Below are 49,675 nucleotides of genomic sequence, written 5' to 3' on the forward strand. Positions count from 1 at the left end.
AGTCCTGATACAGCTCGCGTGTCGGATCGTACGACACGTTCAGGAAGGTCGTATCGGCCTGGGCGTGTGTCGCGACGCCCAGCGCCGCCGCCGCGCCCAGCGCGAGTGTTGCGATCAGGCGGCCCACTCCGCCCGCCAGCCCCGTATTGCGCTTCGCCATCCTTGGTTCTCCAGTGTTGTCGGTATTGCGATGTCGGGCCAGTCTAGCGAACGGCTTACATGATTAAAAATAATCGTTCCTCATTTTTTAATACTCAAAAGTGCTAACGCATACGGGATGGACGGTTGCGGCAGATGAACCGGCGTCCGGACGTCGCGAAATCGCGCCGGAACCGGCGCGATCGCGTCGAACCTCAAGTAACGCTTGAAATTCCCGAAGTACTGTATAAAAATACAGCTCACTGTCTATCCATACAGTTGATCCATGACCAAACTCACCGCCCGTCAGCAGCAAGTGTTCGACTTGATCCGTCGCGCGATCGAGCGCTCCGGATTCCCGCCCACCCGTGCCGAGATCGCGGCCGAACTGGGCTTCAGCTCGCCGAATGCAGCCGAGGAGCACCTGCGCGCATTGGCGCGCAAGGGCGTGATCGAGCTGGCCGCCGGCGCATCGCGCGGCATCCGCCTGCTCGGCATCGACGACGCCCCGCACCAGTTCACGCTGCCGCACGCCGGCCTGATGCAACTGTCGCTGCCGCTCGTCGGCCGCGTCGCGGCCGGTAGCCCGATCCTCGCGCAGGAGCACATCTCACAGCATTACGCGTGCGATCCCGCACTGTTCTCCAGCAAGCCCGACTACCTGCTGAAGGTACGCGGCCTGTCGATGCGCGACGCCGGCATTCTCGACGGCGACCTCCTCGCCGTGCAGAAGCGCACTGAAGCGAAGGACGGCCAGATCATCGTCGCGCGTCTCGGCGACGACGTCACGGTCAAGCGCCTGATGCGCCGGCCGGGCGGTCTCGAGCTGATCGCGGAGAACCCGGATTACGAAAACATCTTCGTCAAGGCCGGCAGCGCGGAATTCGCGCTGGAAGGCATCGCCGTCGGGCTGATCCGATCAGGCGAACTCTGACATTCCGTCTCGCTGAGGAGAACATCATGGAACGCCTTGCCCGTCTGCTGCCTTTCCGTCAATTCGGTCGCCTGCGTCATCTGCGCGGCCGCACGCCTTGCGCACCGCTGTCCGCGGCAGCGCCTGTGAAAGAAGAAGTCGCAGTCGAACGGCAGGCGTCCCTGCTGCCGTCGGCGCTCCCCGCTTTCGCGCGGGTATCGCTGAATGCCGGCCTGAATCATGCGGAACCCGCGCGCCGCGCGCCGGTTCGCGTCTATCACGGCCGGTCGCGCCTGATCATGGTCGGCACGATCGATGCCGTGTGCCGGATGATCGATCGCTGCATCGCGGAGGAACGATCGGCCGCGCAAGGCGGTCTCTGATTGCGGAACATTCCCGCACCGGAGGCAACGTGACTGGATCTTCGGGCCGCACATGGCGGCTCAAGCCCCTGCTGATCGTCGTACTGGCCGTCGCCGTCATTGCAGCGATCGGTTATGCATACGCATCGCCATACGTCGCGCTCGGTCGCCTGAAATCGGCGATCGATTCGCGCGATGCTCAGGCCATCAGTGAATATGTCGATTTTCCGTCGCTGCGCATCAGCCTGAAGCAGCAGGTCACGGAAGAGTTGATGCGCCGGATCGACGCGGTGAAGAAGGAGAATCCGTTCGCGGTGATCGGTGCGCTGATCGGGTCCGCACTGATCGGCCCGCTGGTCGATGCGTACGCGACCCCGGAGGGCGTGGCCGCGCTGATGAGCGGATTGCCGCCGCGCGGCAATCCGGGCGAGCGTCCGCCCGAATGGTCGAATCTGCCGCAAGGCAATGCACCGGGCAGCGCACCGGCCGCACCGCCAGCCAATCCGGCTCCGGCGAGCGCAGCCGTTCCGGTCAGCAACGCAGCCGCGGCAGCATCATCGCCGGCACCGGCATCTGCCGCACCGGCCAACGCGAACGATGCAACGCACACGCCGCATCAGCAGCAAACCAGTGCCGGCTACCGGAATGTCGATGAATTCGTCGTGACCTACCAGCGCAGCGCCGATGGCACGCGCTATGCGGCAGTATTCCACCGCTTCGGGCTGTTTTCGTGGAAGTTGTCCGCGATCGACCTGCATGCGTAGCCGGTCGCGCGCGACGCCCGCGCCGCGGATGCAGTGCGGCGCCTGACCGGTGCGAATCGCCGGTCAGGCAATCATTGCGTCATTGGATCATTTGCCGCTCGCCGTGGCCGCTTCACGCTCGCGCGCGATTTCGGCCTTCTGCTCCTCCGCCGACGAACACGCAACCAGAATGCTGCAGTTCACGCGATCGAGCAGTTGCGTATTGCCCGACCCCATCCACCATCTCGATAGCCCGCTGCGGCACCGGTGGCCGACGACGACGAGGTCTACCTTCAGCTCCGACGCGAGATTCGCGATTTCGTCGATCGGATAGCCGAACGCGAAATGGCCTTCGGCCTGCACGCCGCGCTCGCGCAGCCAGTTCACGCCTTCCTGCAGGATTTCGCGCGCGGTTTCCTCGAAGCGGCCGCACGCGACGTCGGTCAGCAAACCCGCGCTTTGTGCAATGCTCGAACGCATGTCGACGACCGACAGCAAGTGCGTTTCGGCCTTCAGGTCCATTGCGAGATTGGCGCCGCAACGCAGTGCCTTGCGCCCTTCGAGCGAGCCGTCGTAACACAGCAAAATCTTGTTGTAGCTAGCCATGAAACCTCCCTATCGCGACAACGAGCCTACGCACTCATCATGGTGCGCCGCAATTCAGGACGCAAGGGATGGAAAACGCTGATTCGCCCCGCTCGGCGCGTGCGCGATGATGCGGTGCACGCCTGCATCGCACCGTGCAGGCCTGCCCTGAAGAGACGCAGCCGATGCACTAGAATGGCTCGTTCGTATTCCAGCAGGCCATAACGTGCCGGCGTCGCGCGCTTCGGTCATGCCCCTGTGACCCGCATTCGTCCGATCCGTTCGCCAACCGGCCACGCATCGGGCGGCGGAACCACCCGCTTACAACGACAACATGCCCATGTCCGTCGCACCGATCGATCTCCGCAACGTCGAAAAGCGCTATGGCGACAAACTCGTCGTCAACGGCCTGTCCTTCAACGTACAGGCCGGCGAATGCTACGGCCTGCTCGGGCCGAACGGCGCCGGCAAGACCACTACGCTGAAGATGTTGCTCGGCCTCGCGTATCCCGATGCGGGCACCATTTCGCTGTGCGGCGAACCTGTTCCATCGCGAGCGCGGCATGCGCGCCAGCGTGTCGGCGTCGTCCCGCAGTTCGACAATCTCGACCCCGACTTCACCGTGCGCGAAAACCTGCTCGTGTTCAGCCGCTATTTCGGGATGTCGGCTCACGCTGCGCGCGCGCTCGTGCAGCCGCTGCTCGAATTCGCGAAGCTCGAGAACAAGGCCGACGCGAAGGTCGGCGAGCTGTCGGGCGGCATGAAGCGCCGCCTCACGCTCGCCCGCGCGCTCGTCAACGATCCCGACGTGCTGGTGCTCGACGAGCCGACGACGGGCCTCGATCCGCAGGCGCGGCACCTGATGTGGGAGCGGCTGCGCTCGCTGCTCGCGCGCGGCAAGACGATCCTGATCACCACGCATTTCATGGAAGAAGCCGAACGCCTGTGCGACCGCCTGTGCGTGATCGAGGAAGGCCGCAAGATTGCCGAAGGTGCGCCGCATGCGCTGATCGAATCGGAAATCGGCTGCGACGTGATCGAAATCTACGGGCCCGACCCGGCCGCGCTGCGCGACGAGTTGTCGGCGTTCGCGAAGCGCACCGAGATCAGCGGCGAAACGCTGTTCTGCTACGTGAACGACCCGGAGCCGCTCAGCGCGCGACTCAAGGGTCGCTCTGGGTTGCGCTATCTGCATCGCCCGGCCAATCTGGAGGATGTATTCCTGCGGCTCACGGGCCGCGAAATGCAGGACTGATCGACCATGGACGTCCGCAACTATTCCGCCACCGCACCTTCGGCACCGCCGCGCGAATCACGCTTCGCGATCGCGATGCCGGCGAACGCAACCAACTGGGTCGCCGTATGGCGGCGCAACTATCTCGTCTGGCGCAAGCTCGCGCTCGCGTCGATGTTCGGCAATCTTGCCGATCCCATGATCTATCTGTTCGGGCTCGGTTTCGGGCTCGGCCTGATGCTCGGCCATGTCGACGGTGTGTCGTATATCGCGTTCCTCGCAGCCGGCACGGCCGGATCGAGCGTGATGATGTCCGCGAGCTTCGAATCGATGTATTCGGGCTTCTCGCGGATGCACGTGCAGCGCACCTGGGAAGCGATCATGCATACGCCGCTCGCGCTCGGCGACATCGTGCTCGGCGAGATCGTCTGGGGAGCCAGCAAGGCCATGCTGTCGGGGGCCGCGATCATGCTCGTCGCGGGTGCGCTCGGCTATGCGCAGTTTCCGTCGATGCTCGCGGCGCTGCCCGTGATCGCGCTCGCGGGCCTCGCGTTTGCCAGCGTCGCGATGATCGTCACGGCGCTCGCGCCGTCCTACGATTTCTTCATGTTCTATCAGACGCTCGTGCTGACGCCGATGCTGCTGCTGTCGGGCGTGTTTTTCCCGATCACGCAGTTGCCGTCGGTCGCGCAGCACGCCGCGCATGCGCTGCCGCTCGCGAACGCGGTCGAGCTGATCCGGCCCGCGATGCTTGGCCGGCCCGCGACGGACGTCGCGTTGCATGTTGCGGTGCTCGCCGGCTATGCGGTCGGCGGATTCCTGCTGTCCGCGTGGCTGTTCCGGCGGCGGATGATGCGCTGACGGCCGGCGCGCGCAGCGCCGGCTTCATGCGACGACGTTACTCGTCGTCGTCGCTCCACGGAATCTCGACGTCGGTCAGGAACGCGACGGTCGCGAGCGGGCCGCCTTCCTGGCGGCCGAGCTTGCCGTCCGCGCGATGCCATTCGACGCGGAACTGCGTGCCCGGATCGTCGGCGACCAGGTAGACCGAGCGCAGTTCTTCCTTGTCGGCTTCGTCCACCGGGCCGTCGAACGACACCAGCATCTTCTGCGGCCACACCCCGTTGACGGGATCGTAAATGCGGTCGCCCTGCGGAATGTCGATGCTGGCGTCGACGCCGATCGTTGCGGAGGCCTCGATGATCATCGTGCCGAGTGCGTTCAGCACGGCAGTTGCCCGCGCGGAATTGGCCTGGCGGATCGCGAGATCGCCGCGCGTCAGCGCCTTTTCGAGTCGAGGATGAATCTTCGGTTGGGTCATGCGTTTTCCTGTTTGCTTCTTGTAAAGGGCGCCGCACGCGTGAAGCCGCGGCGCCGGATGAATACGACGATCGCGCCCGCCCGGCGCGCCGCTCGCGCGCGTCAGAACCCGAACGCGACCGCGAGCAGGCCGCTCACGATCCCGAACACGACGACGAGGGTCGCGACGATCGCCAGCATGTAGGGCTTGAACGAACGCGCGAGCATTGCGAGCGACGGCACGCTGATCGGCGGCAGCGTCAGCAGCAGCGCGGCGGCCGGGCCAACGCCCATGCCGAGCGACAGCATCGCCTGGATGATCGGCACCTCGCCCGCCGTCGGGATCACGAACAGCATGCCCGCGACCGCGAACGCGACGATCCAGCCGAGATGATTGCCGATGTCCGGGCCGATGTGCGGGAACAGCCATGCGCGCGCGGCGCCGAGCAGCAGCACGAGCACGATGTATTCGGGCACGAGTCGCACGGCCATGCGGGCAAGCAGCTTCACCCAGCGGACGAACGGATTGCCGGCCGCGGCCTGTTCGGCCGCCAGCGCGGCGAGCTGCGCATCGTCGATGCTGCGGTCTTCAGGGCGAGCAATGCGGTTCAGCAGATAACCGATCCCGAACACCATTGCAATGCCGAGCACGAGGCGCAACGCGCTCCAGTGCCAGCCGAGCACGAAGCCCATGAAGACCAGCGCCGCCGGATTCAGCACCGTGTTGCCGAGCCAGAACGCGACCGCGCCGCCCGGCGACGCATGGCGCGCACGCAGCCCCGCGACGACCGGCGCCGCGCAGCACGTGCACATCATCCCGGGCAGCGACAGCAGGCCGCCCGCGGCGACGCTGCCGAAGCCCGTGCGGCCGAGCACGCGCGCGACCCAGTGTGCGGGCAGCAGCGCCTGCACGGCCGAACCGAGCAGCAGGCCCAGTACCATCGCCTGCCAGATCGCCTTGCCGTACGCCCACGCGTAATCGAGCGCAGCCTTCAGCGACGGCTCGGGTGCGGCCGCCGACGTGCCCATCAGGATCGACTGGCCGATCGAATGGTGTTCGGCGGCAACGAACGCCTTGTTGTAGTACGGGAACCATTTCACATAGAACAGTCCCGCGACCGCGATCAGCAGGAAGGTCATCCAGCCGAGGGCCGGATTGGGTTGGGTGCGTGTGGTCGTCATCGTGTAGTCGTCGATTGGTCTTTATCGGTTTAGGATTTCGCGCCTGCCGCAAGCGCGGCCGACGCAGGCAGCCCGGCCTGCGCGAGTTGGGCCAGCAGCGCGCTGGCCTGATCGCGCACGTCGGCCGCGTTGGGCCGGAAAACGAACGTCAGCGCCCGGTTCGGCTTGCCGTACGTCGCGCGGTAGGTGCGCGCATAAGCGGGATCGTAATGCGTGTCGATCAGCAAGGTGAACAGTTCGGCCCGCGCGTTTGCATCGATCAGCGCGTTCCAGTGCGCGACCTCTTCGCGGCTGTGCAGGCCGATCAGCCGATGGAGCTGCGCCTTGAACGCGGCCGGTTCGTCGAACAGGTGGCCGTAATCGTCGAGCAAGAACGCGATGCGCTCGTCGTGCGCCGCTTCGACCTGCACCCACGGCCCCGCGTGAAACGCGTCGATCAGCGCGATCGGCAACTGCACGAGCCCGATCTTGCGGCTTTCCGATTCGACGAACACCGGCCATTCGGGGTCGAAACGTCCGAGCGTTTCGACGAGCCCCGAATCGAACCCCTTCTGCGCCGGCTGAGGCGTGCCCGGCAGTGCACCGAGCAGCGAACCGCGATGGCACGCGAGCGCCTCGAGATCGAGCGTCTGCGCGCCCGCATCGCGCAGCGCGTTCAACAGGCGCGTCTTGCCGCAGCCGGTGTGGCCGACGAGCGCGATATAACGAAAGCGCGTCGGCAGCGTGTCGAGCGTCGCGCATACCGAGCGGCGGTACGCCTTGTACCCGCCGTCGAGCTGGCGCGCCTGCCAGCCGATCAGGTTGAACCAGGCCGTCATCGAGCCGGAGCGCTTGCCGCCGCGCCAGCAATAGATCAGCGGCCGCCAGTTGCGCGGACGGTCGGCGAACGTCGTGTCGAGATGGCGCGCAATGTTGCGCGCGACCATCGCCGCGCCGACGCGGGTCGCCTCGTACGGCGACACCTGGCGGTACATCGTGCCGACGAGCACGCGCTCTTCGTTGCTGAGCACGGGCGCGTTCAGCGCGCCGGGAATGTGGTCCTCGGCGAACTCGAGCGGCGTGCGCACGTCGATGATCTCGTCGAACTCGCCGGCGCGATCGAGGGTGACAATCAGGTTCTTCAATTTGGCGTCGAACAGGGGCGATGCGGCTCGATGAGCCGCATGGGCGCGGAAGGCGGATTGGCGATTATCTCACGGGCCGGCGTCTCGGGCCGCGCGCGGCGGCCGGCGGCGACGATGCGACCTGCATCGCGTCGATCAGATGGTCGCGGAACGCCCGTACCGACGCGGGCAGATCGCGCCCCGCCATCGTCTGCACCTGAATGCTGCGCTCGCGAAGCTGCGGGTTCGTCACGGGCACGACGACGAAGCCGTCCGCATCGAAGCGGTCGCGCACCGACAGCAGCCCCGTGAACATCACCGCGCCCGTGCGCCGTGCATAGCCGTACATCGCCGCGGTGTTGTTGCTCGTCAGTTCGGGCTCGAGCAGCAGCCCGTCGAGCGCGCACGCGATGTCGATCAACTGGCGCACCGTCGTGCCCGCCTCGGGCAGTACGTGCGGATGCCGCGCGACATCGGCGAGCGACACCGCGGCGCGCGCCGCGAGCGGATGGTCGCGCCGCACCAGCGCGAAGATCGGTGCTCGCTCGGTGTGCTCGACACGCACGCCTTTCTCCGGTGCGAGGCTGAAGGTCAGCGCGACGTCCACGTCGCCGTCGCGCACACGCCGCGTCGCGTCCGCCGGCGACACGACCCACACGGAGAAATCGACGCCCGGGTGGCGCGCCTTGAAGCTCGCGAGCGCGCCAGGCAGGAAATCGATCGCGAACCCCTCCGAGCACGCGATCTTCAGCAGGCTGCCGTGCAGCGCGTCGAGCCCGCCGATGTCCTTCATCACATGCTCGGCCTCCAGCAGGCTGCGCTGCGCGAAGGCCAGCAGCCGCTCGCCGGCCTCCGACAACGCCATCCCGCGCGGCCGGCGCTCGAACAGCGGCGCGCCGAGCTCGCTTTCGAGCTTCGCGATCTGGCGGCTGATCGCCGATACGGCCACGTGCAGCCGCGCGGACGCGTCGCTGATCGAGCCGGTGCGCGCCACCTCGACGAAATACCGCAGCGCCAGGCCATGCAGGAAAGCCGCCACCGTTCTGTCTCCGCGCCGTTCCCGGCCGCGCTGCTTTGCCTTTTCGGCAAAGGAAGGTTCGAAATTCGATCATTGTGACAAAAAAAACGGCTTTCTAGAATCGATCGCACTTCACGCTGCACGCGCGATCCGCGCACGCCGCCAGCCCGACCGAGGAGACCCGACTTGAGCCGTACCGCCGCCATCCAGCACGCGCTGAACCAGTTCGAATCCGGTGCGTTCTTCGCGACCCTGAGCCGCCGCGTCGGCCTGCGCACCGAAAGCCAGGAAAGCGGCACCGAAGCCGCGCTGCGCGCCTACCTCACCGACGAGATCGCGCCGGAAGCCGCCCGCCTCGGCTTCACGTCGCGGATCGTCGACAATCCCGTCGACGGCGGCGGCCCGTTCCTGCTCGCATCGCGCCATGAGGACGACGCGCTGCCGACCGTGCTGATCTACGGTCACGGCGACGTCGTACGCGGCTACGACGCGCAGTGGCGCGCGCCGCTGTCGCCGTGGACGCTGACGGCCGACGGCGACCGCTGGTACGGCCGCGGCAGCGCCGACAACAAGGGCCAGCACACGATCAACCTGGCCGCGCTGGCGAGCGTGCTCGACGCGCGCGGCGGCCGGCTCGGTTTCAATGCGAAGCTGCTGATCGAGATGGGCGAGGAAACGGGTTCGCCGGGCCTCGACGCGCTGTGCCGCCAGGAGCGCGACGCGCTCGCGGCCGACGTGCTGATCGCGTCCGACGGCCCGCGTATCGCCGCCGCGCGCCCGACCGTGTTCCTCGGCTCGCGCGGCTCGGTCAACTTCAGGCTGAGCCTGCGCGCTCGCGACGGCGCGCACCACTCCGGCAACTGGGGCGGGCTGCTGCGCAATCCGGCGATCGTGCTCGCGCATGCGCTCGCGAGCCTCGTCGACGCGCGCGGCGCGATTCGCGTCGCGGGGCTGCGCCCGCCGCCGATCCCGGCCGCCGTGCGCGACGCGCTCGCCGATCTTTCCGTCGGCGGCGGCCCCGGCGATCCGACGCTCGACGCCGACTGGGGCGAGCCCGGCCTGTCCGCGGCCGAGCGAGTGTTCGGCTGGAACACGTTCGAGATCCTCGCGTTCAAGGCCGGCAACCCCGAGCACCCCGTCAATGCGATCCCGCCCGCCGCGTATGCGCACTGCCAGTTGCGCTTCGTCGTCGGCACCGACTGGCAAGCGCTGCATGCGCACCTGCGCGCGCACCTCGATGCGCACGGTTTCGGCGACATCGAGATCGACGTCGAACGCGGCGCACCGGCGACGCGCGTGCCGCCGGACGATCCGTGGGTCCGCTGGGCCGTCGCATCGCTGGCGCGGACCACCGGCAAGAAACCCGCGATCCTGCCGAATCTCGGCGGCACGCTGCCGAACGAAGTGTTCGCCGACACGCTCGGGCTGCCGACGCTGTGGGTGCCGCACTCGTACCCGGCGTGCTCGCAGCATGCGCCAGACGAGCACCTGCTCGCGAGCGTCGTCAGCGAGGGGCTGCAGATGATGGCCGGCCTCTTCTGGGATCTCGGCGACGACGCGCCGCCCGTTCGCCGCGCGGCTCCCGCCGCGGCCGGCGCCACCCTGTAACGCGCTTCGCCCCTTTCTCGGGACCTGCACACACGATGAATACGACCACCCTGACCTCGCAGGAAGCCACCCGCCCCAGCGCCGCGAAGATCCGGCGCATCATCTTCGCGGCGTCGATCGGCAACGCGCTCGAATGGTTCGACCTGATCGTCTACGGCTTCTTCGCGGTGACGATCGCCAAGCTGTTCTTCCCCGCGACGAGCGAAGCGACCTCGCTGATGCTGACGCTCGGCACGTTCGGGCTGTCCTACCTGATCCGGCCGATCGGCGGCTTCGTGCTCGGCGCGTACGCGGACCGTGCGGGCCGCAAGGCGTCGCTGCTGCTGTCGATCGCGATGATGATGGCCGGCACGCTGCTGATCGCGCTGATGCCGACCTACGCATCGATCGGCATTCTCGCGCCGCTCGGGATCATGCTGTCGCGGCTGATGCAGGGCTTTTCCGCGGGCGGCGAATTCGCAAGTTCGACCGCATTCCTCGTCGAACATGCGCCGCAGCGGCGCGGTTTCATGTCGAGCTGGCAATTCGCGAGCCAGGGCCTCGCGACGCTGCTCGCATCGGGCTTCGGCGCGCTGCTGACGTCCACGCTGACAACCGCGCAACTCGAAAGCTGGGGCTGGCGCGTGCCGTTCCTGTTCGGTCTCGCGATCGGACCGGTCGGGCTGTACATCCGCCGCTACGTCGACGAAGGCGTCGAGTTCAAGACGCAGGCACGCTCCGAAGCGCCGGTGCGCGAACTGTTCGCAGACCAGAAGCTGCGGCTGCTGTTGTCGATCGGCGCGCTGGTGATCTCGACCGCAATCAATTACATGGTGCTGTACATGCCGACCTACGCGATCAAGCAGCTCGGGCTGCCTGCGTCGACGGGCTTCGCGGCGACGCTCGCGACCGGCTTCGTGCTGACGCTCGTCACGCCGGTCGTCGGCCATCTGTCCGATCGCACCGGGCGGATCCGCATGATGGCGGTCGCGGCCGTCCTGATGCTCGTCACCGTGTGGCCGACGTTCGCGTGGCTCACGCGCCACGCGTCGTTCGCGACGATGCTCGCCGCACTGGTCTGGATCGGTGCGATGAAAGCGATGTACTGCGGCGCGCTGCCGGCACTGATGGCCGAGCTGTTTCCGTCGCAGACGCGCGCGACGGGCCTCGCGGTCAGCTACAACACGGGCGTCACGCTGTTCGGCGGCTTCGCGCCGTTCGTCATCACCTGGCTGATCAGCACGACCGGCAACCGGCTGTCGCCGGCGTTCTACCTGATGGGCTGCGCACTGCTGAGCCTTGCCGCGCTGTTCGTCGCGCGCACGCGGCTCAAGATGCGGTAACGCAACCGGCGACGGCGCGCCGCTGCGGCCCCGTCGCGGCATCGCTGCCGCGCGGGCCGCACGCCGTTTACGGCGCCGGGTTCGGCTGCAGTTCGTGCAGCGCGTCGATCTCGGCGAGGATCTCGTCGGACAGCTTCACCGCGATGCTGCCGATGTTCTCCTTCAACTGCTCGAGCGACGTCGCGCCGACCAGGTTGCTGCGCACGAATGGCCGGCTGTTGACGAACGCGAGCGCAAACTGCGCGGGCGACAGCCCGTGGCGCTTCGCGAGCGCGACGTAGCGCGACGTCGCCTCGACGGCCTGCGGCTTGCTGTAGCGCTGGAAGCGCTCGAACAGCGTGATGCGCGCGCCGGCCGGGCGCGCGCCGTTCTCATACTTGCCGGACAGCCAGCCGAATGCGAGCGGCGAATACGCGAGCAGGCCGACGCCATCGCGATGCGTGAATTCCGACAGCCCGTTCTCGAACGTGCGGTTCAGCAGGCTGTACGGATTCTGGATGCTCGCGATGCGCGGCAGCCCGAGCTTCTCGGCCGCGCGCAGGAACTGCGCGACGCCCCACGGCGTTTCGTTCGACACGCCGATCGCGCGCACCTTGCCGGCTTTCACGAATTCCGCGAGTACGCCGAGGGTTTCCTCGATCGGCACCGTGTACGCGTCGTCGACCCACGGATACGCGGGACGGCCGAACGTCGTCGTGCTGCGATCGGGCCAGTGCAGCTGGTAGAGATCGACATAGTCGGTCTGCAGCCGCTTGAGGCTGCCGTCGAGCGCCTCGGTCAGGTTCTTGCGGTCGAACTGGTTGCCTTCGCCACGAATATGGCGCGGGTTGTGCGGCTGCCGGGCCGGGCCCGCGATCTTCGTCGCAAGCACGATCCGGTCGCGCTGCGCGCGATGCTGCGCGAGCCAGGTGCCGATGTACTGCTCGGTGCGCCCTTGCGTGTCGGGCTTCGGCGGCACCGGATACATCTCCGCGGCATCGATCAGCGTCACGCCCTGCCCGATCGCGTAGTCGATCTGCTCGTGCGCGTCGCGCTCCGAATTCTGTTCGCCCCACGTCATCGTGCCGAGACCGACCAGGCTGACCTCGATGCCCGAATCGCCGAGTGTGCGGTATTCCATGCTGTTCCTGTCGCGTCGGTGGAAAGCAGAAACGCTATCACATTGAAGCGATCGCTTCAGACGTGCGCCGTGTGCGCTTACAGGCGGCCTTCGGCTCTGCCATGAATGCGCGGGCAACGGCCTTGCAACCTGCGTCGCACGTCCGCGGCATCCTCCCGCAGCCGGCTCCGCCTGCCGCCATTCGTTACTGAGGCCGCTGAATGAAGCAGGTCGCCGACGCATGCGCGACGATCTTGTCGTCCGGCGTCTTCAGCGTGCCCTCCGCGACGCCCAGCGAACGCGACAGGTGAATCACGCGCCCTTCCGCGATCAGGTCGACGTCGCGCGGCACGGGCCGCAGCATCTTCACATGCAGATCGACCGTGCCGTAGCCGATACCCGCGTCGAGCATCGAATGCACCGCGCAACCCGTGACCGAATCGAGCACCGTCGCGGCGAACCCGCCATGCACGCCGCCCAGCGGATTCAGGTGCCGACCATCCGCCCGCGCCGAAAATTTCACATAGCCGAGTTCGACGTCCAGCGGACGCATCGGGATCGTCTCCGAGATCGACGCGAGCGGCACATCGCCCACCACTGCGGCGCGCAGCAGATCGAGACCAGACAGGGAAAGCGGATTCATCGGGTTGTCTCCGGGTTGAAAGCGCGTCGCCGCGCGAGTAAGTTCTAAATAGGAACTCATTATTGTCAACGATGCCGGCCGTTGTCAACGCAGCCGCGCCCGTTGCAACCGAAGGCGGGTTCTATAATCGAACCCGCTATTTCGCTGAACCGCCGCAAGACGCAAGAGACTCGACGATGAAATGGGATGACATCGGCACGCTGAACTGCTCGGTCGCGCGCACGCTCGCCGTACTCGGCGACCGCTGGACCATGCTGATCCTTCGCAACGCGTTCCTCGGCTGCCGCCGTTTCGACGCGTTCCAGGCACAGCTTGGCCTCACGCGCCATGTACTGGCCGAACGCCTCGCACGGCTCGTCGACGAAGGTGTGCTGGTCAAGCGCGCGTATCAGGAGCGCCCGCCGCGCTTCGAATACCGGCTGACGGAAAAAGGCCTCGACCTGTACCCGGCCCTGCTCGCGCTGATGGCGTGGGGCGACCGCTGGAAGGACGATGGCCAGGGGCCGCCGGTGCAGTTGCGTCACCGTACCTGCGGCCAGTTGATGCATGCGGTTACCGTGTGCTCGGCCTGCGGCGAACCGCTCGACGCACGCGACGTGCATCCGGAGCCCGGGCCCGGATGGATCGCGCCCGACGAAGCCGGGGCGCCGGCAGTCGAGGAATGACGCGCGGCATGCGCATGCCTGCCTGATGCACACGAGCCGCGTTTTACACGCGTGCTTCCGTCACGGGCCGCACCGAGTCCGCTCGCCTGCACGCGTGCCTTGCCTGCACGCCGATGTCCCGCAACGGCACGCGCAATCGCACGCCGTCGTCAGCGACATCCATCGATCGACCTGATCGCGCGCGCAGATGCCACGCAACGCAACTTTGCGTCATCGCCTCCGCCGCCAGCGATCACCGCGCGGGCAATCCATTCGCATCCGCGCGTGACCGCGCCGCCGCGTCTGCGTTACACTCACGGCCCGCTGTCTCGAAATTGTTCGCTGTCCAAGATGTTGTCGCGCAATCGCCTCGCCGCTGCCTGCCTCGCCGCTTCCCTGCTCGCCACACCGTTCGCCGCCTTCGGCAGGACGCAAAGTGAATCGCTGCTTCAGCAGGCGATCGACCTTGTGTCGCGATGGCTGCCGGCGCCTACCCACGAAGCACCCGCGACACAGGTTGTCGAATCGGCGTTCTCGCCCGACGGCGGCGCCGAGGCACTCGTGCTGAAAGCGATCGGCGCCGCGCGCAGCTCGATTCGCGTCGCCGCGTATTCGTTCACGTCGCCGCCCGTCACGCGCGCGCTGCTCGCTGCAAAGCGACGCGGCGTCAATGTCGCCGTGGTCGTCGACGACAAGGGCAATCGCGCGAAGAGCAGCAAGCAGGCACTGAACCTGCTCGTCAACGCAGGCATCCCGACGCGCACGATCGACGCCTATGCGATCCATCACGACAAGTACCTCGTGATCGACGCCGAGCACGTCGAGACCGGTTCGTTCAACTACAGTGCGTCGGCGTCCAGCCGCAATTCCGAGAACGTCGTCGTGGTGTGGAACAATCCGCAACTCGCGTCACGCTACCTCACGCACTGGCAAAGCCGCTTCGACCAGGGCACGCCGTACCGCTCCAGCTACTGACCACGCCGCGCTTTCGCACGGCCCTCGACACGTCGCATTCGATCCGCCGTGTTACCGATGATCGTCGAGCGCGGCGCGGGTATCAATTCGGCCGAATGGCCAGCACGCCGCATCGCGCATCGAACGATACGCGCGACGGTCCGCCGCGCTCAATGGATTTCAGGCAACCGCGCGGTCGCGGCACCAACCTGCGTGGTCGGCACACAGCGGTTCGCGTGCCCGTCCACGCCGCTTGCCGCCGACGTCGACAAACCGTGGGCGCCGCCGGGCAGCGCGTTGCGCACGCAATCCGTGCTGAATGTCAGCGTGTTCTGAACCATCGGGTAAAGGAGATACAGCGCAAACGCGAGATACCCCGCGTACAGGATTCGAACCATGGTGCGATGAGATGCGATGAACGATTGGACTCGTCCTGTTTACGGCACCGCGACGAGCACCTTGAGGCATCGCGCAGCCGATTCCGCATCGGGACACAACGCTGGCCCATGCCGCCCGCTTCTCGCCGCATCTTCATCGATCCGTGCTGAGCCGAAAACGCCCGTCGCGGGACCTGCGGCTTGGCGACGCGCCGAATCATGCGCATACGATCCGATGACCGACGGGGCAAAGGACAAGCCCACGCAAATCACACCGAAACCGGCCGACGTCGCCGAGCCGGTCGAACGCGTGGCGGAAGCGCTTGCGTTGCGCAACATGGCCGACGCGCGCGGCTACGCGATCCGGCTCAGCGTCGGCCACACCGCCTGCGATTCCGCGCGCCATCGCGCGGTGGCCGACCTGCTCGCGTCGGCCGACCACGGGATGTACGAGCACAAGCAGCGCGGCACGACGGCCGGCGCCTGACCGCGGGCGAACCGGACAGGCGCATGCCGCCGCCCCGCCGTTCAACCGAGGTTATTTGGCCGCGTCAGCTTCCGCACGGCGGTGCGCTGGCCATCGCCTCCGCGATCTGCTCGGGCGTCAGGTCGCGCTGATGCGTCGCGAGCGACCAGCGATGCCCGAACGGATCCTCGACCTGTCCATAGCGATCGCCCCAGAACATGTCCGCGGCCGGAATCGTCACCGTCGCGCCGGCCGCGACAGCCTTCGCGATCGCCGCATCGGTATCCGGCACGTACAGATGCAGGCAGACGGCAGTGCCTTTCAGCGCCTTCGGCCCGAACGCGCCGTGCTCGGGCATTTCATCCACCAGCATCAGTGTCGAATCGCCAATCGCGAGGCACGCGTGCGCGAGCCTGCCGTCAGGCATCGGCAGGCGAAACTGCTCGCTCGCATCGAATGCGCGCTTGTAGAAGTCGATGGCTGCGGCTGCGCCGGCGCAGATCAGGTGCGGCGTCAGCGTGCGCATCCCTTCCGGGATCGGTTTGACGGACGTGGACATGGGTGTCGCTCCTTCAGTCGGTTGTCGTATCGGGAAACGGGACGGACGCGCAATGCGCACGCCTCCGATACCACGACGGACGAACCCGACGGAAATCGACACGGCGCCCGACATTTTTTTGTTTTCTTGAGTGCCGGGTCGTTCAGGTCACGCGCATCGGGCGCAATCAGCCCGCTCGGTCGGCCCGGTCGTCCTGCCCGCCAAACTGCCGGCGACACGCTTCCAGCAACCCGGCCACCGCGTCGAGCGGAAAATCGGCAAACCGGGCGATCGGCAGCATCACGCCGCCCGGCACCTTGGTGCGCGACGAATGCGCCGAGAACTGGTAGCCGATGTAACGATTTCCGGCGACGCGGATGATCCGGAACTCGGTGACGTCGCGCCATTGCGTGACGGGTTTTTCGCGTGCGGAGCCGATCAGCCTGAAACCCGTTTCGTCGACATGCAGCGCCATCTTGCGTCGCGACGAGACGAAGAAGGCGACACCCGCCAGCGCCAGCAGCACGGCCAGCGCCGCGACCGGCCAGAGCGTCGGGGCGGCCGCATAGCCGCATAGGCTCGCCGCGGCCAGCACCGCGCACGCGATTGCCCTTCTTTTCAGGCTCCGGCCGTCGACCGCCAGCGTTACCGGCAACTGGCCGATGACCGTTCCCGCGACGGGATCGGCGTGCAGGTCGGAATCGTTCGTTTCGCGTTCATCGTTCATCGTTCAATTACTCGCATCGACGGCAATCGGCACATCGAGATCGGGCGCCATATCAAGGCTCTGCGAACGAACCGGAAAACAGGGATTGGCGATGGGAAATCGTTGCAGTCGAGAACGTCGTGCGTTTCCGCGCACCAACAATCTTTCGTTCGCAGGGAACGGGCACCGTTCAGTCGGCACCGGTCAATTGCACACCTTGACGGTGCCGTTGGTCGTGCATTGACCGACAGCCCAGTGACTTTGCCCTGCCAACTGAGGCGCCTGGCCGATGCCGCGAATCGGCGCTCCCGGCGACGCCGCCGGAACGGCTGCGGTCTCGGGCGACGGCTGCACAGGCGTCGGCCTGGACGCGGTCTGGCAGGCAGCGAGCGCCAGACAAAGCGCGGATGCCAACGGGGCGATGACAGGTCTGGACATGGTTTCGTGCGCGTTTGCGCTATTCGCTTTGGTGCCGGCCCGCCGCACATCGCACGGCCCGTCAAACCGTTCGGCACGATCGGCAATGCAGTACGACGGTTGTTCGATACTACTCCTCGCGTTCGACGTTGTGTGGGCGGCCTTTCGGCCGGGTGCCGCAACCAATGCGGCGGCGCCCGCTACCGCCGGCACGCGTCGTTCCGGTCAGATCTGAGGAAGATCCCGCAACGTGCGCGACTCGCTCGTCGCATCGATGTCGAGTTCGATGCCTTCAGACGCATCGCGATACAGCACGCGTTTTAGCCTGGGCCCGATCGCGGTGGCATCCGATGCCGAGAAGATCGCGCGGACATCGTTGCCGGACGCGAGTGCGCGCGCCACTTCCGCCACCGGCGCCTCGCTCGGCGTCGCCGCCCACGACCGGTCGGCCGGATTCACGGCCGCCCAGCGCACGTGCGTCACGCGCGCGCTGAGCGGATCGATTCGGACACCATTCACCGCAAACATCGACATCGGAATCTCCTTCGAATTTTTTTGCGGTCCGCTTTTGCGGCCCGTCACGCAAATGCGCAGGATCACGGGCAGCCCCGGATCTCGCATACGTTACCCGCGGGGCTGCCATCACGCGCACCTCTCCGGCGAACGCGATTTTCGATGATACATTGGGACGCTTTGCAACCGTCAACAGACAATCGTGTACGGGAGAAACACATGACCGACGCCTGGGGAACCTTCCCTGCCAGAATGGGCGACCATCAGGCTTTCATCAGCTTCAACCACAGCTTTGCGGAAATCGCGGAAGGCGATCCGCGCACGTCGCTGCTCAGCGTGCGCGTCCCCTTCGCGCACCCGACGCCCGAAGGCCTGCCGACCGGCGACGAGTTCGCCGACCTCACGAAGATCGAGGATCTGCTGGACGCCACGATCACCGCGAAAGGCGGCGTGCAGGTCGGCCGCGTCACCGTCGACGGTAACCGGGATTTCCTTTTCTACGTGCCGTTCGACGAAGAGGCGGCGGCGGAGCTCGTCGACTCGCTGGCCGAACAGACAACCTACGCGCTGCAGTACGCACACCAGGACGATCCGGACAAGGAAGCGTATTGGCAGACCCTTTACCCGACCGACGACGACTGGCAGATCATGCGCGACATGCGCGTGCTGGATGCGCTGCGGCAGAAAGGCGACGCCAGCGACGTGAGCCGGCGCGTGATGCACTGGGCGTACTTCCCGGACCCGAGCGACGCACACCAGTTCGCGGACTGGGCCGAAGCGAAAGGCTATCCGGTCGAATCGGTCGCGCCGACGGAAGACGGCAAGTCGGCCGTGCGGTTTTCGCACGAAGGCACGATGGCGCTTGCCGACATCACGCGCCATACGATCGCGATCAATCGCGAGGTGCGTTCGCTCGGAGGGGAATACGACGGATGGGAAACCAGCGTCGAACAGGCTGGTTGAGCGGGTCGACATACCCGCTGCGTACGACGTGACGCTACGCGTCAGGTGCAAAAAATTCCCGGCAGCGTTGCTGCGCGCTGCCGGGATCAAGGCATCGCCGGCCGAAACCGGCGATGGGCCTGAGGGTTCGCTCAGGCACGAGGAAAGCGATTCGTGCGGATCAGGCGAACGGATGTCGGGGTGCGCCTGGTTCGATTGCGCAGCCTGTCGAACGCCTGTCCGGTTCCGCCGACGCAACGCTCCGGCGTCGGGCGGGCAAAAAGCCCCCGCTCCTGCGCGAGCGAGCGAGCGGGGAAACAGTTGACCGGGCCGGGGAAGAACGGTCAACCGGCCAAATTGTGATCGCGGGCCGCCCGACGGTCTGTGCGGCAACTCACCCTTTGTCGACAAGGTGGCGGCGTCGGGCTGGTCCGCATGCCGCGTGGCGTCGCGGTCCGGGCGCAAGACCTGCGATCGGCAGCGGCAACGATCGCGCCAGCCGTCGGCAGCGTTCTTCATTTCATGTTTGGAGTTCTATTTTGTTTTAGTTCAAGCGGACGTTTTTCAGAAGCGGCCCAGTTTCCGGTAAGTCGCGGGTGATGTCAAAGCAGGATTATTCTATTTTTTTCGAGAGCCGTGATTTCGGCTTCATTTTCTCGCACAGATTTTCGTGAAACCATGTTTCACGAACGCAATAACCAGCGGCAGGAAAACCCGGTTTCGTCATTACGGCGAGTTGCTGGAAAACCAGTCGGTGACCATATCGATCCAGTCGACATCGCTGACGAATTCAATGACCGTTTCGCCGACGATTTCGGCAGTCGATGAACCTGTTGACGCCGCCCCGGCGGCAACCGCATTTGCCTTCGCAATTTCGGCCGACGCGCCGGACCTCGGGTCGGCAAGACGCTCCAGCCAGTCGACGATATTTGCACGTGCGTCCTCTTCATCGGCGAAGTCATTCCGCTCGAGAAAGCGGTCGAACACGATCCACGCGAGCGTCTTGCTTCGCGAATCGGATTCCAGTTTCCGGTCGACAACGCCCGTCCGACCGGACTCCCTGATTTCGAGCGTTGCCGTGAAACAGTAATCGAGGTATTCGATTTCAAGTTTCGACGACATGGTTTTCTCCGGTCAATCTGCCCTCTCTGTTCTCTTGATGATCCGCGACTGCCCGGCTTCGCGACGCCGTATGAAGCATGCGTGAATTACGCGCGGCGCGTCCTTTCCGCTGGAAGTATCGCGATATTCCCACGCCCTGTCGATATCGACCGCCAACGCATGACCGCATCCGCTTTGCCAATCGCGCCTTCTGCACATCCGGTTCCGCTGCGAATCGTTCCGTTTTCCTATTCCGGGTATCGACCTGCACCGCTGTCGTAATCGCGCTGCTAAACTCCGGCCACGAAGACCGCTTGCGCCACCAGAGGAAATAATGACGCTCGCCCGCGCACAACTGAATGGCGTAGATGTCTGGATTATCCAGCTTCCCGGGCACGCCCCCTATGCCTATACGCACCTCAAGCGGGTATTCCCGTCCGACGACTCGCGACATCGGGTCGTGACGATCGACCTGACGAAACTGCTGACATGCGCCGACCGCGACACCACCGACTATGTGCTGCCGTCGGTTCAGTACTGGGCTCCCGGAAAAGCCTCGGGTATTCGCGAATTCCTCGATCCGGACCAGGACAAGATTCCGGACATGCCGCTCATCACGTTTCGCGAGACAAGAACGAGAACGCTGTTCGGCATCCCCGGCTTGTCGAAAGTCGGCGTCGCGTCATTCCGCAACGGCCAGCATCGCGCACGCTATCTTGCCTTTGCCGGCGCGACGACCCTGCCCGTCGAGGTGCACGAGACGGAGGCCGATTTGCTCGTGCGATATTGCGGCGAGTAACAAACGAGCAAGTCCGGCTTTCGCCCCGGGAATGGCTGCATATCGTGCGGCCGTTCGTTCGGATCGCAGCATGCCGCTAGGCCTGTATCGCGTAGATCCGGTCGGTGACCTCCGTCTGGCCGATCCGGCTCGTTTCGATACCCGCCAATTGCCAGCCGTTGTGCTCATAGAAGCCGATCGCGCGCACGTTGCCCTCCAGCACCGACAGATGGACCTTGTCCACGCCGATCGTCCGGGCCCACGCGCGAACGGCTTCGATCATGCGTTTGCCCGTACCGCTGCCGTGATGCGAAGGATGTCTGCCGCCGCAATTTTCCACGACCCGCGGTACGGAACTGGATGGGAAGACGAACAAGCATTCCGGCGAATGCTTCTGGACAACAATCCTGAAACGACTCGGAATTCGCTATCGCAGCCCGTACAACCTGCGACATCGCTACGCGACAGCAATGCTGCTGGCCGGCATGACCCCATGCCTTTTGCGCGAAACAGCTCGGACTCGACATCGAGATGTTCCTGACGACTTACGCGAAACGGATGAATGGCGAGCAGAACGCTCTGGCGATGGCGAGACTCGAATCGATGCTGTTCCCCGATCTGTCCCGCGCAAAGCAAAACAGGCGCCGAAGCGCCTGTTTTGATCGAGAATTTTGGGGTGGCTGATGGGACTCGAACCCACGACGACAGGAATCACAATCCTTATACATTTATCATATTTTTCAATGACTTATATCGAAACATCGGAACATATTGCGTCGTTAGATCGTTGCCAGGCAAGGCATCAATCCCCCATCTTCCAAGAATTTTCAGCCCGGACGTGAGACTGTAGCGCTCTACATCTGGAGTAATATTGACCGGTCGCCATCTTGTAAGGAAAACAACGATGTCTAACATCAAGGTCGACGGCTGTCATTTCGAAAACAACGGCACCGCAATCAGCGTTTCAGATGGCGTCCAACTGGAAGTTTCAAGCACGACCTTCATCAGGAATGGGAAGGCCATCGATGTTCGCGATGCCCCTCCGCTGATTAAGCAGTTGGGTCTACCAGAAACGGTGTCACCAGACGATTTTGTCGCTGTGATGCACGCCATGCAGCAGCAACCTCAAGAAGCGCGGGAGGGTGTCCTCAAATCGTCAAAAATTTGGCCGCTCATCCAGAACTGCGCGAATGTCGCGCAGATTGTTGGTACTCTCGTGGCTCTGGTGTCGTCGTAGCGCGTGGCCATCGGCTCCGACTGACGCGTCAATCGGACGCAGACTCGGCCTCCATATCGTCCGCGGGATAGAGCCGCAGCATCGCGCGCGCGGCCTCGACGTTCGAAGTCGTCAGCCATTCCTCGTAGTCGTCGGGCCGCAGGATCACGACCGCCCGTTTCTCGTCGCCGGGTTTGTGCATCCGGGAGAAAATCGGGTGTCCCTCGCCGTTCACCGTGATCATTGACATCGTGTGATGGTCCGCGCCATCGGGGCCCTTCAGCGTCCGCCAGATGCCGGCGACACACATCGTTCGCCAGTCGGCCAGGCCGATCCGGTACCGGACGTGCTTCCCCGTCTCCCAGTTCGGCTCGTAGATCCATTTCGCCGGGATTAGGCAGCGCCGCCCGGCACGCCACGCCGGCCCGTACAGCGGCGACTTGCCAAGGTTGTCGTCGCGCACGTTCATTGTGCTGCGGATGATCGGCGGCTTGCGCCCCGCCGCCTTCGCCTTCTCGACATTGGCCTTCTGCAGCGCGCGCGGCCAGAAGCCGAAGTTGGCGATCAGCGGCTTGAATTGCCCGTCGACGTAGCCGACGATCGGAGCGTCATAGTCCTGGTAGATCTCGGGCTTCCACGGCGTCCAGCGGTACAGGTCGCGGAAATTGTCGATCTTGAGCTCGCTCAGGCCCGGATCTTCGCCCGGCGCGACGTAGTTCGTGCACATCGCCGTCCCCAATTTTCGATCTTGACGACCCCATCTTACCCCGGGATACACTGTGTTTTTATACAGTGATGGCAACGTGATCAAGCCGCAGTGGGCTTACATTTGGGAGTATGGGTTCCAAGGCGACAAGAACCGCCTGAGGACCCCGATCGAGCTCACGAAACCGGAATTTGAATTTTGGATTGATCAGGACGCACGGGCGGTGTTCCTGGGCTCGTGCACGCCGATCGAGGCCACCAGGATCGATCGCAACCGTGTGCCGCTCACAGATCCACGCTTCAAGATGAAGCCAGTGATGCCAGAGTTCGATGCTCCGACGGATGCTGAGCTTCGTGCGCTGTGGCGCGACTACACCGACCTTCAGGTCCGGTGGCTCATCCTTGAGATTCGCGCACTACGCAAATCGCTCGAACGCATCGAAGAATGGTATGAATATACCGACAAGAACGTCACCAACAAGGGCGATCTAGCCGGCGCACAGGGGCAGTTGTATCGACTCATGCACCTCTTGCGAGACGAGATGCGGCGCGCCGGGATGAAGTGACGGGCCTGTGGCATCCTGAACGCTCTGGAACAGGAGGCGACCATGTCCACGATCGATGAAGAGTTTCGCACATCAACTGATGACTGGCACGGGGTTGCATACGCTCACGAACGCGAGGCTGACGGTTCTTTCCGGGCCTACCTGCAACGAATTGCGCCGGAAATTCCGCCCCATCACGTGATCACGAATGTGCAGATCGTGCTGTGCACGACGTACGCAAAGGAAGGACGCACCCCATTTCTCAGGATCTCGCACTTCGATGCTGGGGAGACGTCTGATCCGGTCGCCGCGTTCCATGAGCGTGTCGCAACCAACACCCTCGATTCGAAATTCACTGAAGTGAAGTGCGACTTCGGCTTGTTCGAGGCATTCAGCGATTTCGAGATCAGCCTGACGGCACGTGGCTACGACATAGTGCCGATCGACGAACCCGGCGCCATCTATCGCAGCCAGGACGAAATAGACGACGGCCCCGAAAACTGAACATCGTCAGCGCGTAGATGCCGTCAGGGCGTCGTAGTCGCGCTCGCACTGCTGGCCGGCGATGCGGGCACGGTCAGCGTACTCTGCCAGTTCACCCGCGCGCTGGTCAGCGCGGCCGAGCACGTCGGCAAGCAGATCGAGGGCGTCGCCGGCTGCCGGGCTTCCGGCGGAAGTGGCGGGATGGCGGGCGGCTGCGACGAGTTGATCGACGCGCTGTTGCAGGCTGCCAGAGGCAGCGCGAGCAGCAAAAGCATCCGCGAGCGCGGCAGTGCGTTGTTGGTTCGCATCTTTTGCGATCTCCGATTGGGCCGCGGTGCGGCGTTGTTCTTCGGCGCGGGCGGCCGCGACGGCGTCGAGCTGCGCCTTCTGCGCGGCGGCAGCCGTCGTACGCACGCCATCGGCGTGCCCCTTGAAGTAACCGCCGGCCAGGCCGACGATGGCCGCCACGACGACGGCGAGCCAGACATGGGGATCGAACCAGGTCATTTCTGCTCCTTCGCATGCAGCTGCTTCAGCTCGTCCGGCGAGTAGACGAAGCCCGGCAGCAGGAACGCCTGCACGCTCCAGACAGGATCGCTTTCCTCATGCCGGCCGTGATCCTTGCCCCGGTGATGGAGCGCGCACAGCAGCAGTTGGTTGTAGGTCGAGTCAACGAACGTCTCCGGGCGCCCCGGATCGAACGCCTCCCAGTCGAAGCCCTGCGTCAGCTTGATCACGTCCCAGATCGGGTGTTGGAGTGGGATCGGCACGATGCGTCGCAGCTTGTGACTGAACATCGTGTCGCACTTGTTGATTGCGACCTCGCGGATCCACTTCCAGTCGATCGCGTGCGAGAACGCCCACTCGAAGAATCGGTGGTGCGACTCGACCGCCTGGTCGTCGCCGCAGACCGCGCACACGTAGCCGCCGACCGCCTTCATCACGCGCTTGGTCGCGCGGAACGTCGGCGACTCGGTGCGCGGCTCGTGATCGGGATAGAAGACGTCTTCGGCGAGCGTGCGCCGCGTCTCGTGGGTTTTTGTGGTCGTCATAGGCCGCGCTCGCACAGTGCACGCTCTTCCGCGCGGCGTTTCACCAGGCCGGGCAGCACCCGGCCGCCGGCCGTCACCCACTGCGGCCGGCCGTTGTCCGCTTCGTTCAGCGCACGGCACGCGCCCTTCCAGTCGCCGACGTTGAACCGCTTCGCCGTCGTGCTGCCGCAGTACGCGCCCGCGCCGACGTTGTAGGCGAAGCTCACCGCGGCCGCGAGCTGGTACGTGTGGCCTTTCAGCACCGGCGTGCACTTCAGCACCGGCTCGGCATGCTCGATGAGGCGCTGCTCGAGGCGCGCGCGGCACTCGTCGGGCGTGAAGCGCTGGCCGGCGCGCACGTCCTTCGTGTCGCCGTTGCACGCAGTGACGATCCCGATCGGGTCCGGGCGCGCAATGAGCTCGAGCCCCTCGAACTTCGGAACCATGGAAAAAAGAAGGGCTGCCGCAGCAGCCCCCACAACACCAACGAGTGTCTTCTTCGGTACGTTAGCCATCGAGCAATGCCCTCTTCCCTTTGTTTTTGACCAGGTAGTACGCCTGCAGCCCGATATACGCGATCGTCGCGACGGCTACCCACCAGTTGATGTCGTGACCGGTCAGCCACAACCAGAAATTGCTTCCCACCGCCGGCGCCGCCTTGGCTGCGCTCACCGCGAGATCGTTCTTCATCGAATCCCCGAAATGAAAAAGCCGCCCGAAGGCGGCAGTGAAATGTTCTTGACGACGTGCCCACAATGGCTGACCAGACGCATCGGGTGACACTGAACTACATGCGTTGACCTCCGAACTACCTCACCTTGGCAACCTTTCCTGATTCATCGGATCATTAGATACAATGCGCGTTTTCTCCGCGTAGATCGCACAGCCATACGAGGGATGACGGATGTCACTTTTGGATGAATGGGCAGAAATGGGCCTCCTGCTCTGCCCTGAAACTAGGAAACCTCTCACCATTTCGCCCGACGGAACCTACACGGAGGCCGACGGCCGTCGATGGTCGATCAAGAACGGGGTTCTCGACCTATACGGAAAATATTCACCTCGATTGGCGCAAACTAACTATGATCCCAAGGTGGCACGCGATGTTGCTACCTCGTTGAGCCTCCCTCACACCGAAGAGGTTCTTGCAGTTGTCGCAGATGCGATTTCGGACACCTACCTCGTATCGGGAGACAACTCGTTTTCTGCCGAGAATGCGGACCTTTCGGATCGACTTGGTATAACCGACCACCACGGAAATCATCGCCAAGAGATTTCAAGTGACGCGAACAAAATAATCCACATCGAATTCGAAAACACGTTTATTGAACCAGTAGTAAAAGCATCCAGCCTGATCAATAGAAGCGTTCGAATTCGCAATGCTGGCCCCGTCCCAATCGCGTCGACTGAATCCGTGCCGTTGGCCATGAGCTATCACTGGCTTGACGTTAATGGCGCGGTAGTTGTATGGGATGGCTTGCGCACAAACCTCCCTATCGAATTGGCTGCAGGTGAGTCTCTTACGTTAATTTGCAGGATCCAAACGCCACCTGAACCTGGCATCTATCGATTGCAGTTTCACCCGATGATCGAAGGCAAGGCCTGGCTAGACGGATCAAGACTGACCCGTACTGTTGTCGCGGCCGCCGAAGTCTCGCCAACGATCTCTATACCAAGTACTGGCGAGAAATTTAACTATGCTGATGATCACCAGATCGGAATGAGCATCGTGCGAAGTCGCGTCACACAAGCGAGAAAGAACTCACGATTGCGACTTCTGGAGATCGGATCCGGTATTCATCCCCAAGCAGCAGCCCTGATACCGGACGGTTGCGATCTCATCTCGATCGACATCAGCTCACCACAAGGACAATTGGGGCGTGCGCATTTCGACTACCTTGAGCCAGCCAAGGCTGCACATGTCGCATTCATCACTTGCGACGCTCATGCCCCGCCGTTTCCATCTGGCACTTTCGACGGGATCGTAATCTTCTCGGCGCTACATCATTTCTCTGATCCAGTGAAGCTCCTAAGGAATCTTAGGACCGTAATGAAGCCTGGCGCATTTGTCGCGATCATGTGCGAACCGTGTGCACCGAACAAGCTGACACCGCAGTATTTTCGCGATCTTGAAAAAGGAATCAATGAGCAATGCTGGGATGTTCAAGAGTACGCTGAGATTTTCATTGCATCCGGGTTTCATGTTGTAGACGGTCGCCAAGACGACGATTCGCTGAAAGTTATCCTCGAGGAATCTAGAAGTAACTAACGCCTCGATAAGGCAATCAGTCCGGCTGCGGAAGGTTCCGCTGAGCCTCCGCAGATTGAAGCTCAAAATAGGCTTTCCACCTAGGATCGCTCGCTTCCACGGAACCGAGATTAGGCCACTCGGTGGTGTTTTGCGGTGATGCGAAGTAGCCGATGACCGTTGCTTCGGTGCTATCCGAAAATTGCACGACAATCATAATTCGTATCCCGAAGTGGTAATGGAAAGAGTCATCGTGCCGCCAGCGCCGGCCGTGTACCAAACAGTCTGAGGAGATGGCATGCAGACGTTCTCGAATGTCTCAGTAAGCCCCGTATTCGGGTTCGAAGCGAGTTGATGCTGACCGACACCGTTGACAGTTTCATAGATGTTGCAGAAGAGTGAACCCGAGGTCGAACCTGCACAATTGATGACCAGAGATGTCTTCCTGGCATTCGGAGGCACGATCGCCGACAATGAAATTGAAATCGGGCTCGATGTCTGCGTCGAAATGTTCGCAATTGCTCGAACACCCGTGCGAATAGTGCGATCGAGAACGTTCAAGAGCACAAACTGACCGCCCGCCGTAGTCGGCACAACCGTCAAGAGCGCGCTGGCGGTGTATCCGGCCGGTGCGTTCACCCCACCATAGACGCTTGGTGCAACGCTCGAGGTCGCGTTCGTTGCGAGCAGCGCACTCGCACCCGTCGTCGGGTTGTAGATCGCGTACAGCGCGACGTAACCCGATGCCGGCGCTGCGCCAGTGTCCATACCGCCCGCGCCGATCTTCGTGAGGTCGATCGTCTTGCTGAACGAGCTGAGCACATACTTCTTTCCGCCGAGCGCCGTGCCAACGACGATCTCGTCCGCCGTCAGCGTCGCCGTGCTCGATGCTGCCGACACCGACATGGCCACGTTTCGCGTCTGGCCGACCACAGCCGCCGCTTGCGCTTGAATCGCGGCTTTGAGGTTCGCGAGCAGTGTCGCCGTAGTGCCGTCGTCGATCGCATCCTGCCCGGTCAGATCGACGATGAACTGCGCAAGTACGGCTGCCATGATCGAGCTCTGGCGCCAGACCTTATTGAGCTGCGCCGACTGCGCGGTACCAGATTGGAAGCCGGTCAGGCGAGCAGTAAGCGCAGCGTAGGTGGGCTGGTCGATGACGTTCGCGGACCCGCCGCCGCCGAACGCGAGAAAATCATTGGTTCCCATCAATTCTCCGAGCAATAAAAAAACCGCCCGAAGGCGGCTTGCAGAAAGGAAGGCGTTGCGCTGGTCAGAGCGTCCTGCCCCAGGCGCCAGCATCGAAGCCGGCGACAAACTGGTTGTTCATGTCGAAGCCGAACAGCGGCGCGTTGTCGACGGTCGTGACGATCGTGTAGCTGACGCGCACTCCTTCGGGCTTCAGCGGGATGTACCCGCCGGCGAGCAGCGCGAGAAATACTGCCGACGGCACCTTTCCGGAGATCCCGATCGTCATCGACATGTCCTGGTGGTCCTCGATGAGCACGTGCGTGTCCGCGCCGAAGATGCTGTTCAGGATCGCGGCACTCGATTCGAGTGTGCCGTCCCAGTGGTTCGCGCCGATCTTCGCGCGGATGACCAGCCGGTATGTGTCGTCGTCCAATACGGTCAGGCCGGTATCGGGATCGAACGGCCCCTTCCAGATACCCTGATCGAAGCCGAGCCCCGCGATGTCGAACGAGAAGTAGATCCCGGTCAGTGGCGTACGGATCTTCCGCGACACGCCGACCCAGAGGCCGACGTCGTCCAGTTGCACGCCAACCGCGTCATCCAGATCGAACTTGCCAGGCATGCCCTGCAGCACGTTCATCTGGTCGACGAGCGGCTGCACGAGCGCGCCGAGCACCGCCGCAAACCGAGGCAGGTCACGATGCTCGGAGGTGATCAGCGAGGTGTAGTCGATCAATGCGGCCATCACGTCACCACCAGAGTCACGTTCGCCGGTGTACAGGACGCGGCCTCGTTGAACAGCAGCGAGACGTCCGGCGCGCCGGCGCCGCGCGGCCCGCTCAACGTCAGACCGGACAGCTTGAACGTGACGCCGCCGCCGACGCTGTTCGCAGCAGTCAGCGCGTCACCCCACTCGACGCTGCCGGACAGGCCGCCGCCGATCTGCACGCCGTTGATGTAGTCCGACACCGCCTGCTGGATCTGCTGCCCCGCCTGGCTGGTGTAGCCAGTGAGCGCCTTCAGGGTGACCGTCGCCGTGAGCGGCGCCGCCGTCGGCCTGAAGAACCTGATTGTGATCGGCCGGCCGTAGATGTCCGTTACGACGATTGCCGTTGTGCCGTACGTTCCAGAGCCCGGCGTCTTTTTCGCGGCGATCGCGTTCGCGATTGCCGTCGCGTCGCCCCCCTCGACCACGAGCGAGATCGAATGCGATGGGATGCCGTTCGCGTCGGTCGCGCTGGTGTCGTTCTCATAGGCGACGTAGCGCGTGACGCCGGCGACATTCGCCACCGCACCGATGATGCCGTCGAGCACCGTAAGCGACGGAAGTGCGGTCGATACCGTCTGACGTTGCCGCAGCACCGCGTCTTTCTCAACCGGCGCGCCTTCGGCAGCATCGGCCGGGTTCGTCACCGACTGCCAGCCGAGCGCCGGCGTCGCGATCTGATTGATCGTGCCAGCGCGCGCGGAGACGTCGCCGATCGACGCACACGTGGCCGTGACCGTGATCGTGCCGCTCGGCGGGAGCGTCACCGTGGCCGGCAGCATCCACTGCACGCCGTTGGCATCCTTCGCCGCGCCGTTCGTAATCGTCTTACCGGCCTGCCCGACCAGCACCAGGTCGGCGCTCGAGTACGACGCGACTTTGCGCGCGATGCCGTTGATCTTGACGTTGCTCGACAGCGCGTCCTCCTGCGCAGTGGCCGGGCTGAACGACCGGTAGATCGCGATCGCAACCGAGTTCATGTCGCTGATAGCCTTCGCGAACACGCCGAGCATCTGACCGTCCTGGCTGTCGGGCTCAAGGTACGTGTCGGCGCCGTAGATCGATCGATACTTGACCTGCAGGAACGCGAACGCTTCCGCGTATGTCGGTGCCGTGATGCCGTTCGCGTCGATGGTGGGTGCGAGAGTCGTGAGAGTCACAATGTCGCCTGTACCGTAGTGGTTCCATAGATGGTCGTGATCGTCGCGGTGACGGTCAGCGTTCGCGTCTCGGGATCAGCCGAGCTTGAGTAGCTCGTCAACTCGGTCACGCCCTGCGTGCCGAGGATGCACGTGCGGATCGCCGCGTCGTACTTTCCTCTCGTGTACTTCCCGAGCACGTCGGTGGCCCACGGCATGCCGGCCGTCGTGTCGAGGAACCATTCGCCGCGCAGCAAGCGCAGGCGCGTCAAGACGGCCTGCGCGACTGCTTCTGGCGTGTTCACGAGAAAGTCGGCCGCGCCCCCGCCGAAGACGTAGTCGCCGTCAGCGTCGAGTTTTCGGTATCGCATGAGAACCTCAGTTGACCGGGCCGGTGTTGCCGCCCTGCGGGTCGGTGTGCGTGTGCGTATCGTCGACGCGCTTGCCGTTCGCCGTGATCTGGCCAATCACGTTCAGGACGCCGTTGAAGACCGCCGCCACACCACTCACCGCGCTGCCAACCATGCCGCCGACGAACGTCAGCAGACCGGTGATCGTCACGGCGGCCGAGAAAGTCGACAGCGGCGCGACGACGTCGAAGCCGCCCGGCGCCACGATCTTCACCTTCTGCAGCGTCGGATTCAGGTCGATGTACGTCGCGCCGTCGTCGCTGCGCAACTGCGTCGAGCTGGCGCTGACGCTGGCGAGCGCGCGCGGCCGCGATCGAAAGCCGAGCAGCACGAACCCGTCCGACAGGTCGTGCATGCGCAGCTCGGCCTGCTCCTGCACGCCGCCCGACTGCCACCAGGCGTCGATGCAGCGCGACGCGAACACGACGAGGCACTCGTCGCCAGGCGCCACGGGAAACGTCAACGTACAATTTCCGCCAGCGGGGAACTGGACCGGGCAGTCGACCAGCAGCGGCAGCGCGACGCTCTGGATCGTGCCGTCGATGCCGCGCACCTGCGCCTTGATCGCCGGTTGCACGCTGCACGTCGGCGGCCGGTCGGCAGCGCTTTCGAACGACTGGATGATGCCGGGCAATGCTGTCCAGATACCCGCGCGCACGCCGTCGAACGCTTCACGCAGAGCGACCTCAGGGTCGCCTACCCTTTCACGTCTGTCCATGGGATGAAAATGAAAAAACTGCTGTTGACCGCCGCGCTGCTCGCGCCGCTCGCCGCCGTCGCTGACGACGCCTACGTCTACCCGTTCGCCGGCATGAAGGTCGGCGTGACCGTCGAGAACGAGTTCCCGACCATCCTGTACACGGCGAAGAAGTGTGACCTGCCGCTCGCGAACGCGAAGAACATGCGGCGATACGAGTCCTATCGCGGCGGGTGGGACATCGGCTGCTGGGGCGAGACGATCGACGGCGACGCCGTGATCATCGTTCCGACGATGCCGACGAAGTCGATGCCGCTCAATGTGCTCGCGCGCGCAGACGTGAAACGCAACGGCGAGAACACGACGATGACCATCAAGGCGCTGCCGACGTACGGCCGCTAGCCAAATCGCTTGATCACGTCGGCTGACGGCACCGCCGCCTTGTCCCTGAACGAATCGGGCAGCACCGTGACGTCAGCCGCCAGGCAGGTCACGCTCGTGTACCACTCTTCGCCGCGCGTATCGCCGCCGACCTCCGCGAGCATCACGTAGTAGAAGCCATCGTCCTGCAGCTTCGCCTGCATCTCGATCCGCTCGTTCTCGGCCTGCTGGCCGACGTTCAGGCTGTACTCGTACTGCTGGATGCTCGCGTTGTCGAGCCAGATCAGCCGGCCGATCTTCACGCTCGGGTTCAGCAGCATCTTCACTTCGATGCCGTTGGCGGTCTGCTGCGGCAGCCCAACCATGCCGGTCGCCGACGTGATCACCGGAATGTCGCCGGGCATGTACGCCGTCTCCGGCACCATGACGACCTTACCGTCTTGAATACTCCAGACGGTCTGCGTGGTGCGCGCGGTCCATCGCATGAAGTCTCGCGCCATGCCAAACATCACCTTCCCACGCGGCAACGGGTTCGACGGCAGTTCTGGCAAATATCCCTGCTGCACGCCATACGGATTCATCGCGGTGCATGCTACCGCTACATGATCCACGGGCGTCGACCCAGCCGCGAGGGTCGTGTTGACCACCGCGAAGTTGTACGCGGAGTCGCCGTCCGCCGCCGTGATGTCGAGGAACGTGTCTGTCTGGCTCTCGCGCCCCCGCCGTACCTGCTTGATCTGACCGTCGAAGATGATCCCGTAGTTGCCCTCGTAGCCGGCCTGCAATACGACGCGCGTGAATTCCTTTTGCGCGCGCCGCGCCGTGGTGGCCGATACGTTGTACACGCGGATACGCGCCGAGTTCGGCGTCTGCAGGTCGAGGATCACGCGATCACCCCCTGTAGATTGCGCACCATGTCTGCGTTCACCGCGCGCTGCTCGCGCTCGACCGCGCGGCCGGCCGCCGAAGGATCGCCCGCGCCGCTGACGTGGATCTGCGTCGACTGATGCAGCTCGACCTTAGCCGCGCCGCCGCGCGCCACCGACTGCGCCGTCAATGCGGCCGTCGGCTGGTACGTCGCGCGCGTATTGCGCAGCGCAGCCTCCATCTCGGCCGCCGTGATGCTCGCGCGGTTATTGCCCTTGCCGGCGTAGTAGCTGCGACCGGTGTCCGGGTCCGCGACGCTCGCCCACTCGCGCGACGCCGCGCGCAGCGCGCCGCGCAGATCGTCGCTGCGCCCTTCGACGTAGTCGGCGATCGCGCGCCGCTTGTTGCGCACGAGGTACTGATCGAAGATCCGGTCTTGCAGCTTGCGGTCGAACATCTCGTCGCCGTTCAGCTTCAGCGAGCGTGCTGCCTCGGCCAGAGTGCTACCGATGATCTGGTAGCGGCCGGCAGCGTTGAACTGCCCGGCGCGCTGCGCCGCCATGACCTGCGCGAGCGTCATGCCCTCCAGATTTTCGGTGCCAGCGCGATATCCGCCGCGCGCGCCGCGGTTGACGCTGTTGTAGTCGCCCTCACCGCGCGCGATCAGCCGGCCGAACGCCGTGTCTGCGAGACGCGACATTGCGCCGGCCACGCCGTCCTGTGCGCCAGGCGCTGCGGCCGCCGGCACGGAACCGGCGCCACGCGGCGACGCCAGCTTCGCACCACCGCCGCCGTTCTTGCGCACACTGTCGAGCTCGGCCTGCGTGTAGCCACCCGTCGCATCAAGGCCACGGCGGTCCTTCAGCGTCAGGATGTCCCACAGCGAGCGGAAGCGGCCGCCCGACAGCTTGGTGATCAGACCGTCGATCTGGTCGCGCACGCCGTCGCCGATTTTCCAACCGAGGAAAGCGGCGCCGACGGCTGCCGCGCTCGACGCAAGGGCAGCAAGCTCTACTCCCATAGCCGAAAGCAGGCCAGTTGCGCCGCTGGCCGCCGCGCCACCCGCACGCAGCGCCCCCACAATCTTCCAGATACCGCCCGCGATCTTGAATACGCCCAGCGCCTTCAGCGCCACGCCGAGCAGCAGTATCTTCGTCGACCAGCCGTCCGTGCCGCGATCCAGCTCGACAAACTTATCGGCCAGCCACGCCAGCGGCGGCCCCATCGCGGCGGCCGCTTTCACGACGGCGTTCGCAATGTCAGTGATCCTGTTCGCGATCTCGTCGCCGTGCTCGTCCATCCATCGCTGGAACCGTTCGAGCTGCGGCCCGATTTTCTGGAGCATCGCGCCCTCGACACGGATGCCGAGGTTCTCGAATGATGTGCCGAGCCCGCGCAACTGCGTCATGAAACGGTGCGAGTCGTCAGCCGCCTTGTCCAGGCCGGTTGACTTGGACATCTCGCGGTACTGCGCCAGGAGCTTCTCGAAGTCTCCATTGCGCATCGCGAGCATCAGGTTCTCGTCGATGCCCAGAATGTTGCCGTACTGGCTCGCGAGCCACGTCGGCTTGTTCGCCAACGACTTGATGCCGCCGCTCATCCCGAACGCCGAGTTCGTGAACGACGCGACTTCGTCGGCCGCCGACACGTCGCTGCGGATGAAGATGTCGCGCGACCAGGTGTATTCGACCAGCGGCTCGTTGAGCGTCTGGTCGAGGCGTTCGAGCTGGCCGACGAGGAACGCGCCCGTCGAGTCGATCGTCTGGCGATCGTAGGTGTACTGCTGGTCAATACTCGTCTTCGAGTTTGGCGACGGCGGCTGCGACCTGCTGTTCATCGACGACGACCGTCCTGTTCACGATTGGGCCGCCGTCCTCCCCGGTGTGTTCGAGGCGGCGCCGGTTCGTGAACGCGTCGCCGGCCTCCTTCGCCGCCTGTTCGAGCAGCTGCGCCATCAACGGCAAGTTGCCGCGCTGCTCGGCCAATGCGACAGCGCGATCGAGCGCGCGCAGACGCACCGCGCGGTGCGACACGCCGATTCGCGACGTGTCGCTTAGGAACTCCGCCCTCGTCCGTTCGAAGATCTCCCGGTATTTCTTGCTGAGCGCCGATCCGGCGCGCTTCGTCGGGTCGTACCGCTCGCATTGCTGCGGCGACACTTCGACACCGAACTCCTCGCGCACTGCTTTCGCGGCACGCGACGGCGTGTCGAAACAGGCGAGCGCCTGCGTGACGAACACCTTGATCGGTTCGGGAAGTGCGGCCATGACGGGGAACTTTCAGGTTGCTATGCGGCGCGCGGCGCTAGATATGGGCCCAGGTGCGCCGCGCCCGGACATCGCGGATGGTTCGGATGGACACGTCGAATTTGCGCGCCAACCCGACCTCGCTGCGATCTAGCTGCCGAATCTCACGCACGGCGCCCTCGGTCAACTTCGAGTAGCCGTTTCGCTCACCGACAGCCGAGAGGCCGCCGGTTCGGTATGCGTGAAATCGATTGCCGCTCGCGGTCACCCACTCCAGATTCGGAAGATGGTTGTTGGCGCGATCGGCGTCGATGTGATTCACCTCCGACATACCGGCCGGTCGCTCAAGGAACGCTTCGGCGACGATCCGATGGATTCGAACAGACTGGCGCTTTCCTGGGCGAGATAAATTCACCGATGGATAGCCGCAAACGAGAAAGGTCGCGAGCACCGCGCCGGCGACGCCGCTGTTCCGGCTCGTCAGCCGCTTGATACGCCCGTGATCGCTGACCGCATAGTTAGGCCACTCGGCGATCACTCGCCACTGCTCTTCGTTCATGCTGACCTCAACAGGCATGTTCCGCACGCGCGCGCGATCGAGACAGGGGAAACCGTCGGCCCCGCGTTGGCGGCCCTGACCATCTTTGCAATGGCGCCGTCGCGATCACCAACGCCGTACCGCTCCACAATCCCGACGAATTCTTCAACGTCATGTGCACGGATGCCCAGCTTGGGAAACCCATCCTTCGTGAATGCGGGGGTGCCGAACGCATCCGTCCTCTGCGCGATGTGCATCAACTCGTGCTCGACGAGCGCGCACCACTGCAGATCGTTGCACTCGCGCGCATAGTGCGCGTCGAGCGTGATCAGGAACGCCGGCACGCGGCCAAACCATTCGCAGAGCTGCTGCTCCTGCCGTGCGCGCTGCCAGCCGCCGGCGCGGATCATCACTTCTTCGCACTGGCCGACGACGCGGCGCATCTGGCGTACGTTCTCGACGGCCGCCCAGAGGTAGGCGACGTCGGCATCGACCAGATGCGCGTGGTCAGGGTTGTGCAGCGGCGCACCTTCGCGCAGGAAAGTGTGATGAACCCAGTCGTTGACACCGTCTGCCGGCGCTAGGTATCGAAACCAGTTCGAGCCGTCGAAGAGGATGTCGGGCGGCGCCGGCCGCGAAGCGGACGCTACAGTTGCGACGCCAGTTCGATTGGGTCGAGGCATGTTTTCGCGAGCTCGGGAGAGGTGAGCAGCCGGCGTAGAATCATCGAGCCGGAATCCACCGGTTCACACCACTACGAGGGAATAAAATGACGCCTTATAACGACCACGACGCACGAGAAATCGCAGTTCGACTCGTCTCTACCGCACTTCAGAGCTGCGCAATCAAACCGGACGCACTCCGCACTACTACGTCGCAACAAGAAGCCGGACGATTAGACGCTGAGTACCTTGCATCCATGATTGCGACTCTTGCCGATAAGCTGCAAGGTAAGTAACACAAGCCCGCTGGCGTTAGCTCAGCGGTCCACCACTGCACGGGGCCCCATGAACGAACTTGAATTCAAACTAATGCGTCGAACGGCGCTGGCGCGCCGCAAGGACGCTCAAACGCTTCGCGACGCAGATCCGTTAGGCGACAGGTCGGATACCGAGTACATGCTCGACCTGCTGGCGCTCGAGCTGCTGATCAAGTGCGCGCTGCATGCAAATCACAAATCGTTTAGCGTAAGGAAAGGGCATCACTACGACGACCTTTTCAAGCTGCTCCCAGATCAGTTGCAGTCGGAGATTCTCAAAAAGGCGATCGAGATAGCCGGGCCCTCGCAACTCACAGTGGACCCTGCCGCACTTCTCAATAAGTTGGGGCAGCAGTTCATCGAACTTCGGTACCCGCACGAAAGCTATCGCGATCTGTCGACTGAAGCGGAATACGTAGATCTCGGCGAGGCATGGGAGAAGGACGGCGCAGATCCAAAAACGGCAAGAGTGTGGTATCACCCGGAAGAGCTTCGAGCGCTCCTGATTGCCCTCGAACAAGTCACTGCGCAATACGATGCATAGGTGCGAAAAAGCCCGCTGGCTTGTCGGCTCAGCGGGCTCAACGTGTCTGGTGCCAGCAGGGCGGCGGAAACCCGTCTGCACTTTTCGGCGCGCTGGCTGATCACCTCGCTGCGTCTTTCCCGCCGGCGCAGCTAAGGCCGGGGAAAGTATAGCGCATGCACGAACGAAAAAGCCCGCTTTCGCGGGCTTCCTTGCTTCGGACGCACGTATGACGTGTATCGAATATGGCGGATTATTGTGTGCCAAACACACATTGTCAAGCGGTTGTTCGCTCCTGCAGCAAACCGAGCTCGCTGAACCGTCGCTCGATCACCGACCATGCGAGCCCCTCGACACCCGCTTCACCGGCCTTCTTGTCGCCCTCGATCCACTTCCGCACCGCCGCGTTCTGTTTGCTGACGGTGTTCACGTGCGCTTCGCAGTCTTGCGCAATGTCGACCAGGTCGCACTTCACGCCGAACAGCCGTTCGATGATCGCCCGGCGAACGCGGTAGTGCGAGAAGCCTGAGCAGTAGGCGGCGGACGCCCGGATCAACCAGCCGATCGCAGCCTGCCACTCGAGATTCGGCGTCCGGCCGCTGCAGCACGCCGCCCCGCATGAGCACGGCAGGTCATGCGGCGCCGCGCGCGCGACGATCACGGACAGGTGCAGTTCGGGCAGCTCCCAGAGGTGCCGGCGAATCTCCCCGGCCTGCCCCGCGCCATCGAGCCCGACCAGACCCATGCCAGTACCGATCGACTCGCCGCGCAGCCGCTTCGCCAGCATCGTCTCGCCATACTGCTGCGACGAGTAGCACATCGCGAACCGCACGGCGTCGAACGCCGATTTGAATTCGACAACGTCGCTCATCGCACACCCCGCGTCGTCATCGCCAGCGCCTGGCGGGTGTTGATCTCGGCCAGGTAGCCAGACAGGTTGCTGGTGAAGTCCGGCCGGATGCGCGTATCGACATGCGCGCCGGGCGAGCGACTCGTCCCCGCGAGAGAGTACATCCGCCCGCGGCTCTCGGAATGGCTGTCGAGCCGCGCGAGCGCGACGTCGAGCGCGAGCACCTGGCGCACCGACGAAACGGGATGCTTCAAGCGGCGTGCGAGGTCGTGCGCGGAATAGCGGACGCCGGGCTTCATGGCCGCGATGATCGCGTTGATGGTGAGTTTTCCTTTTGCTTTCAAGGCCCCGCTCCTTATGCTGACTTCAGATTCAATTCGATCGCCTCGATGCGCACGCCCGGCGTGCGCGCGTAGCGCTTCGATACCCAGAGGTCCACGACCTGGCCGTCGTCGACGTACACCACCCCGTTCATCCCGTCCTTCAACGCCTTGACAACGTTGTCCGCGTCCGGCTTTTTCGTCGCTCCGATGGCGCCGGCGGCCGCCTCGTTCTGTCTCTTCGCCGACCAGCTCGTCGGGATCGGCAGGCCGATGTGGACGATCAGCCGAATCGGGCCGCCGTACGGCGCGGCGCTGCGCATCGCCGCGCGGGCCGCCAGCTTCACGAGGTTCTCGTACCGCTCGGTCTTCTCGGGCGTGTAGGTCGTGACGTGCGCGCCGCGGCGCGCGAATTTCGGGCGGCCCTTCGCGACTGGCGTACCGGGAACGATGAACTCGACGCGCTGCACGACTGGCGATGCCGTGATGAGGGATAGCTGCGTCATCTCGGCTCCCTCCCGTAGTGCTCCGCCGGTTCGTAGTACGCCGACTTCCAACGCGCGTACGCCTCTTGCGGTGTGCTGCCCAATCCGGTTGCACCGTTCGAGCGACAAACCCACTCGAAACCGATGTGTGAGCGAAAGATCGCGCGAAAAATGCGGGGCCTCGTCATGCCGTCACCTCGTCTTCCACGTCGTCGGTCACGGGAAGACCCGATACAGGACGGAGCCATGCATCGGGAATCGCGCCTTCGGTTTTCAACGTCGGCACGCGATTCACGAACACGGTCATCGGCGAGTCCGACGTGACAGTCCAGCAAAAGTAGCCCTTGTGCTCGCCGAATGCCTCGGCGACTTTGACGATGCGCCCAACGTTTTCGGGAGCCTTCGGCGCGCGAATGATGATCGCCAGATCGCCCAATTTGCAGTTCATCGCGCACCCCGCCAGTCGTCTTTCGACGGTCGCGGGACGAGTGCCCAGTTTCGCACCGCCAGGTCGAGCACGTCGCGAAACGTGGCATCGCGCCAATCCTCGATCCATGGCCAGGTATCCGGGTGGCTGCGGGTAGGTTGGCGTCGCCATTCCGACACCTCCAGAATCACCTTCCCGGACCAGCCGAGCCGATAGCGAGTGTTCCCCGTCAGCATTGCGAGCCCTCCAGAAACGAGCCGGCGGAAACCGGCCCAGTGTTGCGAAAACGTCGGTCGAGCGCATCCCACCATGGGCCATCACCCGCGGCGTTGTAGACGCGCATGCGGAAATCGAAATCAGGCTCGCCAGGCTCTTGAACGACATCGAGCTCGGCGCCCTTCGCAACGATTCCCGACCACGACTCATTCCATGGACCGCCCGGTATGGGTGTCCCCGGCGATGTGCGCGCGGCCCGCGCGGCGAGCGTGTCCCCGATGATCAGGTCGAGGAATCCGAGGTTGAGCGGCTGGTCGGACCGTTCGCGCTCACGGCGCTTGCGGCCCGTGGCGATGGCCGCGCGCAGGTCGTCAGCCGTCACGCCGCGCGCGGGCCAGCTGAGCAGCCGCGTGTCATCGACGGCGAAGCCAGCGCCGCTCGATCGCAAAATCTCGACAAAGGCGGCGGCGTTCGGCGCATCGTCCGCTACTGCCTGTGCTGTGCCGCCGCCGCTTGCTGTGTTTACATCTTGGTTATTGGTTCTTGGTTCTTGGTTAGTTTTAGAACCGGTTACGTCTGGGGGCCCGCTGGCATCCGAATCGGAACCGGATGGAAACCCAGTGGGTTTTTCTTGGGTTCCTGTCGGGTTCTGTTTGCTTCCCGATCCGGTTCCTTTCGGCTTCTTTGGTCTGCCACCCTTCTTCCCGTTTTCCTGGGCAGTTTCGGCGCGCGCGCGGTACGCCGCGATCTCAATTTCGCAGCGATCGTGGACGTAGCCGTCGTCCGTCTTCGTGAACTTGAACCGGAGCAGGTTCGCGACGGCGTGGCGCTCGTCGTCTGCGCTCACGCCCACGGCATAGCACACCGCGTCGAGGTCGAGCGCCAGCGGCTTTTCGGTGTCGTAGTAGACGTCGATGAGGTCGCGATAGATCCAGCGCTCGACACGGGTCATGTTGACCGTGCCGGACCGGAAGTCGCCGATATGGTGGGGATAGTAATTCATCAGGATCCCGGAGCTACGGTGAGAGGATTCGGGAGGTTCATGCCAGCCCGCTCCGCGACATCTGTATGTCGGCCAGTACGACCTTTCCTATCAGAGCGGCCACGAACGAATCGCGATCGACCGCAATGTTGTAAGCTTCAAACAATGCTTCGGCCTTCCGGCAACGCACCGAATGCAAGATCGAGTCAATTTGCGCGTCATAACGAACGACTTCAGAGACGTAATCCATGCCTACCCTCGTTCACGACTGCCCGCATTGCGGCGCAAGCAATTCCGCTTTCAATATTGCGTACTCCAACCAGCACCCATCGAAGCAACATCAGTGGAATGCGCTTGGTATCTGCCCCTCCTGCGGGGAGGGAATCTATGTGCTGTCTCATGCGATAGTTCCCAATTTGGGTCAACTCGCGGGAAATCTGGCGACAATGGGAAACGTCTCGATACTCAAGGTCTTGCCCAGACCCGAGAAAGTTGAGTCTCCGGACCACATTCCGCCAGCCGCAAATCGTGCGTTTCAAGAAGGGGTCGCGTGTCTTGCGATCGGCAAAGCGACCGCTGCCGCAGCGATGTTCCGCCGCTGTCTCGAAATCGCTCTGAAGGCACATAGCCCGGACATCGAAGCGTGGAAGCTGGAAAAGCGCATCGACAAGCTTTTTAACGAAGGTCGAATAACCAAAGATCTGCAGGAGTGGGCACATCGAGTTCGCCTTGATGGCAACGACGCCCTCCACGAAGCAGAGGAATTCACGAAGGAAAGTTCCATCGAGCTTATGGAGTTCACACGGATGGTGCTCGTCTACCTGTACACGCTTCCTGAGAAAATCCGGCTGCGAATTGAACAACCCGGTGAATAGCTGGGCAGCGGAGCCCTGCCCCATCGAATTACCGACTCGTGAGTCCCCAATATGGAAGCGATCGAGAAAAGTCATGTCGCGGTGCCTCGCGCAATCGCTGGCAACTCGACGCGCGCGAGCTCAAGCGCTCGGGACACGCTCTCGATCGTGCGCGACAGTCGCGTGATCTCTCGCGATTCCGACAGTCGCTGCGCGGCCTCGCGCGCGGCCATGATGATCTCGTGCACCGACGCAGCTGGCGCGAGGCCGAGAGCTTCGGCCAACTCGCCGCGCGCTTCGTCCAGCCGGGCAGCGTCGCGCTCGGCACGCTCGCGCGCATGCTGCATGTGCTCGCGATACTCGCGCTCTCCATCGGCGGCAGCTTGTTCCAACTGGCTCGTCGCGCGCGCGTACCGCAGCCGCGCGAGATCTCGGTCGCGGATCAACTGCGCGACGTCGGCACCGACGCGCCGCTCAACCTCGAGCGTCACGGCATACTCCGCGCGCCGCTGCGCGGAAACCCGCTCGCGCTCACGCTCCATGCCGTCGATCAGCAGCTTGATCCATACGTCGCGCGGCAGGCTATCGATCGGCCGCAGTGTCGGCGCCTTCAGCGTGCGCCAACCGTCATCACCGCGCGCGAGCAGCCCGCAGCCTTCGGGGATATCGGCCTTGCCGATTAGGCCGGCCGGCACCGCGAACGTCACGCCGGACGCATAACGCAGGTAGCTCTGCCACTTCCCAGCCACAACGTCGCGGCGGAAGTCGGCAACCGACACCTTGACCTCGTACGCAAGCGGTGTGAAGCGCGAAAAGCTGAACGGCACGGCGTAAACGTCGGGGCGCGGCGAACCCGCCGGACCGAGCTGCATGTTCGTCCAGACGATGCGCTGCGTGCGCTCGCGCACGTACGCGGCCAGGTCTTCCTGCAGGGCGTCGTGCGTCCAGATCATGCGACCTCCCAGCGCGTGTTAGCTTCCGCCACCAGTGCGCTAAGATTGTTGAGCCGCTGATCCGCGCGGCCGACCACATGACGAGGGACCAGATGGATATCGCGACAATCAGCTCCGCTATTGCCGGCGTCAGAAACGCCTACGAACTCACGAAAACAGCCATCGCTGCACGTGATGACGCAAAACTTGCAGAGGCGCGAATCGAGCTCACGGACCGCATCGTGGACGTTCAAAGCGCGGCCGTGACATTGCAGGAAAAACTGACGAACGCTCGCTCGGAAATCGACGGCTTGAAGGACCAGCTTCGGTCGGCCAACGAGAAGATTGCCGAGCTTGAGCGCAAACGTGCCGTTCGAGAGCAGTACGTTTTGGAAGAGCTGGCGGAAGGAGTATTCGCTTTGGCCAGCGTCGACCGCGACACGTCCAATCATCCGCCGCACTATGTGTGCCAACCCTGCATGGACAACAACTCCGTCACGGCGATCCTGCAGCAGACCGGAAAATACGGAACGATCAAACTGAAATGCCCCGTCTGCTCTACGGAATATCGAACTGGAAAACACGTCCCTCATCCACAGCTCAATACCGGCGGTAGGAACGGCTACAACTGGTGAGCCCGCAGTGTGCATTCCAGGCATCGCAAGCACGTCGGCAATTCCGATATCCGTGCGCTTCATGCCAGCTCCTGCACGTATTCCGCCGGCGTCATGCCGCCGAACCCCTCCCAGTCGTAGAAGCTGAGCTGGTAGTCGTTCGCCGCGGCCCAGCCGCAACCCCACTGGCGCGCGAAGCGCGCGAGCGCTCCGCAGGTGAACGGGTTTTCGTGGAAAGGAATGCCTGCGCGTGCATCACGCCAGCCAGCGCGGAACGCCGCGCGCTCGAACGGTGGGGTCAGCACGAGCCGCCCTCCTTCGTGTTTTCAACCGGCGCCGCCTCGGGCCGCACGCGCTCGAGCATCCAGAGCTGGTCCGGACGGAACGCGAGGTAGTCCTGCGGCGGATCGCGGAAGATGAAAAGGTGCTTCTCCTCGACGAGGCCGAGGTAGGTCATGGGACGTCCGAGCTTGCGGACGAAGTCCTTGCCGATGTCACGGCGACTGATCGTCACCGTCATGCCACCGCCTGCCGCTGGCCGAACGCCTGCTGGACGTACTCACCGATCGCCTCGTTGCTGAGACGGCGATATTCCTCGATCGCCTTGCGCTCCTGGATGGCGAGCCACTGCCGCGGGTAGTCGCACCCGGCGAACATGCAGAACAGGTGCAGCTTCGTCGCCGGGAACGGCCGGCGGCCGGCGATCAGGTCGCCGAAGTGCGGATAGTGGATGTCGCAGTTGCGCGCCAGTGTCTTGCGATCGAAGCGCCGCAGCCCGAGCTCGAGCGCGCGTTCGAGGCACGCCTCAAACGTCATTGCCTCGATCTCCGCATCGGGCAGCGTCGCGGCCTGTACCCACGGCGCGAACATCCTGAATTCGGTCTGGTTCATACGAAAAATCAATCGTTACCCAGTTGATTACCCACTTGCTTACCCAGTTGGCGCCGGGGCGAAATAAAGGCCAGGACGACACCTGGCCAACTGCGAAAGATGCGAACCACCGCTATGCGAGAATTGAAGCTCTCTACTTCCTCGACCCACTCACAACGGGGTTCGCATGACCGACAAAAACCAATCACTCGAGCAACACATCGCGACACTCGGTGCCCACTGCATGAGCCTGTCCTTGCAGTGCGGCGTGATCACTGCGTTCTGCAAAGCACTCGTTCACACGATGGGTCCAGAGGATCTGAAATTCGTCGATACAGAATTTCGGAAAGCTCTAGAAGGCTTGCTTTCGCTAGGCGACGACGCCCCAAAGTTCGCTGCCCATCACCCCGCCGTGCTGGCGCAGGCGAACGCACTGCTGTCAGAGCTCGAGCGCCGCATCCAAGCTCGAACGGGAGCCGGCGACGCGGCATCTTGATCGAGAGCTTCCTCACGCCCCCTCCTTCGCAAGTTCAGGCCAGATCAGATGCCAATCGGTGGGGCGAAAGTCCCTGTACGGGATGCCGACGGCGTTCCCGACGAGGACGCAGTTCTCGGGTCTCATTGCATTGGGGGAATGCAGCCACTTGTGGATGTGCGGCTGCTTTTTGCCGATCAGGCGGGCAAGTGCGGACTGCGACCCAGCTTTTTGGATCGCTGCATGCAGAGCCGGCACGGAGCAATTGGTCGGTTTCATGCGGCAATACTATAACCAAAGTTATTCATCCGCAAGAACTTTGGTTATTTGCCGGCTTACAACCAAGGTTATAGGATGCCCGCTATGGAAAATCCTGAATTCGGGCGCCGGGCAAAGGAGCGTCGTGAGGCACTGGGCCTATCCCAGAAGCACGTCGCCGAACTTGTCGGCGTGTCGCAGCCGGCGATCGCCAAGGTTGAAAGAGGCGGTAGCACCACGACCACAAACGGGTTCGCACTCGCGCGAGCTCTGCTAACGACGTTGGAGTGGCTCGAATTCGGCGACGAGGTAGGTCCCCAGATCCCAGCTGGGTACGATCAACTCGACGACCTCGGCCGCGCCAAGGTTGAGGCGTATATCAGTGGCCTGCTAGCCCAAACACTTCCAACCCCTCGTTCTGCTCCGGACGAAGACAGGCCGCGCGGCGACTGAAGCGGCTGGCGCTCTCCGGCAGCGGCTCGAGCGACGCATCCCAAAACGAAAATTCACGCGTCACGACGGGTCGCCTAGCTTGTTCGGTGATTCCGAATGCTGGCGCTTCAAGAAGCACGTCCCATCGACAGTCAGATCGCATACGCTGAATCGTCACAATCGTGCCGATCAGCGCAGGGTTCCTGCTCGTCACCACCCTAGCCAAGTCCCCTGGCCTGCAACGCAGGCGCGTCTTCGATTCTTCTTCCACTGGCCGCCCTCGTCTTCGTTTGTCACGATACTGTATGCATGTACAGTAGTTTAGCCGCAGTTCAAGCAGACTTTCAACTGCTGTCAGCAGGCGCTTAACAAACTGCTGGTCACCGGGCTGTTACAAATTTCAGGTGCGCTCGATAACTTTGGTTGTTGACACGTCGATAACCTTAGTTATAATTCACCTCAACGCGACACCGACGCCGCGCCACCGCCTCAGGCGGATCGCTCTCTAACAATCGAAGGTATGCCGGGACCGCACACGCGGAGCAACCGGCCGGCGCGATCAGCGTCGTGAATCAGGACGGACGCTGCGGAAGACCGCAGTGGTATGCAAGACCCGAGCGAACCTGACACAAGACAGCCAGCAATACGTGACCGATGGCGTCGTAATCGGCACAAACCTCGCGCGGCCTGGAGCCGGCACGGCCGGGTGTAGCCGGGCGCGCGAGTGATGCAGTTCTGACCGGCGGCGTTTCGTACTCTCGAGGCGTCGCCGGTGAGCACTGCACGCAACACGCAGCGTCGATGTTCAAGACCTTAAATCAGTTAGCAATCCTACTTTCATATGGAGGATGCGATGCCCATTCCTCGAACCAATCACGGCAACGTCCGCCAGCTACCGGCGCTGGTCGACCGACAGTCTGACCAGCTGCAAGCCACGGCCGATGATGCCGCGCTGGCGCGCGACGAGCGCAACGAACAGATCGCTGATGGCGTGACGTTTGACGTGCTGCCGTTCTCGACCGAGCAGATCGCGGTGCTCGACGCCGCGCTGCGCCGAGGCCGAATTGAGGACGTGTACGAGGTCTGGAACATCTGCAAAGACGTGCTCGCCGCAGAGACCAAGCGTCGCATCGCGGAAGCCGATCTCACCGCCACCGCACCGCGCTTCGACAACGTCGGTTGCTCGGAATGCGGCCGCGGCTTCGGCCCGGGCAACGCCGGGTTCTCCCACTGCACCGACCACATCGGACGTCGCGCGCTCGACGCCTGACCAACTGCTCCCACTACAGGAGAAAGACATGAGCTTTACGCCCAACACGGAACGTCCGCTGAATGGCGGATCTATCGCTTCGAAAACGGCTTCGGCGCGAGCGTTGTGCAGCACGAATTCAGCTACGGCGGCGACGCCGGCCAATGGGAGGTCGCCGTCATCAAGTTCAACGGGGATTCGTGGCACCTCGAATACGGCACCGAGATCACGAACGACGTGATCGGGTATTTGGCCTGGAGCGACGTCGAGGATCTGCTTTCGCGGATCAACGCATTGCAGCCTGCCTGACCGGTCGCTCGCGTCCAGCGGGCAATCACACCACACCGAGAGACCACATGAACGAGATCAAACACACCCTCGGTCAAGCAAGGCTCCAGCGCGCGAAGGAACTGGCGCAGGAACGGGCTGATTCGAGCTTCGCCTATGGCGAGCTGCCATCGGATGCCGGCGACAGTGCGTCGGCCGATGCTTTCGCGCGCTCGCTCGCGGCCGATCGGTCGCTCGATGCACACCTTCAACCGATGGCGCACCTGATCGACGCACTGCACCTGGTCGCCTCGAAGACCGTGCTCACGTCCGGCATCCGCGCCGTTGTCGACGACGCGCTGGCGAAGGCAGGTTTCCGCGCGCCCATGCCTGTGTCCGATCCCGTTCGCCACATCACCATCGCCGGAGTCGATCGATGAGCAACGTCAAATCCCCAGCCCAGTGCGGCGACCTCGCCGAGAAGCTGATCGCCGACTACGTGCGCGACTGCGGCGCCTATGGCAATCCGACGGCGCTCGCAAACGTCATGGAGATGCTGATCAGCAAGGCGGCCCTCGGCATCGCCATGGTCGGCAGCGAAGCTATCGCACAGCAGATCCTCGACCGGACGAAGCACAACGTCGCAACCTTCGCCGAACGAAACTTGCGGAGGGTCAACTGATGCGCGCCCCACAAAACAGTCTTTCGCCTGTATTTCGCGATTACAAACGATCGCTTGTATCGCGAGTTTATTCCCGCCGGAAGTATGTCGAGGCGGTGGCATGGATGGCCGCGTATGGCGTCGCGATTGGTTTCCTGTGGTACGGCGCGCTCGTCTCCGGCCCGTATCTGCGGAGTCTCGGATGACACCCTTCGACTACCTGGGCAATCTGCTCGATCGCCTATACGAGTGGAATCCCATAGTTGGCTACCTCGCCGCGCTTGCAATTGCGGTCGCGTGCACTTTGATTCTCGCCGGCCTCAACGGCGACGGGTCTTCGGTCACGTCCATCTTCGTGAGGCCCGCATGAGCCGCTTCACCGATCACGCCGACCTCTTCGAGCGCCGGCATCCGCGCGCCGCACGCGTCCTCGCCGTCGCGATCCTCGTCGCGGTCGCTCTTCTCGCTGTCGCCGTAGACGGCATCGCCAAGCACTTCGGCATTCTGTAACGCCTCCGAGCCACACCGCCTCGCATTCCGCGGGACGCTGTCTCCGCCCACCCCGTCGAATCCAGTGCCACCGCGCCGCAAGTTTGCGCGCTGCCGACGCACGCCCCGATCCATCTATCAGGAGCAACCGAGATGAAAACCATCGACACCCTGCCCGTCGAATCGTCGCAGATCCACAGCATCGGCTACGACGCCGAATCCGAAACGCTCGCAGTCCGGTTCAAGGATCGCCGCACCGGCGCGCCGACGTCGCTGTACCACTACACCGGCTTCACGCAAGCGAACTTCGATGTGCTCAAGGGTGCCGACTCGCTCGGCTCGCACTTCTACAAGCACATCAAGCCGTTCCCCGAGCGTTTCCCGTACGTGTGCGTCGAGAAGATGCCGGTGGCCGAGGCGAGCTCGCCGGCCGCCGCCGCGAGCGAAGCATGAACCCGTCAGTCTATTCCGTTCGTGCGTCCAGCTGGGGCGCGTTGTTCGAATGTGGGTATCGGTGGGAAGGAATTCACCTTCTGAAGCTGCGCAACGTGGTCGGTCTGCGTGCCGCACTGGGTACCGCCATCCACGCCGGCACAGCCGCGTACGATCAGAGCGTTCTTGATGGGTCCGGCCTGACCGTCGACGACGCGGCCGGCGCTTTCGTCGACAAGCTCTACGACGCATCGAACGAGTACAACCCGGCCAGCGACGATCTCACCCTCAAGGAAGCCGAGCGGATCGGCATTTCGCTCACGACGAAGTACTGCCTCGACGTTGCACCGCGCTACGACTTCGTCGCCGTCGAGATGGAGACGAAGCCACTCGACATCGACTGTGGCGGCGGAATCGTGATCCGCCTAACCGGCACGATGGACCGCGCACGTGTCCGTCGCACGGCGCTCGGCCCCGGCATCGCCGACTTGAAGAGCGGATCGAAGGCTGTCGCCCAGGGTGTCGCTGTCACAAAGGGCCACGGGCCGCAGATCGGCACTTACGAGATGCTCTACGAGCACACCACCGGCGAATTGATCGCCGATACAGCCGAGATCATCGGGCTCAAAACGAAGGGCACGCCGGAGGTCGCGACCGCCCCGGTCAGGAACGCGAAGCGCGTGATGCTCGGCACCGAGGAAACGCCCGGGCTGATCCAGTTCGCGGCCGACATGTTCCGCTCCGGTCGCTTCTACCCCAATCCGAAATCGCTGTTGTGCGACAAGAAATACTGCCCGCGCTACGGCACCTGTCAATTCCACGAATAGCGAGAGCACATCAAGATGAGCACCCCCGTTCAACTAAAAGACGTCAAGGCCGCTGGCGGCGTCCCTTCCCTGACACCCGACCAGGCCGTCGACATGTTCACCGAGCGCGGTTTCGCGCTCGCGAACCGGATTGCGAAGGCATATGCCAGCAGCGACGCCGTGCCCGCGCAGTTCCGTTCGCACAACCTGAAGAAGGCAGGAAACGAAGAGCACTGGATCGAGAACCCGTCCGCCATCGGTAACTGTCTTGTCGCGATCGAGGTAGCGCGTGCCGTGCGCATCCGCACTGCGGATATCCGGCTCGCTAAGCCCGTCGCCCTCTTTACCGGCCCGAACGGCGCCGGCAAGAGCAGCCTGCAGGAAGCCGTGCGCATGGCGCTCACGGGCGACACGGTGCGCGTCGCGCTGAAGAAGGAATACGGCTCGCTCGTCACCGAGGGGGCCGACGGCGGCCAGATCGTGGTCGCGTGCGGCGAGCAGGCGAACAGCGTGATGCTGCCGTCCGGCAAGCTCAAGCGCGAGCTCGCGGAGGATCCGCGCCTTCCGCTGGTGCTCGACGCGCAGCGGTTCGCGCACCTCGGCGCGGCCGAGCGTCGCGCGTTCCTGTACGACCTGATGGGCGTGAAGATCGGCGTCGACGAAATGCGGGCCCGGCTGTTGGGCAAGCTCGGGTTCCGCGCCGACGCTGTGCCGGCACCGGCCGCCGCGCGGCTCGCAGCCATCACGCCGATGTTACGAGCGGGCTTCGAAGCGGCGCAGAAGGAAGCATCTGATCGCGCGCGCGGCGCGAAGCAGTCGTGGCGCAACGCGACCGGCGAGGAATGTCACATCGGATGGTTCGACGTCGCGATGTGCGATCGCGTTGTGGCCGTCATTCACAAGGAATATCCCCAATGACCGAAACGCAAGATCCGCTCTGGCGCGCACTCGCGCGACTGGAGAAAGCCGAGCTGCGCGAGAACGATCGCAACCTGCTGCGGCCCGCGTTCGCCGCTATGCACGGGTCGCAAGCGATGCGCATTCCCGAGGATGTCGTGGCACGCATCCGGCACCTCGATGCGACGCTGCCGAGAGCCGCGGAGGTATGACATGTTCCGCACCATCCTCTTCTACTTCAGCGGCCGCCTGCCGTGCCGAATCATCAGCGACGCCGGCCGCCCCTATCTCGAGCGCTACTACCTGATCACGCTCTTCGGTGTGCGCGTGTACCTGCACCGCTTCGTCGATAGCGATCCTGATCGCGGCCTGCACGATCACCCGTGGCCGTGGGCGGTCTCGCTGATCGTCGCAGGCTGGTACTACGAGCAAACGCGTGCCGGTACGAAGATCGTGCGCTGGTTCAACGCACTGACCGGCGACTCGTTCCACCGCGTGATCTTGCCGAA

At 63.8% G+C, this 49,675-nt stretch carries 74 protein-coding genes and 1 pseudogene (2 of these 75 cut by a window edge); 34 read left to right on the forward strand and 41 right to left on the reverse strand.

Going from position 1 to position 49,675, the window contains the following annotated elements:
- Window positions 1-160, reverse strand: partial view of a sulfate ABC transporter substrate-binding protein gene (locus ACNQQL_RS03475; protein ID WP_204426298.1) — the 5' end (the start) only. Its footprint begins 878 nt before the window's first position; the window shows 160 of its 1,038 coding nt (coding positions 1-160); it begins with the start codon at window positions 158-160; the stop codon falls past the left edge of the window.
- Between the two features lie 264 nt (window positions 161-424).
- On the opposite strand from ACNQQL_RS03475, the gene lexA reads away from it, so the two are divergent.
- The 3 genes from lexA to ACNQQL_RS03490 are packed head-to-tail and all read left to right on the forward strand — an operon-like array spanning window position 425 to window position 2,177.
- Entirely contained in the window at window positions 425-1,072 is a 648-nt protein-coding gene (gene lexA / locus ACNQQL_RS03480; RefSeq protein WP_009689103.1) for a transcriptional repressor LexA, read from the forward strand.
- A 26-nt stretch (window positions 1,073-1,098) separates the two neighbouring features.
- Entirely contained in the window at window positions 1,099-1,434 is a 336-nt protein-coding gene (locus tag ACNQQL_RS03485) for a hypothetical protein (protein WP_034184111.1), read from the forward strand.
- 29 nt (window positions 1,435-1,463) lie between these two features.
- Window positions 1,464-2,177 carry a DUF2939 domain-containing protein gene (locus ACNQQL_RS03490; RefSeq protein ID WP_072441517.1) on the forward strand — a complete coding sequence of 238 codons (714 nt, stop codon included), beginning with the start codon at window positions 1,464-1,466 and terminating at the stop codon, window positions 2,175-2,177.
- Between the two features lie 87 nt (window positions 2,178-2,264).
- On the opposite strand, the gene ACNQQL_RS03495 is transcribed toward ACNQQL_RS03490, so the two are convergent.
- A complete protein-coding gene (locus tag ACNQQL_RS03495; protein ID WP_034184109.1) occupies window positions 2,265-2,762 on the reverse strand; it encodes a universal stress protein in 498 nt (165 codons plus the stop codon).
- Between the two features lie 319 nt (window positions 2,763-3,081).
- Here ACNQQL_RS03495 and nodI point away from each other — a divergent pair, with 319 nt between their 5' ends.
- Window positions 3,082-3,996: a nodulation factor ABC transporter ATP-binding protein NodI gene (gene nodI / locus ACNQQL_RS03500; RefSeq protein ID WP_072441520.1), complete on the forward strand. Its 915-nt coding sequence runs from the start codon at window positions 3,082-3,084 to the stop codon at window positions 3,994-3,996.
- 6 nt (window positions 3,997-4,002) lie between these two features.
- A complete protein-coding gene (locus ACNQQL_RS03505; protein WP_072441522.1) occupies window positions 4,003-4,836 on the forward strand; it encodes an ABC transporter permease in 834 nt (277 codons plus the stop codon).
- Between the two features lie 37 nt (window positions 4,837-4,873).
- On the opposite strand, the gene ACNQQL_RS03510 is transcribed toward ACNQQL_RS03505, so the two are convergent.
- The 4 genes from ACNQQL_RS03510 to ACNQQL_RS03525 all read right to left on the reverse strand — a co-directional run bounded on the left by ACNQQL_RS03510 (window position 4,874) and on the right by ACNQQL_RS03525 (window position 8,598).
- Window positions 4,874-5,296 (reverse strand): hypothetical protein, encoded by a 423-nt coding sequence (locus tag ACNQQL_RS03510; RefSeq protein ID WP_072441525.1) that lies wholly within the window; start codon window positions 5,294-5,296, stop codon window positions 4,874-4,876.
- 101 nt (window positions 5,297-5,397) lie between these two features.
- Window positions 5,398-6,456, reverse strand: coding sequence for a permease (locus ACNQQL_RS03515; RefSeq protein WP_347063214.1), 1,059 nt, complete (start codon window positions 6,454-6,456; stop codon window positions 5,398-5,400).
- A 29-nt stretch (window positions 6,457-6,485) separates the two neighbouring features.
- Window positions 6,486-7,580, reverse strand: coding sequence for a tRNA 2-selenouridine(34) synthase MnmH (gene mnmH, locus ACNQQL_RS03520; RefSeq protein ID WP_347063215.1), 1,095 nt, complete (start codon window positions 7,578-7,580; stop codon window positions 6,486-6,488).
- 64 nt (window positions 7,581-7,644) lie between these two features.
- Window positions 7,645-8,598: a LysR family transcriptional regulator gene (locus ACNQQL_RS03525; protein WP_175961501.1), complete on the reverse strand. Its 954-nt coding sequence runs from the start codon at window positions 8,596-8,598 to the stop codon at window positions 7,645-7,647.
- Window positions 8,599-8,763: 165 nt separating this feature from the next.
- Between ACNQQL_RS03525 and ACNQQL_RS03530 the strand changes: the two genes are divergently transcribed.
- A complete protein-coding gene (locus tag ACNQQL_RS03530; RefSeq protein WP_347063216.1) occupies window positions 8,764-10,185 on the forward strand; it encodes a M20 family metallopeptidase in 1,422 nt (473 codons plus the stop codon).
- A 35-nt stretch (window positions 10,186-10,220) separates the two neighbouring features.
- Window positions 10,221-11,507 (forward strand): MFS transporter, encoded by a 1,287-nt coding sequence (locus tag ACNQQL_RS03535; protein WP_347063217.1) that lies wholly within the window; start codon window positions 10,221-10,223, stop codon window positions 11,505-11,507.
- A gap of 67 nt (window positions 11,508-11,574) precedes the next feature.
- Here ACNQQL_RS03535 and ACNQQL_RS03540 read toward each other — a convergent pair whose 3' ends face one another.
- Together ACNQQL_RS03540 and ACNQQL_RS03545 are read right to left on the reverse strand one after the other, a co-directional pair.
- On the reverse strand, window positions 11,575-12,627 hold the full coding sequence (locus ACNQQL_RS03540; RefSeq protein WP_072441540.1) for an NADP(H)-dependent aldo-keto reductase: 1,053 nt from the start codon (window positions 12,625-12,627) through the stop codon (window positions 11,575-11,577).
- 184 nt (window positions 12,628-12,811) lie between these two features.
- Window positions 12,812-13,249 (reverse strand): PaaI family thioesterase, encoded by a 438-nt coding sequence (locus ACNQQL_RS03545; RefSeq protein ID WP_347063218.1) that lies wholly within the window; start codon window positions 13,247-13,249, stop codon window positions 12,812-12,814.
- Window positions 13,250-13,425: 176 nt separating this feature from the next.
- Between ACNQQL_RS03545 and ACNQQL_RS03550 the strand changes: the two genes are divergently transcribed.
- Window positions 13,426-13,914, forward strand: coding sequence for a helix-turn-helix domain-containing protein (locus ACNQQL_RS03550; protein WP_347063219.1), 489 nt, complete (start codon window positions 13,426-13,428; stop codon window positions 13,912-13,914).
- A 330-nt stretch (window positions 13,915-14,244) separates the two neighbouring features.
- A complete protein-coding gene (locus ACNQQL_RS03555; RefSeq protein ID WP_072441550.1) occupies window positions 14,245-14,868 on the forward strand; it encodes a phospholipase D family protein in 624 nt (207 codons plus the stop codon).
- Window positions 14,869-15,017: 149 nt separating this feature from the next.
- On the opposite strand, the gene ACNQQL_RS03560 is transcribed toward ACNQQL_RS03555, so the two are convergent.
- A complete protein-coding gene (locus ACNQQL_RS03560) occupies window positions 15,018-15,245 on the reverse strand; it encodes a hypothetical protein (protein ID WP_034184098.1) in 228 nt (75 codons plus the stop codon).
- Window positions 15,246-15,459: 214 nt separating this feature from the next.
- On the opposite strand from ACNQQL_RS03560, the gene ACNQQL_RS03565 reads away from it, so the two are divergent.
- Window positions 15,460-15,711: a hypothetical protein gene (locus ACNQQL_RS03565; protein WP_347063220.1), complete on the forward strand. Its 252-nt coding sequence runs from the start codon at window positions 15,460-15,462 to the stop codon at window positions 15,709-15,711.
- 64 nt (window positions 15,712-15,775) lie between these two features.
- On the opposite strand, the gene ACNQQL_RS03570 is transcribed toward ACNQQL_RS03565, so the two are convergent.
- The 4 genes from ACNQQL_RS03570 to ACNQQL_RS03585 form a co-directional block, all read right to left on the reverse strand.
- Entirely contained in the window at window positions 15,776-16,249 is a 474-nt protein-coding gene (locus ACNQQL_RS03570; protein WP_072441553.1) for a VOC family protein, read from the reverse strand.
- Between the two features lie 166 nt (window positions 16,250-16,415).
- The gene (locus tag ACNQQL_RS03575) at window positions 16,416-16,955 is read right to left on the reverse strand and encodes an aspartyl-tRNA synthetase (protein ID WP_072441555.1); all 540 of its coding nucleotides are present in this window, start codon (window positions 16,953-16,955) and stop codon (window positions 16,416-16,418) included.
- Window positions 16,956-17,138: 183 nt separating this feature from the next.
- On the reverse strand, window positions 17,139-17,372 hold the full coding sequence (locus tag ACNQQL_RS03580) for a hypothetical protein (protein WP_347063221.1): 234 nt from the start codon (window positions 17,370-17,372) through the stop codon (window positions 17,139-17,141).
- Between the two features lie 204 nt (window positions 17,373-17,576).
- Window positions 17,577-17,885 carry a phosphatidylserine/phosphatidylglycerophosphate/cardiolipin synthase gene (locus tag ACNQQL_RS03585; RefSeq protein WP_072441557.1) on the reverse strand — a complete coding sequence of 103 codons (309 nt, stop codon included), beginning with the start codon at window positions 17,883-17,885 and terminating at the stop codon, window positions 17,577-17,579.
- Window positions 17,886-18,083: 198 nt separating this feature from the next.
- Here ACNQQL_RS03585 and ACNQQL_RS03590 point away from each other — a divergent pair, with 198 nt between their 5' ends.
- Window positions 18,084-18,827, forward strand: a complete 744-nt coding sequence (locus ACNQQL_RS03590; RefSeq protein ID WP_347063222.1) for a DUF695 domain-containing protein — start codon at window positions 18,084-18,086, stop codon at window positions 18,825-18,827.
- 705 nt (window positions 18,828-19,532) lie between these two features.
- Here ACNQQL_RS03590 and ACNQQL_RS03595 read toward each other — a convergent pair.
- Entirely contained in the window at window positions 19,533-19,928 is a 396-nt protein-coding gene (locus tag ACNQQL_RS03595) for a hypothetical protein (protein WP_347063223.1), read from the reverse strand.
- A gap of 313 nt (window positions 19,929-20,241) precedes the next feature.
- Here ACNQQL_RS03595 and ACNQQL_RS03600 point away from each other — a divergent pair, with 313 nt between their 5' ends.
- Complete coding sequence (locus ACNQQL_RS03600; RefSeq protein WP_347063224.1) at window positions 20,242-20,706, forward strand: plasmid fertility inhibition factor family protein; 465 nt, start codon at window positions 20,242-20,244, stop codon at window positions 20,704-20,706.
- 76 nt (window positions 20,707-20,782) lie between these two features.
- Here ACNQQL_RS03600 and ACNQQL_RS03605 read toward each other — a convergent pair.
- Window positions 20,783-21,010 (reverse strand): annotated as a pseudogene (locus tag ACNQQL_RS03605) (GNAT family N-acetyltransferase); the annotation flags it as partial.
- A 579-nt stretch (window positions 21,011-21,589) separates the two neighbouring features.
- On the opposite strand from ACNQQL_RS03605, the gene ACNQQL_RS03610 reads away from it, so the two are divergent.
- On the forward strand, window positions 21,590-21,922 hold the full coding sequence (locus ACNQQL_RS03610; protein ID WP_347063225.1) for a hypothetical protein: 333 nt from the start codon (window positions 21,590-21,592) through the stop codon (window positions 21,920-21,922).
- 28 nt (window positions 21,923-21,950) lie between these two features.
- Here ACNQQL_RS03610 and ACNQQL_RS03615 read toward each other — a convergent pair whose 3' ends face one another.
- The gene (locus ACNQQL_RS03615; RefSeq protein ID WP_347063226.1) at window positions 21,951-22,628 is read right to left on the reverse strand and encodes an SOS response-associated peptidase family protein; all 678 of its coding nucleotides are present in this window, start codon (window positions 22,626-22,628) and stop codon (window positions 21,951-21,953) included.
- A 52-nt stretch (window positions 22,629-22,680) separates the two neighbouring features.
- On the opposite strand from ACNQQL_RS03615, the gene ACNQQL_RS03620 reads away from it, so the two are divergent.
- Together ACNQQL_RS03620 and ACNQQL_RS03625 are read left to right on the forward strand one after the other, a co-directional pair.
- Window positions 22,681-23,172 carry a hypothetical protein gene (locus ACNQQL_RS03620; protein WP_347063227.1) on the forward strand — a complete coding sequence of 164 codons (492 nt, stop codon included), beginning with the start codon at window positions 22,681-22,683 and terminating at the stop codon, window positions 23,170-23,172.
- A gap of 42 nt (window positions 23,173-23,214) precedes the next feature.
- Window positions 23,215-23,655 carry a hypothetical protein gene (locus ACNQQL_RS03625; RefSeq protein WP_347063228.1) on the forward strand — a complete coding sequence of 147 codons (441 nt, stop codon included), beginning with the start codon at window positions 23,215-23,217 and terminating at the stop codon, window positions 23,653-23,655.
- Window positions 23,656-23,661: 6 nt separating this feature from the next.
- Here the strand turns inward: ACNQQL_RS03625 and ACNQQL_RS03630 are convergent, their stop codons facing one another.
- The 4 genes from ACNQQL_RS03630 to ACNQQL_RS03645 are packed head-to-tail and all read right to left on the reverse strand — an operon-like array spanning window position 23,662 to window position 25,355.
- Window positions 23,662-24,141, reverse strand: coding sequence for a DUF2514 family protein (locus ACNQQL_RS03630; protein WP_347063229.1), 480 nt, complete (start codon window positions 24,139-24,141; stop codon window positions 23,662-23,664).
- On the reverse strand, window positions 24,138-24,686 hold the full coding sequence (locus ACNQQL_RS03635) for a hypothetical protein (protein WP_347063230.1): 549 nt from the start codon (window positions 24,684-24,686) through the stop codon (window positions 24,138-24,140). The genes ACNQQL_RS03630 and ACNQQL_RS03635 overlap by 4 nt, the downstream gene beginning before the upstream one ends.
- Complete coding sequence (locus tag ACNQQL_RS03640) at window positions 24,683-25,180, reverse strand: lysozyme (protein WP_347063231.1); 498 nt, start codon at window positions 25,178-25,180, stop codon at window positions 24,683-24,685. Before ACNQQL_RS03640 ends, ACNQQL_RS03635 begins: the two co-directional genes overlap by 4 nt.
- Window positions 25,173-25,355: a hypothetical protein gene (locus ACNQQL_RS03645; RefSeq protein WP_006495243.1), complete on the reverse strand. Its 183-nt coding sequence runs from the start codon at window positions 25,353-25,355 to the stop codon at window positions 25,173-25,175. Before ACNQQL_RS03645 ends, ACNQQL_RS03640 begins: the two co-directional genes overlap by 8 nt.
- Before the next feature lie 214 nt (window positions 25,356-25,569).
- Between ACNQQL_RS03645 and ACNQQL_RS03650 the strand changes: the two genes are divergently transcribed.
- Entirely contained in the window at window positions 25,570-26,934 is a 1,365-nt protein-coding gene (locus ACNQQL_RS03650; protein WP_347063232.1) for a class I SAM-dependent methyltransferase, read from the forward strand.
- Between the two features lie 192 nt (window positions 26,935-27,126).
- Here the strand turns inward: ACNQQL_RS03650 and ACNQQL_RS03655 are convergent, their stop codons facing one another.
- The 5 genes from ACNQQL_RS03655 to ACNQQL_RS03675 all read right to left on the reverse strand — a co-directional run bounded on the left by ACNQQL_RS03655 (window position 27,127) and on the right by ACNQQL_RS03675 (window position 30,996).
- Entirely contained in the window at window positions 27,127-28,122 is a 996-nt protein-coding gene (locus tag ACNQQL_RS03655; protein ID WP_347063233.1) for a hypothetical protein, read from the reverse strand.
- Between the two features lie 64 nt (window positions 28,123-28,186).
- Window positions 28,187-28,849 carry a DUF2612 domain-containing protein gene (locus ACNQQL_RS03660; RefSeq protein ID WP_347063234.1) on the reverse strand — a complete coding sequence of 221 codons (663 nt, stop codon included), beginning with the start codon at window positions 28,847-28,849 and terminating at the stop codon, window positions 28,187-28,189.
- Window positions 28,849-30,030 carry a baseplate J/gp47 family protein gene (locus ACNQQL_RS03665; protein WP_347063235.1) on the reverse strand — a complete coding sequence of 394 codons (1,182 nt, stop codon included), beginning with the start codon at window positions 30,028-30,030 and terminating at the stop codon, window positions 28,849-28,851. Before ACNQQL_RS03665 ends, ACNQQL_RS03660 begins: the two co-directional genes overlap by 1 nt.
- Window positions 30,027-30,380 carry a hypothetical protein gene (locus ACNQQL_RS03670; RefSeq protein ID WP_347063236.1) on the reverse strand — a complete coding sequence of 118 codons (354 nt, stop codon included), beginning with the start codon at window positions 30,378-30,380 and terminating at the stop codon, window positions 30,027-30,029. Before ACNQQL_RS03670 ends, ACNQQL_RS03665 begins: the two co-directional genes overlap by 4 nt.
- 7 nt (window positions 30,381-30,387) lie before the next feature.
- Window positions 30,388-30,996: a Gp138 family membrane-puncturing spike protein gene (locus tag ACNQQL_RS03675; RefSeq protein ID WP_347063237.1), complete on the reverse strand. Its 609-nt coding sequence runs from the start codon at window positions 30,994-30,996 to the stop codon at window positions 30,388-30,390.
- Between ACNQQL_RS03675 and ACNQQL_RS03680 the strand changes: the two genes are divergently transcribed.
- Window positions 30,991-31,518 (forward strand): hypothetical protein, encoded by a 528-nt coding sequence (locus tag ACNQQL_RS03680; protein ID WP_347063238.1) that lies wholly within the window; start codon window positions 30,991-30,993, stop codon window positions 31,516-31,518. The genes ACNQQL_RS03675 and ACNQQL_RS03680 overlap by 6 nt on opposite strands.
- Here ACNQQL_RS03680 and ACNQQL_RS03685 read toward each other — a convergent pair.
- On the reverse strand, window positions 31,515-32,384 hold the full coding sequence (locus ACNQQL_RS03685; RefSeq protein ID WP_347063239.1) for a phage protein: 870 nt from the start codon (window positions 32,382-32,384) through the stop codon (window positions 31,515-31,517). The genes ACNQQL_RS03680 and ACNQQL_RS03685 overlap by 4 nt on opposite strands.
- Window positions 32,381-33,964 carry a mannosyl-glycoprotein endo-beta-N-acetylglucosamidase gene (locus tag ACNQQL_RS03690; protein WP_347063343.1) on the reverse strand — a complete coding sequence of 528 codons (1,584 nt, stop codon included), beginning with the start codon at window positions 33,962-33,964 and terminating at the stop codon, window positions 32,381-32,383. The genes ACNQQL_RS03685 and ACNQQL_RS03690 overlap by 4 nt, the downstream gene beginning before the upstream one ends.
- 16 nt (window positions 33,965-33,980) lie before the next feature.
- Between ACNQQL_RS03690 and ACNQQL_RS03695 the strand changes: the two genes are divergently transcribed.
- Window positions 33,981-34,139 carry a hypothetical protein gene (locus ACNQQL_RS03695; RefSeq protein ID WP_416392515.1) on the forward strand — a complete coding sequence of 53 codons (159 nt, stop codon included), beginning with the start codon at window positions 33,981-33,983 and terminating at the stop codon, window positions 34,137-34,139.
- A 12-nt stretch (window positions 34,140-34,151) separates the two neighbouring features.
- Here the strand turns inward: ACNQQL_RS03695 and ACNQQL_RS03700 are convergent, their stop codons facing one another.
- Genes ACNQQL_RS03700 through ACNQQL_RS03710 form a run of 3 tightly spaced genes read right to left on the reverse strand, consistent with a single transcriptional unit; the run spans window position 34,152 to window position 35,831 of the window.
- Window positions 34,152-34,631: a DUF2280 domain-containing protein gene (locus tag ACNQQL_RS03700; RefSeq protein ID WP_046545583.1), complete on the reverse strand. Its 480-nt coding sequence runs from the start codon at window positions 34,629-34,631 to the stop codon at window positions 34,152-34,154.
- Window positions 34,632-34,668: 37 nt separating this feature from the next.
- Complete coding sequence (locus ACNQQL_RS03705; RefSeq protein ID WP_347063240.1) at window positions 34,669-35,169, reverse strand: HNH endonuclease; 501 nt, start codon at window positions 35,167-35,169, stop codon at window positions 34,669-34,671.
- Window positions 35,166-35,831, reverse strand: a complete 666-nt coding sequence (locus tag ACNQQL_RS03710) for a putative metallopeptidase (protein WP_347063241.1) — start codon at window positions 35,829-35,831, stop codon at window positions 35,166-35,168. Before ACNQQL_RS03710 ends, ACNQQL_RS03705 begins: the two co-directional genes overlap by 4 nt.
- A 324-nt stretch (window positions 35,832-36,155) precedes the next feature.
- Here ACNQQL_RS03710 and ACNQQL_RS03715 point away from each other — a divergent pair, with 324 nt between their 5' ends.
- Complete coding sequence (locus ACNQQL_RS03715; protein WP_347063242.1) at window positions 36,156-36,671, forward strand: hypothetical protein; 516 nt, start codon at window positions 36,156-36,158, stop codon at window positions 36,669-36,671.
- Window positions 36,672-36,927: 256 nt separating this feature from the next.
- On the opposite strand, the gene ACNQQL_RS03720 is transcribed toward ACNQQL_RS03715, so the two are convergent.
- The 6 genes from ACNQQL_RS03720 to ACNQQL_RS03745 all read right to left on the reverse strand — a co-directional run bounded on the left by ACNQQL_RS03720 (window position 36,928) and on the right by ACNQQL_RS03745 (window position 40,180).
- Window positions 36,928-37,521 (reverse strand): DNA-binding protein, encoded by a 594-nt coding sequence (locus ACNQQL_RS03720; protein WP_347063243.1) that lies wholly within the window; start codon window positions 37,519-37,521, stop codon window positions 36,928-36,930.
- Window positions 37,518-37,844 carry a hypothetical protein gene (locus tag ACNQQL_RS03725; protein ID WP_347063244.1) on the reverse strand — a complete coding sequence of 109 codons (327 nt, stop codon included), beginning with the start codon at window positions 37,842-37,844 and terminating at the stop codon, window positions 37,518-37,520. The genes ACNQQL_RS03720 and ACNQQL_RS03725 overlap by 4 nt, the downstream gene beginning before the upstream one ends.
- A gap of 11 nt (window positions 37,845-37,855) precedes the next feature.
- Window positions 37,856-38,326: a RusA family crossover junction endodeoxyribonuclease gene (locus ACNQQL_RS03730; RefSeq protein ID WP_347063344.1), complete on the reverse strand. Its 471-nt coding sequence runs from the start codon at window positions 38,324-38,326 to the stop codon at window positions 37,856-37,858.
- Window positions 38,327-38,489: 163 nt separating this feature from the next.
- A complete protein-coding gene (locus tag ACNQQL_RS03735) occupies window positions 38,490-38,903 on the reverse strand; it encodes a hypothetical protein (protein ID WP_347063245.1) in 414 nt (137 codons plus the stop codon).
- A 58-nt stretch (window positions 38,904-38,961) separates the two neighbouring features.
- Window positions 38,962-39,951 (reverse strand): YdaU family protein, encoded by a 990-nt coding sequence (locus tag ACNQQL_RS03740; RefSeq protein ID WP_347063246.1) that lies wholly within the window; start codon window positions 39,949-39,951, stop codon window positions 38,962-38,964.
- 37 nt (window positions 39,952-39,988) lie between these two features.
- A complete protein-coding gene (locus tag ACNQQL_RS03745; RefSeq protein WP_347063247.1) occupies window positions 39,989-40,180 on the reverse strand; it encodes a hypothetical protein in 192 nt (63 codons plus the stop codon).
- Here ACNQQL_RS03745 and ACNQQL_RS03750 point away from each other — a divergent pair.
- Window positions 40,179-40,805, forward strand: a complete 627-nt coding sequence (locus ACNQQL_RS03750) for a DUF4145 domain-containing protein (RefSeq protein WP_347063248.1) — start codon at window positions 40,179-40,181, stop codon at window positions 40,803-40,805. The genes ACNQQL_RS03745 and ACNQQL_RS03750 overlap by 2 nt on opposite strands.
- A 71-nt stretch (window positions 40,806-40,876) precedes the next feature.
- Here ACNQQL_RS03750 and ACNQQL_RS03755 read toward each other — a convergent pair whose 3' ends face one another.
- Window positions 40,877-41,737 carry a hypothetical protein gene (locus tag ACNQQL_RS03755; protein ID WP_347063249.1) on the reverse strand — a complete coding sequence of 287 codons (861 nt, stop codon included), beginning with the start codon at window positions 41,735-41,737 and terminating at the stop codon, window positions 40,877-40,879.
- A gap of 92 nt (window positions 41,738-41,829) precedes the next feature.
- Between ACNQQL_RS03755 and ACNQQL_RS03760 the strand changes: the two genes are divergently transcribed.
- Window positions 41,830-42,351 (forward strand): hypothetical protein, encoded by a 522-nt coding sequence (locus ACNQQL_RS03760; protein ID WP_347063250.1) that lies wholly within the window; start codon window positions 41,830-41,832, stop codon window positions 42,349-42,351.
- Window positions 42,352-42,410: 59 nt separating this feature from the next.
- Here the strand turns inward: ACNQQL_RS03760 and ACNQQL_RS03765 are convergent, their stop codons facing one another.
- Genes ACNQQL_RS03765 through ACNQQL_RS03775 form a run of 3 tightly spaced genes read right to left on the reverse strand, consistent with a single transcriptional unit; the run spans window position 42,411 to window position 43,221 of the window.
- Complete coding sequence (locus ACNQQL_RS03765; RefSeq protein ID WP_347063251.1) at window positions 42,411-42,635, reverse strand: hypothetical protein; 225 nt, start codon at window positions 42,633-42,635, stop codon at window positions 42,411-42,413.
- Window positions 42,629-42,850 (reverse strand): hypothetical protein, encoded by a 222-nt coding sequence (locus ACNQQL_RS03770; RefSeq protein WP_347063252.1) that lies wholly within the window; start codon window positions 42,848-42,850, stop codon window positions 42,629-42,631. Before ACNQQL_RS03770 ends, ACNQQL_RS03765 begins: the two co-directional genes overlap by 7 nt.
- Window positions 42,847-43,221 carry a hypothetical protein gene (locus tag ACNQQL_RS03775; RefSeq protein ID WP_347063253.1) on the reverse strand — a complete coding sequence of 125 codons (375 nt, stop codon included), beginning with the start codon at window positions 43,219-43,221 and terminating at the stop codon, window positions 42,847-42,849. The genes ACNQQL_RS03770 and ACNQQL_RS03775 overlap by 4 nt, the downstream gene beginning before the upstream one ends.
- Before the next feature lie 166 nt (window positions 43,222-43,387).
- Here ACNQQL_RS03775 and ACNQQL_RS03780 point away from each other — a divergent pair, with 166 nt between their 5' ends.
- Window positions 43,388-43,696: a hypothetical protein gene (locus tag ACNQQL_RS03780; protein ID WP_347063254.1), complete on the forward strand. Its 309-nt coding sequence runs from the start codon at window positions 43,388-43,390 to the stop codon at window positions 43,694-43,696.
- A 12-nt stretch (window positions 43,697-43,708) separates the two neighbouring features.
- Here the strand turns inward: ACNQQL_RS03780 and ACNQQL_RS03785 are convergent, their stop codons facing one another.
- The gene (locus tag ACNQQL_RS03785; protein WP_347063255.1) at window positions 43,709-43,954 is read right to left on the reverse strand and encodes a transcriptional regulator; all 246 of its coding nucleotides are present in this window, start codon (window positions 43,952-43,954) and stop codon (window positions 43,709-43,711) included.
- Window positions 43,955-44,038: 84 nt separating this feature from the next.
- Between ACNQQL_RS03785 and ACNQQL_RS03790 the strand changes: the two genes are divergently transcribed.
- The 12 genes from ACNQQL_RS03790 to ACNQQL_RS03845 all read left to right on the forward strand — a co-directional run.
- Window positions 44,039-44,386, forward strand: coding sequence for a helix-turn-helix transcriptional regulator (locus ACNQQL_RS03790; RefSeq protein WP_347063256.1), 348 nt, complete (start codon window positions 44,039-44,041; stop codon window positions 44,384-44,386).
- An 832-nt stretch (window positions 44,387-45,218) separates the two neighbouring features.
- Complete coding sequence (locus ACNQQL_RS03795; RefSeq protein WP_347063257.1) at window positions 45,219-45,635, forward strand: hypothetical protein; 417 nt, start codon at window positions 45,219-45,221, stop codon at window positions 45,633-45,635.
- Between the two features lie 105 nt (window positions 45,636-45,740).
- Window positions 45,741-45,923 (forward strand): hypothetical protein, encoded by a 183-nt coding sequence (locus tag ACNQQL_RS03800; protein WP_347063258.1) that lies wholly within the window; start codon window positions 45,741-45,743, stop codon window positions 45,921-45,923.
- A 47-nt stretch (window positions 45,924-45,970) separates the two neighbouring features.
- Window positions 45,971-46,321, forward strand: a complete 351-nt coding sequence (locus ACNQQL_RS03805; RefSeq protein ID WP_347063259.1) for a hypothetical protein — start codon at window positions 45,971-45,973, stop codon at window positions 46,319-46,321.
- Window positions 46,318-46,563, forward strand: a complete 246-nt coding sequence (locus ACNQQL_RS03810; RefSeq protein WP_347063260.1) for a hypothetical protein — start codon at window positions 46,318-46,320, stop codon at window positions 46,561-46,563. The genes ACNQQL_RS03805 and ACNQQL_RS03810 overlap by 4 nt, the downstream gene beginning before the upstream one ends.
- Before the next feature lie 181 nt (window positions 46,564-46,744).
- The gene (locus ACNQQL_RS03815) at window positions 46,745-46,912 is read left to right on the forward strand and encodes a hypothetical protein (RefSeq protein ID WP_347063261.1); all 168 of its coding nucleotides are present in this window, start codon (window positions 46,745-46,747) and stop codon (window positions 46,910-46,912) included.
- A complete protein-coding gene (locus ACNQQL_RS03820) occupies window positions 46,909-47,052 on the forward strand; it encodes a hypothetical protein (protein WP_347063262.1) in 144 nt (47 codons plus the stop codon). The genes ACNQQL_RS03815 and ACNQQL_RS03820 overlap by 4 nt, the downstream gene beginning before the upstream one ends.
- A gap of 132 nt (window positions 47,053-47,184) precedes the next feature.
- Window positions 47,185-47,484: a KTSC domain-containing protein gene (locus ACNQQL_RS03825; RefSeq protein ID WP_347063263.1), complete on the forward strand. Its 300-nt coding sequence runs from the start codon at window positions 47,185-47,187 to the stop codon at window positions 47,482-47,484.
- The gene (locus ACNQQL_RS03830; protein ID WP_347063264.1) at window positions 47,481-48,290 is read left to right on the forward strand and encodes a RecB family exonuclease; all 810 of its coding nucleotides are present in this window, start codon (window positions 47,481-47,483) and stop codon (window positions 48,288-48,290) included. Before ACNQQL_RS03825 ends, ACNQQL_RS03830 begins: the two co-directional genes overlap by 4 nt.
- 15 nt (window positions 48,291-48,305) lie before the next feature.
- Complete coding sequence (locus tag ACNQQL_RS03835; protein ID WP_347063265.1) at window positions 48,306-49,187, forward strand: AAA family ATPase; 882 nt, start codon at window positions 48,306-48,308, stop codon at window positions 49,185-49,187.
- On the forward strand, window positions 49,184-49,378 hold the full coding sequence (locus ACNQQL_RS03840; RefSeq protein WP_347063266.1) for a hypothetical protein: 195 nt from the start codon (window positions 49,184-49,186) through the stop codon (window positions 49,376-49,378). Before ACNQQL_RS03835 ends, ACNQQL_RS03840 begins: the two co-directional genes overlap by 4 nt.
- 1 nt (window position 49,379) lies before the next feature.
- On the forward strand, window positions 49,380-49,675 hold the 5' portion of the coding sequence (locus tag ACNQQL_RS03845) for a hypothetical protein (protein WP_347063267.1). 241 nt of this gene lie beyond the right edge of the window; only the first 296 of its 537 coding nucleotides appear in the window; it begins with the start codon at window positions 49,380-49,382; its stop codon lies beyond the right edge, outside the window.

The sequence above is a fragment of the Burkholderia sp. LFS061 genome (assembly GCF_047978125.1).
Taxonomy (GTDB): Bacteria; Pseudomonadota; Gammaproteobacteria; order Burkholderiales; family Burkholderiaceae; genus Burkholderia; species Burkholderia pyrrocinia_C.

Coding starts and splice junctions, on each gene's coding strand:
- ACNQQL_RS03805 (WP_347063259.1), top strand. CDS start 45,971: ATGAACGAGATCAAACACACCCTCGGTCAAGCAAGGCTCCAGCGCGCG.
- ACNQQL_RS03790 (WP_347063256.1), top strand. CDS start 44,039: ATGGAAAATCCTGAATTCGGGCGCCGGGCAAAGGAGCGTCGTGAGGCA.
- ACNQQL_RS03575 (WP_072441555.1), bottom strand. CDS start 16,955: ATGAACGATGAACGCGAAACGAACGATTCCGACCTGCACGCCGATCCC.
- ACNQQL_RS03580 (WP_347063221.1), bottom strand. CDS start 17,372: ATGTCCAGACCTGTCATCGCCCCGTTGGCATCCGCGCTTTGTCTGGCG.
- ACNQQL_RS03555 (WP_072441550.1), top strand. CDS start 14,245: ATGTTGTCGCGCAATCGCCTCGCCGCTGCCTGCCTCGCCGCTTCCCTG.
- ACNQQL_RS03610 (WP_347063225.1), top strand. CDS start 21,590: ATGTCTAACATCAAGGTCGACGGCTGTCATTTCGAAAACAACGGCACC.
- ACNQQL_RS03835 (WP_347063265.1), top strand. CDS start 48,306: ATGAGCACCCCCGTTCAACTAAAAGACGTCAAGGCCGCTGGCGGCGTC.
- ACNQQL_RS03770 (WP_347063252.1), bottom strand. CDS start 42,850: ATGACGGTGACGATCAGTCGCCGTGACATCGGCAAGGACTTCGTCCGC.
- ACNQQL_RS03505 (WP_072441522.1), top strand. CDS start 4,003: ATGGACGTCCGCAACTATTCCGCCACCGCACCTTCGGCACCGCCGCGC.
- ACNQQL_RS03600 (WP_347063224.1), top strand. CDS start 20,242: ATGACGCTCGCCCGCGCACAACTGAATGGCGTAGATGTCTGGATTATC.
- lexA (WP_009689103.1), top strand. CDS start 425: ATGACCAAACTCACCGCCCGTCAGCAGCAAGTGTTCGACTTGATCCGT.
- ACNQQL_RS03650 (WP_347063232.1), top strand. CDS start 25,570: ATGTCACTTTTGGATGAATGGGCAGAAATGGGCCTCCTGCTCTGCCCT.
- ACNQQL_RS03645 (WP_006495243.1), bottom strand. CDS start 25,355: ATGAAGAACGATCTCGCGGTGAGCGCAGCCAAGGCGGCGCCGGCGGTG.
- ACNQQL_RS03640 (WP_347063231.1), bottom strand. CDS start 25,180: ATGGCTAACGTACCGAAGAAGACACTCGTTGGTGTTGTGGGGGCTGCT.
- ACNQQL_RS03830 (WP_347063264.1), top strand. CDS start 47,481: ATGAACCCGTCAGTCTATTCCGTTCGTGCGTCCAGCTGGGGCGCGTTG.
- ACNQQL_RS03775 (WP_347063253.1), bottom strand. CDS start 43,221: ATGAACCAGACCGAATTCAGGATGTTCGCGCCGTGGGTACAGGCCGCG.
- ACNQQL_RS03625 (WP_347063228.1), top strand. CDS start 23,215: ATGTCCACGATCGATGAAGAGTTTCGCACATCAACTGATGACTGGCAC.
- ACNQQL_RS03755 (WP_347063249.1), bottom strand. CDS start 41,737: ATGATCTGGACGCACGACGCCCTGCAGGAAGACCTGGCCGCGTACGTG.
- ACNQQL_RS03655 (WP_347063233.1), bottom strand. CDS start 28,122: ATGGGAACCAATGATTTTCTCGCGTTCGGCGGCGGCGGGTCCGCGAAC.
- ACNQQL_RS03510 (WP_072441525.1), bottom strand. CDS start 5,296: ATGACCCAACCGAAGATTCATCCTCGACTCGAAAAGGCGCTGACGCGC.
- ACNQQL_RS03585 (WP_072441557.1), bottom strand. CDS start 17,885: ATGTCGATGTTTGCGGTGAATGGTGTCCGAATCGATCCGCTCAGCGCG.
- ACNQQL_RS03840 (WP_347063266.1), top strand. CDS start 49,184: ATGACCGAAACGCAAGATCCGCTCTGGCGCGCACTCGCGCGACTGGAG.
- ACNQQL_RS03565 (WP_347063220.1), top strand. CDS start 15,460: ATGACCGACGGGGCAAAGGACAAGCCCACGCAAATCACACCGAAACCG.
- ACNQQL_RS03825 (WP_347063263.1), top strand. CDS start 47,185: ATGAAAACCATCGACACCCTGCCCGTCGAATCGTCGCAGATCCACAGC.
- ACNQQL_RS03745 (WP_347063247.1), bottom strand. CDS start 40,180: ATGGATTACGTCTCTGAAGTCGTTCGTTATGACGCGCAAATTGACTCG.
- ACNQQL_RS03550 (WP_347063219.1), top strand. CDS start 13,426: ATGAAATGGGATGACATCGGCACGCTGAACTGCTCGGTCGCGCGCACG.
- ACNQQL_RS03630 (WP_347063229.1), bottom strand. CDS start 24,141: ATGACCTGGTTCGATCCCCATGTCTGGCTCGCCGTCGTCGTGGCGGCC.
- ACNQQL_RS03660 (WP_347063234.1), bottom strand. CDS start 28,849: ATGGCCGCATTGATCGACTACACCTCGCTGATCACCTCCGAGCATCGT.
- ACNQQL_RS03820 (WP_347063262.1), top strand. CDS start 46,909: ATGAGCCGCTTCACCGATCACGCCGACCTCTTCGAGCGCCGGCATCCG.
- ACNQQL_RS03750 (WP_347063248.1), top strand. CDS start 40,179: ATGCCTACCCTCGTTCACGACTGCCCGCATTGCGGCGCAAGCAATTCC.
- ACNQQL_RS03485 (WP_034184111.1), top strand. CDS start 1,099: ATGGAACGCCTTGCCCGTCTGCTGCCTTTCCGTCAATTCGGTCGCCTG.
- ACNQQL_RS03670 (WP_347063236.1), bottom strand. CDS start 30,380: ATGCGATACCGAAAACTCGACGCTGACGGCGACTACGTCTTCGGCGGG.
- ACNQQL_RS03615 (WP_347063226.1), bottom strand. CDS start 22,628: ATGTGCACGAACTACGTCGCGCCGGGCGAAGATCCGGGCCTGAGCGAG.
- ACNQQL_RS03690 (WP_347063343.1), bottom strand. CDS start 33,964: ATGAGCGGCGGCATCAAGTCGTTGGCGAACAAGCCGACGTGGCTCGCG.
- ACNQQL_RS03760 (WP_347063250.1), top strand. CDS start 41,830: ATGGATATCGCGACAATCAGCTCCGCTATTGCCGGCGTCAGAAACGCC.
- ACNQQL_RS03720 (WP_347063243.1), bottom strand. CDS start 37,521: ATGAGCGACGTTGTCGAATTCAAATCGGCGTTCGACGCCGTGCGGTTC.
- ACNQQL_RS03635 (WP_347063230.1), bottom strand. CDS start 24,686: ATGACGACCACAAAAACCCACGAGACGCGGCGCACGCTCGCCGAAGAC.
- ACNQQL_RS03715 (WP_347063242.1), top strand. CDS start 36,156: ATGAACGAACTTGAATTCAAACTAATGCGTCGAACGGCGCTGGCGCGC.
- ACNQQL_RS03705 (WP_347063240.1), bottom strand. CDS start 35,169: ATGAACGAAGAGCAGTGGCGAGTGATCGCCGAGTGGCCTAACTATGCG.
- ACNQQL_RS03560 (WP_034184098.1), bottom strand. CDS start 15,245: ATGGTTCGAATCCTGTACGCGGGGTATCTCGCGTTTGCGCTGTATCTC.
- ACNQQL_RS03700 (WP_046545583.1), bottom strand. CDS start 34,631: ATGGCCGCACTTCCCGAACCGATCAAGGTGTTCGTCACGCAGGCGCTC.
- ACNQQL_RS03495 (WP_034184109.1), bottom strand. CDS start 2,762: ATGGCTAGCTACAACAAGATTTTGCTGTGTTACGACGGCTCGCTCGAA.
- ACNQQL_RS03570 (WP_072441553.1), bottom strand. CDS start 16,249: ATGTCCACGTCCGTCAAACCGATCCCGGAAGGGATGCGCACGCTGACG.
- ACNQQL_RS03590 (WP_347063222.1), top strand. CDS start 18,084: ATGACCGACGCCTGGGGAACCTTCCCTGCCAGAATGGGCGACCATCAG.
- ACNQQL_RS03810 (WP_347063260.1), top strand. CDS start 46,318: ATGAGCAACGTCAAATCCCCAGCCCAGTGCGGCGACCTCGCCGAGAAG.
- ACNQQL_RS03540 (WP_072441540.1), bottom strand. CDS start 12,627: ATGGAATACCGCACACTCGGCGATTCGGGCATCGAGGTCAGCCTGGTC.
- ACNQQL_RS03740 (WP_347063246.1), bottom strand. CDS start 39,951: ATGAATTACTATCCCCACCATATCGGCGACTTCCGGTCCGGCACGGTC.
- ACNQQL_RS03815 (WP_347063261.1), top strand. CDS start 46,745: ATGACACCCTTCGACTACCTGGGCAATCTGCTCGATCGCCTATACGAG.
- ACNQQL_RS03730 (WP_347063344.1), bottom strand. CDS start 38,326: ATGACGCAGCTATCCCTCATCACGGCATCGCCAGTCGTGCAGCGCGTC.
- nodI (WP_072441520.1), top strand. CDS start 3,082: ATGTCCGTCGCACCGATCGATCTCCGCAACGTCGAAAAGCGCTATGGC.
- ACNQQL_RS03595 (WP_347063223.1), bottom strand. CDS start 19,928: ATGTCGTCGAAACTTGAAATCGAATACCTCGATTACTGTTTCACGGCA.
- ACNQQL_RS03710 (WP_347063241.1), bottom strand. CDS start 35,831: ATGCCTCGACCCAATCGAACTGGCGTCGCAACTGTAGCGTCCGCTTCG.
- ACNQQL_RS03535 (WP_347063217.1), top strand. CDS start 10,221: ATGAATACGACCACCCTGACCTCGCAGGAAGCCACCCGCCCCAGCGCC.
- ACNQQL_RS03795 (WP_347063257.1), top strand. CDS start 45,219: ATGCCCATTCCTCGAACCAATCACGGCAACGTCCGCCAGCTACCGGCG.
- ACNQQL_RS03545 (WP_347063218.1), bottom strand. CDS start 13,249: ATGAATCCGCTTTCCCTGTCTGGTCTCGATCTGCTGCGCGCCGCAGTG.
- ACNQQL_RS03735 (WP_347063245.1), bottom strand. CDS start 38,903: ATGGCGACGCCAACCTACCCGCAGCCACCCGGATACCTGGCCATGGAT.
- ACNQQL_RS03780 (WP_347063254.1), top strand. CDS start 43,388: ATGACCGACAAAAACCAATCACTCGAGCAACACATCGCGACACTCGGT.
- ACNQQL_RS03785 (WP_347063255.1), bottom strand. CDS start 43,954: ATGAAACCGACCAATTGCTCCGTGCCGGCTCTGCATGCAGCGATCCAA.
- ACNQQL_RS03515 (WP_347063214.1), bottom strand. CDS start 6,456: ATGACGACCACACGCACCCAACCCAATCCGGCCCTCGGCTGGATGACC.